Origin of the sequence: Curtobacterium sp. Leaf183 (genome assembly GCF_001424385.1) — a bacterium.
In the GTDB taxonomy this organism is placed as follows: Bacteria; Actinomycetota; Actinomycetes; order Actinomycetales; family Microbacteriaceae; genus Curtobacterium.
The window spans coordinates 695,279-750,623 of the sequence record NZ_LMPO01000009.1 but is presented as its reverse complement, the minus strand read 5'-3'; the positions used below and the strand labels follow the sequence as shown (position 1 = coordinate 750,623).

The following is a 55,345-nucleotide window of genomic DNA, read 5'->3' as shown; positions in this document are numbered from 1 at the left end:
CGCTGCAGCCGGGGTGTGCCCGCGTCAGCTGCGCTGCAGCCGGGGTGTGCCCCGGTCAGCTGCGCTGCAGCCGGGGTATGCCCCCGTCAACTGCGCTGCAGCCGGGGTGTGCCCCCGCCAACTGCGCTGCAGCCGGGGTGTGCCCCCGTCAGCTGCGCTCGACCGGCTCGTCGTCGCGGTGGACGACCTGCGTCGGCTCGGTCACCAGCCCGGTCGGCGCCTTGTCCGTGTGCTTGCGACCGTGGGTGAACCAGGTCACGATCCACAGCAGCACGCCAAGCGCCAACAGGGCACCCGCGATCTGGTACTGCTCCACCGCGCGACCGGACGAGAACGGCAGCACGAGCCACAAGCAGGTGACGACGCCGATCACGGGGATCACGACGCCGGCCCGGAAGTGCTTGTGACCGACCTTGTCGCGCCGCAGCACCAACACCGACAGGTTGACGACGGCAAACACGGACAGCAGCAACAGCGACGTGGTCCCGCCGAGCACGACCACGATGGGGGAGTCCGGGCTGAGCGACACCCAGCCGATCAGGGCCAGGGAGATCACCGTGGTGAAGACGATCGCGGTGGACGGGGTGCGGCGGGTCTGCGACACCTTGGACAGGAACCCGGGCAGGACACCCTGCTTGCTCATGCCGTACAGCAGGCGCGACGCCATCATCATGTTGATCAGCGCGGTGTTGGCGACGGCGAACATCGAGATGAAGGGCAGCAGGTTGCCGATCGGGAAGTCCGGCGCGGCGGTCTGCACGACGGTGACCAGCGGCGTCTCGTTGCCCGCGAGCTCACCGATCGGCACGACGGCGACGGCGCAGATGGACACGAGCACGTAGATGACGGCGGTGATGCCGAGGCCCGTGAGCATCACCTTGGGGAAGATCCGCGACGGGTCCTTGGTCTCCTCGGCCATGTTCACCGAGTCCTCGAAGCCGACCATCGCGAAGAACGCCAGCGAGGTCGCCGTCGAGATCGACAGCAGCAGGCTCTTGTCCTCCGGGGTCTCGAACATGACCACGCGCGAGAAGTCCGCGTTGCCGCCCGCGATCGCCCAGAACCCGATGAGGATCACCATCACCAGACCGCTCAGCTCGACGAGGGTCAGGACGACGTTGGTCTTGACGCTCTCGCTGACGCCTCGGAAGTTCACCGCCATCACGGCGAGCATGAACCCCATCGCGATGAGCATCACCACGCCGTTCGGCAGCTCGAGGCCGAAGCCGACCCCGAGGTTCGCCGCGAACGCCCGCGACGCCGTCGACGCCGAGGTGATCCCCGAGCACATCACGATGAACGTGACGATGAAGGTGACGAAGTGGATGCCGAACGCCTTGTGGACGTAGAGCGCGGCACCGGCGGTCTGCGGGTACTTCGTGACGAGCTCCAGGTACGAGAACGCCGTCAACAGCGCGACCGCGAACGCGATGAGGAACGGGAGCCATGCGGCCCCACCGACCTCCGCCGCGACCTGCCCCGTCAGGGCGTAGACACCCGTGCCGAGGATGTCCCCGATGATGAACAACAGCAGGAGCTTGGGTCCGAGGACACGGCGCAGTTCGGGCTGCTCCGTCGTCGGGCGCTCGGTGTTGGTTGTGGCCATGCACCACACTGTTGCGCCTGCACGCTTCCCTGTCCAGTCTCACAGAGTTCTCGCCGGTCATCGCAACACGTCCGTGTCCTGCCGGAAACCGGACGCCTCCAGCACGGCGCCGCTAGCATCCGCTGCATGGACGACGAGTCGAACACCACCGAGGAACCGATCGAGTTCGCCGACTTCAACGCGAAGCTGCTCGTGCTCGACGTGCTCTGCTACGACCTCGACGTGCTCGAGCCGTACGACGCGGACAGCGCCGACGAGTCGGACGAGGACATCGACGTCGAGGGGCAGGACGACCGAGCGCGCGAGTACTACGACGACCTCGACCTGCTGCCCTCGCACCTGTCCCTGGTGACCGAGCTCACCGTCGACTCCGACCTGCAGGTCCTGCAGGACGTGCACCCCGGCTGGGAGGGCACCGACGACCGCTTCGACCCGCAGAACTGGGACGACGTCATCGAACTCCCGGCGCTGCGGACGGTCTACGTCGCCACACGACTGCCGGCGCACGTCGCCGAGGCCCTCGCGGCGAAGGGCGTCGACGTCCAGTCCGCCTGACCCCGGCGCCGCCGTGCACTCGCGGCGCCGCCGCGCACTCGAGACGCCGCCCCGGAAGGCGGCGTCTCGCTGGAAGCGCGGCGTCTCGCCTGACCCGCGGCGTCTCGAGCGAGCGCGGCGCCGCGGCGTGGGGCGCCCCCCCTCAGCCGGACAGCGCGGCCAGCTGCTCCGTGAACTGCTTCGCCCCGCCCTGCGCCGGGTGCCGCACCGCGATCGCGTCGATTCCGGCGAGGGCGAGCGCTCCCTGCGCCTTCCGTCCGACGGCGATCACCCGACTCGCTCCGAGTGCCTCGAGCAGCGCGAGGGTCACCGGCGCGCCTGACCGGACCTCGGCAGGTCGCGGCGTCCGGTTCGTCAGCCGGTCGGTCCCGACGAACGGGTGGTGCGGGAAGATCGCCCACGCGACGGGGAGCGGACCGCGCCACCCGGCGAGCGCGGCGTGCACGACCCGTGACGATGCTTCCCACGGGGCGGTCGGCTGCGAGGGCGCCAGGAAGTCGGGTCCGAGTTCACGCATGCTGGTGAACGGGATGCCGGTGTTCGTCATGCCGCGCCAGCCGGGGGCCTCGGCGACCAGCAGCGTGTCCGCGTGCGGGCCGACGGCGTCGAGGTACCGCGTCAGGTTCTCGCGCCGCAGCCGGCCCGCGACGGAGCCGTCGTAGAGCGCCTCGGCGTCCGGGTCGACCGGGACCGCGTCGAGCGCCGCCCAGAACGGACCGAGGTCGAGCGCTCCGGCCATCAGTCGTGCCCGAGCACCCGGCGGTACACCTGCTCGAGGCCGGACGCCGACCGCTCCCAACTCAGGCGCTCGGCGTGTTCGCGACCCGCCGCGGACAGCCCGGCCGCGTACGTCGGTTCGGTGAGGACCCGCTCGATCTCCGCTGCCCAGACCTCGGGCGCACGGGACTCCAGGACGACGCCGGTCTCGCCGTCGAGCACCGCTTCGCGCAGGCCCCCGGCGGCAGCGGCGACGACCGGCACCCCGGACGCCGAGCCCTCGAGCGCGACGAGCCCGTACGTCTCCGAGTGCGACGGGACGAGCACGGCCGACGACCCACGGAACAGCAGGGCCAGGTCGGCGCGTGACTGCGGCCCGATGAACGTCACCCGGTCAGCCACGCCGAGTGACGCAGCGAGCCCACGGAGCTCCGTCAGGTAGTCGCCGGCTTCGCTCGAGGAGTCCCCGGCGATCACGAGGGTCGGACGGACCGCCTCGGAGATCCCCGCGATGGCCTTGATCGCCAGGTCGAGGCCCTTGAGCGGCTGGACGCGGGCAGCAGCCACGACGTAGGGCACCTCGGCACGGCGGGCCCCGGCGGCAGCGGGCCGGAACACCGATCCGTCGACCCCCGGCGGGACGATCCACACACGGGCGGGGTCCCCACCGAGCCGGTCGCGCACGGTGTCGGCCTCGGCCTCGCTGACCACCACCACGGCGTCCGAGTCGCGGGCCAGCGTCGCCTCGCCCGCCATGCGCCCGGCGGACTCGGGACGCTCACCCTCGGACAACGGCGTCGCGGAGTCGGCGGCGATGGAGTGGAACGACTGCACGTGCGGGATGCCGCGCTGTCGGGCCACGGGCAGGGCGGCGGCTCCGGAGAACCAGTGGTGCGCGTGCAGTACGTCGAAGGGGCCGAGCGCTGCGAGCCCGTCGCGGAACGGCTCGATGAACGCGTCGTGTTCGCCCTTCGGCACCGGTTCGGCCGGCCCGGCGGAGAGGAACCGCAGACAGACGCCGGGCACGATCGACACGGAGTCGGGCTGGGTCGGCGACGAGCGCCGCGTGACGATCTCGACGTGGTGTCCGAGGTCGGCGAGGGCTTCGGCCTGGTGTCGGACGACGACGTTCATGCCCCCGACCTCACCGGACCCGGGCTCGTCACCGGGGGAGGTGTGCAGCGAGACCAGCCCGATGCGCAGGGGTTCGGGGGTGCTGCTCACGCCATCAGCCTAGCCGCGGGGCCGCCGCTGCGACCCGCGCGCCGGAGTGATGACGACCGGCTTGCGGCCCGCCTCGTCGAGCGGATCGGACGGGAGGTCCGGGTCGCCGCCCAGCACCTGCACGCGCTGGTCGCCGTGCCGGTCCCAGAACGCGGCCGTCCAGGCGCACAGCACACCGTCGAGCAGGTCCTCGCGGTGCTTGTGCGTGGGGCCGTGCAGCACGGACGGGTCGGCGAGCGCAGCCGTGAGCGGGTGCGCGTCCAGGACGAGCGGCGGGTCGAGCGGCGTCTCGCGGAGCCGACGGACCAGGTCGTCGAACGCCACGGCGCGACGGGCTCGGGCATCCGGTGCGGGCAGCGCCGTGTCGAGCCGCTTGTACCGGGGGCGTTCGGCGTCGTAGCCGAGTTCCTCGACCCCGACGAGCGTCGTGTAGGGGTAGCACTCGAACACCGCCGGTCCGCGGCGGTCGTACATCGACGGGGTGTCGCTGACGTACCCGATGCCGAGCGCGGTCAGGCGTTCCAGCAGCCGGGCGCCGGCGCTCGCCGCCGAGGCAAGGTTCGTGGGGTTGGCCGCCACCTTCCACCGACCGTAGCGCTGTCCGACCTGCCGTTCGGCCTCGCGGATGCCGGTCGGGTTCGTCACGACCAACGACGCGTCGACTCCGATGAGCGTCCGCGGTCCGAGGTGCTCGGTGATCCACGTGGTGACGTCGTCGACGCCGCGGGCCCACCCGGCGTCGAGTACCCGGCCGTCCTCGTCGAGCGTGGCGAGCCCGGTCTCGTTCGGCGCACGTCGCTCGGTACCGAGCCCCCACGCCAGGTCCACTCCGAGGTACGCGCTCACCCACCCATCCTGCCGCGCCGGGCCCACGGACGCCGGTGCGGCAGCGCCCACGGGCACGCACGAGTAGGTTCCCCTGCATGGCGAGCGAAGCGACGACGCTGACGGTCCCGGGGCCGCACGGCGACCGCGAGGTCCGGATCAGCAGCCCGTCCCGCGTGCTGTTCCCAGACGTCGGGATCACGAAGCTCCAGCTCGCGGAGTACCTGGTCGCGGTCGGCGGCCCCTTTGTTCGGGCGAACGGCGACCGGCCGGTCTCCCTGCAGCGCTACGGCGCCGGCATCGACGGCGACTCGTTCTTCTCGAAGAACCCGCCCAAGGGCGCCCCCGAGTACGTCCGCGACGTCACGGTCACCTACCCAAGCGGCCGGTCGCACCCCCAGCTCGTGCTCGACGAGCCGGCCGTCGCGGTGTGGGCGGCACAGATGAACACGGTCGTGTTCCACCCATGGGCGTCGCGCGCGGAGGACAGCGACCACCCGGACCAGCTCCGCATCGACCTCGACCCGCAGCCCGGTACCGACTTCCGTGACGCCGTGCCCGCTGCCGAGGAACTCCGGAAGGTCCTCGACGAGGTCGGGCTGACCGCGTGGGTCAAGACCAGCGGCAACCGGGGACTGCACGTCTTCGCCCCGATCCAACCCGAGCACGAGTTCCTCGACGTGCGGCACGCCGTCATCGCTGCCGCGCGTGAACTCGAACGGCGGATGCCCGATCGGGTGACCACCGCGTGGTGGAAGGAGGAGCGCGGCCAGCGCGTGTTGGTCGACTTCAACCAGGCGAACCGCGACCGGACGATGGCGGGTGCCTACAGCCCGCGCGCCCTCGCACACGCATCGGTGTCGGCGCCACTGGCCTGGGACGAACTCCGCGACGCGGACCCGACGACGTTCACGATCCTGTCGATGCCCGAGCGACTGCGGACGACCGGCGACCCGTGGGAGTCGATGGGCGAGCAGCCCGGCTCGATCGCTCCGCTGCTCGCGTGGTGGGAGCGGGACCTGGGGAACGGCCTCGGTGAACTGCCGTTCCCGCCGGACTTCCCGAAGATGCCCGGCGAGCCGCCGCGCGTGCAGCCCTCGCGTGCGAAGAAGCCCGCGGCACCCGACCCGACGGACTAGAGCGTGGGGCGGTCCGGGCGACGGTCGGAGTCGTCGACGCGCTTGGTGTGCATCGGCAGGTCGATCGTGGCGGTGTGCAGGCGCGTGAGCTTGGACCAGGTGCCGCGGTTGCGGTCGGTGATGCCGTCGACGATCATGCGCCGAGTCCGATCGTGACGAGCGCGAGTGCCGTCGCGGTCACGCCGGCGATGGCGGTGACGACGGCACTCAGCTGCAGTGCGCGCTGGTGACGCGCCTCGCGCACCTCGGTGAACGGGTGCCGCTGCGCGTGTCGAACGAGAGTTGCGTTGCTCATGTCGATCCGCTCCGATCCCTCAGCAGCCACCTCGGCTGCCGATGGATCGATCCTTCCACGCACTCACTAGTTTGCCTAACTAGTTTCGAGAAACGGACAACTCGCGCACTCAGGACAGCACTTTCCGGAGGTCGTACGCTCCCGGAACCTCGAGTTGCTCGAAACCACACGACCGCGCATCGCGGTCGGGGCGCCACCGCTCGAACTGGACGGTGTGCCGGAAGCGGTCGCCCTCCATCTGGTCGTAGCGCACCTCGAGCACGACCGACGGTTCCAGCCGCACGAACGACGTGTCGCGACCCGACGAGAACCGTGACTTCTCGCCGTCCCCGGTCACGGGCCTCCCGTCCGCATCGCGGAGCACGACGGGCTCGAGCTCCTCGACCAGCGCGAGCCGTCGCTTGTCGGAGAACGCCGACACCCCGCCGACCTGGCGGAGCTCGCCGTCGTCGTCGTACAGCCCGACCAGCAGCGAGCCGACCCCGCTGCCGCTCTTGTGCACGCGGTACCCGATCGCCACGACGTCGGCGGTGCGGTGGTGCTTCACCTTGAGCATCGTGCGCTTGCCCGGCTCGTACGGACGGATGCGCGGCTTCGCCACGACGCCGTCCAGCCCGGCGCCCTCGAACGTCTCGAGCCAGGCGCGCGCCTGCTCGACGTCGAGCGTGGTCCGTGTCACGTACAGCGGGTCGCTGACGTCGGCGGCCAGGGCCTCGAGGCGGGAGCGCCGCTCGTCGAACGGCAGGTCGGTGAGTTCGTCGCCGTCGGCCGCGAGCAGGTCGAACGCGACGAACTGCGCGGGGGTCTCGACGCTGAGCTTCGCGATCCGCGAGGCGGCGGGGTGGATCCGCTGCGACAGCGCCTCCCAGTGGAGGCGCTCGTGCCCCGGCTCGCCCGTGCGCAGGACGACCTCGCCGTCGAGCACGACCGGGTGCTCGCGGCCGCCGAACTGGGCGCGGAACGCCTCCACCAGCTCGGGGAAGTACCGGGTCAGCGGCTTGGCGCCGCGGCTGCCGATCTCGACGTCGTCGCCGTCGATCGTGACGATCCCGCGGAACCCGTCCCACTTCGGTTCGTAGCGCAGCCCACCCCGGACACTGTCGGGTTCGGGGACGTCGGGGACGGCCTTGGCGAGCATCGGTGCGATCTCCATGGCTCCTGTCTACGCGTGCGCACCGTCACGGCCCGGGAGGCCCGGCTCGGCTCGACCACGTCCGTCGCGTCAGTAAGGTGGCCGGGTGTCGACCGTCCCGTCCCCGCCGCCGGCCGCGTCGCCCCCGACTCCGGTCAGTCCCGTGCAGGCGCAGGCGCTCGCCGACGGGGTGCTCCCGCCGGTCGAGGAAGTCCGTCCGGGCATCTGGACGCTCGCCGTCCCCTTCCGGTCCGGGGTGCCGGACGCCACGCTCGTGTACGTCGTCGAGGGTTCCGACGGGGTGCTGACGGTCATCGACCCCGGTTGGAGCGACGGCGGCGAGCTCGAGGTCCTGTCCGCGGGTCTCGCCGCGATCGGCCGCTCGGTCGCCGACGTCGGCCACGTCGTCGTGACGCACCTGCACGCCGACCACCTGGGCGCCGCGGCTGCCGTCCGTCACGCGTCGGGGGCGTCGGTCGCGATGCACGGGCTCGAGGTCCGGGCGCTCGAGCACGAACGCCCGGACGCCGAGCGGCACGAGGCGGACATCGCGACGTGGGGGATCCCGGACGACCTGCGCGCCGGGGTGAGCGCAGCGTGGGGGACCGGCCGTCGTCTCGGGCTCGGAGCCGCGGTGACGCCGTTCGCCGACGTGCTGCTCGACGACGGCGACGTGCTGCCGGTCGCGGGTCGGACGATCCGTGCGCTGTGGACCCCCGGTCACACGGCGGGGCACCTGTGCTTCGTCGACGAGGGCGACGGGCTGCTGTTCACCGGCGACCACGTGCTGCCGCGCATCAACCCGGGCATCGGGCTCGGCGGACGGACGGACACGAACCCGCTGGGGGACTACCTGGCCTCGCTCGCGCGACTCGACCCGTACGCCGACCTCGAGGTCTGTCCGGGGCACGAGTACCGGTTCCGCGACGTGGTCACCCGAGCGCGCACGCTGACCCGGCACCGCGAGGAGCGCAGCCGGCACGTCGCCGCGGCGCTGGACACGCTCGACGCACCCACCCTGTTCGAGGTCGCCTCGCGCGTGCCGTTCAGCGGCGGGATCGAGTCGATGACCGGCTTCCTGCTCGCGAGCGCGCTGACGCAGACGGCCTTCCACGTCGACCTGATCGGCCGCGCGGACGAGGTCCGCCCCGCCTGACCCCTCCACAGTCGTGGACGAACTCGATGTTCTCAACAGCTGAAGGAGCGCACCTCCGAGCGGTGTCGCAGCTTTCTACCGTGGTCGTGAGGGGGTGCTCTCTAGTGCCCATTGATGGCGACGACAAGAGGGCATTGATACCGTGGTTCGAGCAGTACGGCATCGGGATGTGGCGACGTTCCTGCGTGCGAAAGGCTGGTGGGTGGATCGCATCAAGGGAAGCCACGAGGTGTGGTGTGGGCCCCGCGGCGAGGGGCGACTGGTGTTGCCGCGACACGGTGAGATCAGCCCGGGTGTGGTTCGGCAAGTGGTGAAGCGATTCCCGGACGTACCCGGGAGCTGGCGATGAACGGAGCGATCATGGCGGTCTACCAAGCACGAGCCCACCGCGAAGGTCGGTGGTGGGCGATCGACATCCCGTCGGTCGACGCCGCGACCCAGGCCCGACGAGTGACAGACGTCGAGTGGATGGCGCGAGAGTGCGTCGCGCTGACCCTCGACGTGCCAGAGGACGACGTCGAGATCGACGTGCACTTCGTGCTCCCGGACGACGCCCGCGCGAAGTGGGAGGTGTCGCGTCAGAAGGCCGAAGCGGCGCGCAGCGAGGCGGCCGAGGCCGCGTCGCTTGCACGCGAGGTCGTCCGAGCGATGCGCGCTGACGGGTACACCTACGCTGAGACGGCGTCCCTGCTCGGTGTCTCGCCCCAGCGCGTCCACCAGCTCGCGTCGGCGTCGTGATCATGCTGGGTCGTGCGGACGAGATCCGCCCCGCCTGAGCGGGCTCCGCGGCCGACGAGCCGCTGCCGTCAGAGGACGGTGGTGGCGAGCCGTTCGAGCGTGGTCCTCGCGTCATGGAACTCGGCCGTGGCGTGGTCGGCGAGCGGTGCCAGGTCGGGCAGCCGGTCCGCGAGCGTCGCACTCACCGTGACCGGGTAGTGCCGCATGCCCAGGGCACTGGCCAGGACGATCTCGAGCACGGGGGAGCCGTGGTCCCAGAGCTCGGTCGGGGTGCCGGCGTCGTAGGTGCCGCCGCGGCTGACGACGGTCACGACCGGCCGTCCGGCGAGGGGCTGGACGTCACCCGCGAGCACGCCGGGGATGTGGATGCGGTCGATCCAGGCCTTCAGGCTCGACGGCACCGTGTAGTTGTACAGCGGCGCACCGACCACGACGGCATCGGCGGCGAGCAGCTCGTCGATGACCTCCTGGCGCAGGGCCTCGGCGGCCGGGTCGACGGACTCCTCGGACGTGCGGTCGCCCGCTGCCCAGTGCAGCGCCGACGTCTCCAGGTGCGGCAGCGGCGACGTGTGCAGGTCGCGGCGCGTCACCGTGTACTCCGGACCACGGGCACGCCAGGCGTCGGCGAACGCCGCGGTCAGGGCGCGCGAGCGGGAGTGGGCGAGGTCGGCCGAGGAGTCGATGTGCAGCAGCGTGGGCATGCGGGCAACGCTACCCATCCGGCGGGGCGCGGGAGGCGAACGAAACGGCCCCGTCGGACCCGGTGGGGTCCGACGGGGCCGTGACGGTCCTCCCGGCTAGCGCTGGGTGCGGCGTCGCAGCGCGCGGAGGCCGACCAGACCGGCGCCCGCGGCGAGCATCGCGAGACCCCACGGGAGTGCACCCGTCGTGTCCGAACCGGTGAAGGCGAGCTGGCCCTTCGGGGTGGTCGGGGTGGCTGCCGCGACGGGGGCGACGGCGGCGACGGTCGGGTCGACCGTCACCGGGAAGGAGACCGACAGGTCGTCGGCGGCCACCGTCAGTCGGTGGGTCGACGCCGTCGGGAACGTGACCTTCGTGGCGAACTCGTCCTCGTCGAACGCGATCTGGTCGGTCGCGTGGTCGCTCGTGACGGTCGGCTGCGGGGCGTTGCCCTCGTCGTCGTACTGCGTCGTGTCGTTGCCGTACTGGTCGACGGGCGAGCCGTTCACCCAGAGCGAGCCGCCCTGGTTGACGGTCGGCTGTCCACCGTCGGTGATGGTCGGGTCCTGGCTGAGGTCAGCGGGGAAGACGATCGTCAGGACGGACGCGTCGGGCTCGATGATCCACGCCGTGGTCGGGTTCACGCCGTCGAACGCGTCCTGGGAAGACCGGTCGGTCGCTGAGGCCATGACACCGATCGCCTGCGCCGGGTCGACGACGACCTCGACGTACTGGGTCGCGGTCGAGGTGCCGTTCGAGGCGACGACGGTGAAGTCGTACACACCGGACGACGTGACCTGGCCACGCAGCGTGGCGGTCGACGTGTCGAACACGCTCTCGTACGGCAGGTACGACTCGGGCTGGTCGTCGGGGTCGGTCGGGTCGGAGCTGTCCGGGTCGGTGTAGCCGATCGCGTACGAGACGGGCGCGCTGCCCTTCGCCACCTCGAAGGTCTCGTTGAGCGTGTCGCCCGCGGTGACCTCGATCGTCCGCGGTGCGTCGGCCGTGGTCGCCGTGTCGAACGCGACGTCCTCGGTGACCTCGGCGGTCGTCGCGGTCGCGGTGTCGCCGTTCGCGCCGGTGATGACGACCGTGATGCGCTTGCCCAGGTCGGCTGCCTTCAGCACGTACACGCTCGACGTCGACGCGACGGTGACACCGCCGTCCGTGGACCAGGCGTAGGCGTAGGGGCCGGTGACCTCCGGGGCGTCGGCGCGCAGGGTGACGCCGACCTTCGGGTCGCCGACGATCTGCGCCTCGGACGCGACTGCCTGCGCCGAGACGGCGGCCTTCGGGGCCTTGGCCGGAGTGCTGCCCGTGCCGGTCGTCGCCGGGGCGGTCGGCGCGGCGGCCGGGTCGGTGGCGGGAGCGGTCGGCTGGTCCGTCGCCGGGGCCGTCGATCCGTTCGAGTCGGTCGGCGTCGGCGAGTCGGTCGGCACCGACGGGTCGGTCGGCGTCGACGAGTCCGCCGGTGCGCCGGCATCGGTGGTCGTGATCGTCGTCGTCGGAGCACTGTCGGTGTCGACCGCGTACGCCGTGGACGCCGAGAAGACGCCGAGGCCGGTCGTCAGGCCGATGAGTGCGATGGTGGTGCCGACGGCGCAGGCGCGTCGGGCTGCGGAGGTGCTGCGGTGCACGGGTTCCCCTGTGGGTCAGGTCCGGTCGGGTGCCGGATCGTAAGAATCCGCCGAGAATCTCGAGCGTGATCGGAGCGTACTGGTACTCGCGAGGCCAATCGGGTATGGGGTGCCGAAATGTGACCCGGGTTGGGGGTCCGGTGCGGGCTCCCGCACCGCACGACACAGCGGCCACACCGATCCGGAGTGGCCGCTGTGTCCGCTTCGTCAGCTCGTGATGGTGGTCAGGCGCGGCGTCGCCGGACCCGGGCCACCACGAGTGCGGCACCCGCTGCCATCAGCCCGAGCGCCCAGGCGAGCGGGCTGGACGGGTCCGCTCCGGTGAAGGCCAGCTGTCCGGCGGGCGTGCGCGGCGTCGTCGAGACGGACGTTGCCGCCGCGGGCACCGGGTCGACCTGCACGGTGAAGCGCACGCTGACCGAACCGGAACGGGCCGTGATGACGTGTGGGCTCGCGTGCACGAAGCGGAGCGTCACGGCGTCGACCGCGCCAGTCGGGGTGAAGGTGTCGCCCGGTTCCGAGGACGACCAGGTCAGGTCCTCGAGTGGCGCCACGTTGTCCTGCTGGTCGAACCCCAGCGCGTCGAGCTCGAGGGAGCCGTCCTGACGGACCCGGATCGGGGCGGTCACATCGCCGGTCTGCACCTCGGGGGAGTCGCTGTGGATGACCGTTCCGTCGGAGGTGGCCAACCAGGTCGGCGCGGTGGTCGCATCACCGGCACCACGGATGACGACTGACATGTCGGTCACCGCACCGGGCTGCACGGTCAGGACGTACCGGGAGACCTCGGTGCCGTTCGGGTGCGTACCCGTGGACGTGTGCACCCAGAACTCGATGACACCGGTCGTGGTGGGGGTCCCGGACAGGGTGCCGTCAGCGGCGAACGTCAGCCCCGCGGGCAGCACGCTCGCGTCCGGGCCGCCTTCGGGGCCACCGCTGACGAAGTACTGCAGACCGTCGCCGTCGAAGGCGTTGAGCTGCGCCGAGAACTGCACGCCCGAGGTCGCCTCGCCCGTCCGGACGCCGAGGTACCCCCATCGCATGTCGGGGTTCTCTGCCACCGGACCGGTCAGGGCGCTCGCCACGGCGGTCGGTTCCTGTCCCGGAGCCGTTCCGGTGACGACGACGCGGAGCTGGTCGAGGTCGCCGAGGACCGGGCTGATCGTCGTGGTCGACTGTGTCGCACCCGGCAGGTCGATCGGGTCGCCGCCCGCGAAGGCCGTCTGCCACTGGTACGTGAACGATGTGTCGGCGGGCCAGCCGGACGTGTCCGCCGTCAGGGTGTGCCAGCGCATGACGGTCCCGCTGACGGTGGCCGTGCCCGCCGGGGTCGCCGCAGCGGGCACGACCGAGGTGGCTTCGGCCGACGGCGCTGCGGCGGGCTGCGCGGCGGAGGTCGGGGCATCACCGGGCGTGGCGTCGACGGGCCTGGCTTCGGTCGGCGCGGCGTCGGTCGGTGTCGCACTCGCGCTGGGAGCCGCGTTCGAGCCGGCGAGCGTCCCGTCCGCTGACGGCGCTTCGGTCGCGGGTGTCGCCGCGGACGGAGCGTCGCTGACAGCATCGTCCGCCGTCGGAGTGTCCGACGACGTCGACACCGCGGCGGACGATGCGGTCGGAGCGGTGTCGGCGACGGCTGCCGTCGTCCCGAGGCCGAGTGCGGTCGAACCGACGGCGACGAGCACGGCGGTGGCGACCGTGCAACGGCGGAGCGTGGTGGTGGTCTGGAACAAGGTGGTCCCCCCGAGGAACGTGGATCGAACGAGCACCGCGATCGGTGCACGGCTCAGATCGTACGGTGTGGGAACGCTCAGACGTCGGTTCCGTCGATCACGATTTCGTTGTGGAGGAACCTGTCACGATCAGGGATTTCCCGACAGCGGCGGGGCCGCGCGCTCGAGCGCCGCACGGAACGCGGACACCGCGGGGGAGTCAGCACTCGCCATCCGCTGCGCGGTGAAGATCGTCCTGCGCGCAGGGACGGGCAGCTCGAGCAGCCGGCACGCCGTCGACCGTCCGGCCCACACCAGGTCGGGCATCAGCGCGACGGCGTTCCCCGACTCGATGAGCCGGATCTGGGCCTGCAGGTCGGCGGTCTCGTAGCGGACGTCGGGCTCGAAGCCCGCGCGGCGACAGGTCTGCTCGGCGAAGTGCCGCGAGGCCGCCCCCCGGGGCTCCATCACCCAGGGGAGCCCGGCTGCCGACGCGAGCGAGTCGACGGGCCACAGCGCGGTGTCCCTCGGCGGCAGCGCGAGGCGCACCGGGTCGGTCGTCAGGTCGCGGGCGTCGAGGCCCGGGAAGCGCGGCGCGGCGTGGGCGGGGTAGCGCTCGGCGACGACCATGTCGAAGTCGCGGGCCCACGTCTCGTTCAGGGCGGTCTCCGGCTCGCGCTGCACCATCTCGACCCGCACGTCCGGGTGCTCGGTCGCCATGGTGCGCAGCGCGGAGGGCATGAGCGCGAGCGCCGCCGACTGGAACACCGCGACCCGGATCCGTCCCTGCACGGTGGTCAGCGTCGACTCGACCGACGCCTGCGCTCGCTCCAACGTGTCGAGGACGTCGCCCGCCGCAGCGACCAGCACCTCGGCCTGCGGGGTGAGCTGCAGCCGCCGGCCGGCCTTGCGCAGGAGTTGCACGCCGGCCTCGCGCTCGAGCACCCCGAGCTGCTGTGACACCGCCGACGGCGTCAGGTTGAGCGCCTCGGCGACCGCCGCGACGGTCCCACGGATCGAGAGCTCACGGAGGAGGACCAGGCGGCGCACGTCGAGCATGTCGAAAGCGTAGATGAACTGAACGGAAAGCATCAGGAAGAGTTGCTTCCGCTACCGAAAGCGCAGAGGACACACTGATCCCATGACCGACGTGCAGCCCCGCAACGACGCGCCCACCACGACCGCACCTGACGACCTCGCCGACGCGTCGGTCGCACTCGTCCGCCGGTGGCTCGCCGAGGCCGAGACCTACCCGGTCGACGGCTCGGCCAAGCAGCTCGCCGGTGTGCTGGCCGACCCCAAGGGGCTCGCGTTCGCGGTCGGGTTCGTCGACGGCGTCGTCCGACCCGAGGACCTCGGCGTCGCCGCGCGCAAGCTCCGCGCCATCGCGCCCGACGCGCCGGGGTTCCTGCCCAGCGCACTCCGCGGTCTGGTGCGGCTCGGTGGCGGACTGGCACCGGGCCTCCCGGGTGTCGTCGTCCCCGTCGCCCGTCGCGTGCTGCGGAACATGGTCGGCCACCTGATCGTCGACGCGACCGACGCGAAGCTCGGTCCGGCGATCGCGAAGATCAAGCGGGACGGCGTCCGGCTCAACGTGAACCTGCTGGGCGAGGCGGTCCTGGGGGAGAGCGAGGCGGCACGCCGGCTCGAGGGCACGCACAAGCTGCTCGCGCGCGACGACGTCGACTACGTGTCGATCAAGGTGTCCTCGACCGTGCACCCGCACTCGCCGTGGGCGTTCGACCAGGCCGTGTCCGACATCGTCGACAAGCTCCGGCCGCTGTTCCAGCGTGCCGCCGCGGCGACCCCCGCGAAGTTCATCAACCTCGACATGGAGGAGTTCAAGGACCTCGACCTGACGATCGCCGTCTTCACGCAGCTGCTCGACGAGCCGGCGTTCCTGCAGCTCGAGGCCGGGATCGTGCTGCAGGCGTACCTGCCCGACGCACTGTCCGCCATGCAGCACCTGCAGGAGTGGTCCGCGGCCCGTCGTGCCCGCGGTGGTGCCGACATCAAGGTGCGGCTCGTCAAGGGCGCCAACCTGCCGATGGAACAGGTCGAGGCGTCGACGCACGGCTGGCCCCTCGCCACCTGGCACACCAAGCAGGACTCGGACACCAACTACAAGCGGGTGCTCGACTGGGCGCTCACCCCGTCCCGCATCGAGAACGTGCGGGTCGGCATCGCCGGGCACAACCTGTTCGACGTCGCCCACGCGTGGCTGCTCGCCGGGGAGCGCGGGGTCCGCGACGGCATCGAGTTCGAGATGCTGCTCGGCATGGCGCAGGGCCAGGCCGAAGCCGTCCGTCGCACCGTCGGCTCGCTGCTGCTGTACACGCCGGTCGTGCACCCGGGGGAGTTCGACGTCGCGATCGCGTACCTGATCCGCCGGCTCGAAGAGGGTGCGTCGCAGGACAACTTCATGTCCGCGGTGTTCTCACTCGCGTCGTCGCCGTCGCTGTTCGCCCGCGAGGAGACGCGGTTCCGCGACTCGCTGGCTCCGCTGGCGGCCCCGGGTGGTCTCGCCGCTCCCGCGTCGCACCGTGTCGCCGACCGGTACGCGGCCGTCGGCCGTCCGGCGCCCGGTCACTTCGAGAACACGCCCGACAGCGACCCGTCGGTCGCGTCGGTCCGCTCCTGGGGCGCGGCCATCACGTCCCGGGTCGCGACGTCGACACTGGGTGCGTCGGCCGTCCGGGAGGCCCGGCTCACCTCGCGCGAGCAGCTCGACTCCGTCCTCGGCCGGGTCCGCGCCGCGGGTGCGGTCTGGGGGACCTGGTCCGGCGCCGCGCGCGGCGCCGTGCTGCACGCCGTCGGCGACGCGCTCGAGGCGAACCGCGCCGCCCTCATCGAGGTGATGGCGTCCGAGACCGGCAAGACCATCGACCAGGCTGACCCCGAGGTGTCCGAGGCGATCGACTTCGCCCACTTCTACGGCGACATGGCGGCCGCCCTCGACGAGGTCGACGGTGCGACGTTCTCGCCCGCGGCGCTGACCCTGGTCGCACCGCCGTGGAACTTCCCCGTCGCGATCCCGGCCGGCTCGACCCTGGCGGCGCTCGCCGCCGGGTCCGCGGTCGTGCTGAAGCCCGCGCCGCCGGCCGCCCGCTGCGGTGCCGTGCTCGCGTCGGTCATCGACACGGCGCTCGACGCGATGGGCGCCCCGGCCGACGTGCTGTCGTTCGTCGACGTCGGCGAGAACGAACTCGGGTCGGCGTTGGTCGCATCGCCGCTCGTCGACCGGGTCATCCTCACCGGCGCCTACGAGACCGCGTCGCTGTTCCGCTCCTTCCGGCAGGACCTGCCGCTCCTGGCCGAGACGTCGGGCAAGAACGCGATCATCGTCACGCCGTCGGCCGATCTCGACCTGGCCGTCAAGGACGTCGTCGCCTCGGCGTTCGGACACGCGGGGCAGAAGTGCTCCGCCGCCTCGCTCGTGGTGCTGGTCGGGTCCGTCGCCAAGTCGCGGCGGTTCCACTCGCAGCTCGTCGACGCGGTGTCCTCGCTGACCGTGGGGTACCCGTCCGACCCGACGTCGCAGATGGGCCCGGTCATCGAGCCCGCCCAGGGGAAGCTGCTCGACGGGCTGACGACGCTCGAGCCCGGTCAGTCCTGGGCCGTGCGCCCCCGTCAGCTCGACGACTCCGGTGCGCTCTGGAGCCCGGGCATCCGTGGCGGCGTGCGGCGAGGTTCGGCGTTCCACCGGACCGAGTACTTCGGCCCGGTGCTCGGGGTCATGCGCGCCGCGACCCTGGACGAGGCGATCGACATCGTCAACGAGGTCGACTACGGCCTGACCTCGGGCATCCACTCGCTCGACCCGACCGAGATCGGCACGTGGCTGTCGCGCATCGAGGCCGGCAACCTCTACGTCAACCGTGGCATCACCGGGGCAATCGTCCGCCGGCAGCCCTTCGGCGGGTGGAAGAAGTCCGCGGTCGGTGCGGGCACCAAGGCCGGTGGGGTGAACTACCTGTTGGGACTCGGTTCGTGGGCGTCGGCTTATGCCACCGCGGGTGCGCCCGTGTCGACCGACGTCGCCGCATTCGTCCGCGCCGCCGGTGTGTCGTCGCCGTCGCTGTCCCGGTCGCTCGCCTCGGACGAGCTGGCCTGGTCGTCGCTGTTCGGCACCGCGCGAGACGTGTCTGGTCTGAGCGCCGAGCGGAACATCGCGCGGTACCTGCCGTACCCCGGCGTGCACGTGCGTGTGGCGTCCGCGCTGCCGGACGACGACGCCATGGTCGAGCTGGTGCGGGTCGTCGCGGCGGCGGTGCGCGCGGGGACGACGATCGACGTGTCGTCAGCGGGGTTCGTGCCGCCGGCGGTCGCCGCGCTGGCGAACGTCCGCTCGGTCACCGCGTCGGAGTCCGACGCCGCGTTCGGTGCCCGGATCGCCGCGGGCCCGTCGACGCGCGTGCGGCTCATCGGTGGGTCCGCTGACGCTGCTTCGGAGCTGTACGCCGCGGTCGGCGGTCGTCCCGACGTCGCCGTGTACGCCGAGTCGGTCACCGAGGCCGGGCGCATCGAGCTGCTGCCGTTCCTGCGCGAGCAGGCCGTGTCGATCACCGCGCACCGCTTCGGCACGCCGAACCACCTGACTGACGACCTGATCTAGCTCGGCTGGCGGCGGCGGCGGGGGCGGCCGGGGCACAGCACCACGCAGCGGACACAGCACCGAGGAGATCCTCGGTGCTGTGTCCGTTCCTCGGTGCGGCGCAGTGCGGCGAGCGGGCTGTCGGTGGCGGCGTGTCGGTGTCCGGTCTCCGCGTGCGCACGGGGTGCTCCGAGCACGTGGGCGTTGTGTCGACTGCATGAGTGAACCGATCGCCCGTCCCACCGCCCTCGCCCACGTGCGCGTCACCGTCACCGACATCGCCCGGAGCAAGGCGTTCTACCAGCAGCTGCTCGGGTCTGACCCGGTCATCGACTTCAGCGACCAGGTCGACGAGCCCGGCATCCGCGAGGACCAGGCGCGCTTCTACGGCGGCTGCGTGTTCCAGCTCGGCGACCAGGTGTTCGGCCTGCGCCCGGTGGCCCCGGCCGGTCAGCGGTTCGACTCGACCACGGTCGGCCTCGACCACGTCAGCTTCGTCCTGGGCAGTGTCGACGAGCTGCACGAGGCGGCCACCCGGCTCGACGCGGCGGGCATCGAGCACGGTGAGGTCACCGAGCTCGGCGACGCCGGCATGACGATCCTGAGCGTGCAGGACCCCGACGACATCAACCTGGAGTTCGCCGCCCGCATCGGCTGATCTCCGCTGCCCGGGATCGCGCCCCCGGACGGACATCGCGCCCCGGTCCTCCGGGGCGCGACGTCGTTGCGGGGGTGCGATCCGGACGGGTCAGGCGTCCAAGCGGCCGGCGCGGCCGGTCAGGCGTCGACGGAGACCGTCATCGTCTCGGTCACGAGCGCGCGGAGGGACTCCGGCAGGGGCTTGGGGCGACGGGCGCCCTCGCGGTCGATGATGACGTGCACGAACTCGCCTGTGGCGAGCAGCACGCCGTCGGACTGCCGGAACAGGCCGAACTCCCATGACAGGCTCGTGTTCCCCAGTCGCTTCGACCGCATCCCGACCTCGATGACGTCCGGCCACACGGCGGACTCGACGAAGTGACAGCTGGACGTCACCAGCACGGCGATCCAGTCCGAGGTGAACGGGTCGAGGCCGGCTTGCTCGCGGAACCAGTACGTCGCCGCGTTGTCCATCGCGCTGTAGTAGATCGTGTTGTTGACATGGCCGAACATGTCGTTGTCGTTCCAGCGCGTGGGGTACGTACGGCGGAACGGGTACTCGTCGATGGTCATCGGTCTCCGATCAGTGCACAGACATCCTCTCTCGGAAACGAGACCGTCGAGTCCACGTCCTGGTTCAGTGCCGGCCCGGCAGCACGAGCACGTCGTCCGCCCATGCGACCACGGCTGGGTCGTGCGTCGCGACGATGATCGCGGAGCCCTGGGCCCGGAGCTCGGACAGGCACCGCAGGACCTCGGCCCCGGTCGCGATGTCGAGCGCCGCGGTGGGTTCGTCCGCCAGGACCACGGGCGGTCGACGGATGACGAGTCGTGCCGAGGCCAGGCGATGTCGCTCGCCACCGCTCAGCCGATGGGCCTTCGTCCGCTCGTCCACCTGCAGGCCGACCGACGCCAGCGCCGCCTGCCGGATCGGCGCCCGCGCTGCCCGCTTGGTCGCTGCTCCGATGAAGGCGACGTCGAGGTTCCGTCGCACGGTCCAGTCGTCCTCGAGCGCGCCGTTCTGGAACAGGTGTCCGATGGTCTGCCGGTACAGCGCACCGCGTCGACCGGCGCGGACGCGGGTGACGTCCTCGCCCGCGATCACGATCTGCCCGGCGTCGACTCGTTCGACCAGGCCGAGGCACCGCAGCAGGGTGGACTTGCCGCTGCCACTGGGACCCGTGACGACGAGTGCTGCTCCGGGCGACACCGTGACGTCGATGTCGCGCCACAGTGTTCGACGACCGTGCGACTTCGCGATCGACGCTGCCTGCAGGATCGGCCCGGTCATGGCAACTCCTTCGTCCGGAGATGGAACGCGGTGAGGATGGCCACCACGAGGACGTCGAGCGCGGCACACGCGATGGACGGCGCGTCGGCGGGTGTGATGCCGGTGCTCGCGAGCACGGTTGTGGCACCGACGATCATGGCGGTCGGGCCCGCGACGACGGAGCTCAGTGTCACGAGCCGCCGACGACCGTGCAGCAGCGCGATGCCGGTTCGCCGACGTGCGATCGCGGCGATGGCCTGGCTCGCGAGCACCGCGGAGAGGACGAGCACGAGGACCACGACGCCGAGCGCGAGCAGCGCGTGCCGGAGACCGCGTTCGATGACCACCGACCGGTACGAGACGAAGTCGCCGAGCGGTGCGATCGTCGCGACCACGTCGGACAGCCCGTGCGCGGCGAGGTCCGCTCGGAGTGCGGAGGGGTCGGTGAACACGACTTCGCCGCTGGTCATGGCCGCCGTCACCAGATCTCCCGACGCCGAGGGGAAGGCCGAGGGGAGAACGGCGACGACGCCACCGGTCATGGTGCTGGTGCCGGCGAGGTCATCTGTCGCATAGGTGAACACGGGGGCATCTCGCATGGGCATCACCTGCACTGGCACCTGTGTCGGTATGCGTCTCGGCTCGGCGGAGAGCTCCCGCTGCAGCGCCATGTAGTCGCGCCACACCTGGACGTCGGACTCTGGGAGTACGACACCCTCCGGGACCAGCAGCGTGAGTGCCGTGTCCGACACGTCCTCAGGGAGCACTCGTGCGCCGGACAGTGTCTGGATCGACTGCGCTCGGAGGTACTGCGCATTCACGATGAGGACATTCCCGCCGTCCGGGGTGTGCTGCGAGTCGTCCGGTTGCACCGTGTGGTCGGCGAGGATCGCGGTCCCTGCTGCGTCCATCCGCTCGTACACGCCCGCGAGGCCGTCCTCCGCTTCGTCGAGTTCGGCGATCGACGATTCGAAGCCCATCCGCACGTCACCGAGTGACCCGCGCCACAGGGTGCGCTCCACTGCGTCGGCTCGAGCCAGTGTGACGTCGGTCCACGCCGTCGCAGCGGCACCTGAACCGAGTGCGAGCGCTCCGAGGTTGCCGACGAGCGCGATCGTCAGGACGGTCCGCCACGGCCGAGCACCGTTGATGCTGGCGAGCATCGAGCTCCTGGGAAGAGCAGCCGCGACCATCGTCGTTGCGCCCATGGCCGTGGTCGCAAGCACGAGGCCAGCGATCGCGATCAGGAGGAAGGTGCCGATCCTGGTCCCGCCGTTGACGACCACGAGAACCACCGTGACGGCGATGATCCCGACGGCCCCCCACGCGGTGGTTCGCGCCGCGAGACCGCCCGCGTCGAACCAGGCTGACCGCACGGCGGACCGCCCATGACTCGCGGCGATCGCGACGCGCCTCCTGCGCCCGGACTGCCAGGCAGTGGTTCCGAGCACGACGGCGATCACCAGGCATCCGGAGAGGGGAATCGCGGGGATCTCGGACACGACCCAGAGCGAGACGAAGAGCGGTGAGAGCGCGTTGACCGTCACCGCGACGCCGTGGTCTGCGAGCGACGCTGCGAACGCCCGCGCACTGGAATCGCCCGCATCGGTGAGGTACATCCCGTTGATACGGTTGTCTGGCAGGTCGCTGATGGGGTGGAAGGTGGTCGTGAGACTGGGGTCGAACCCGGTCAAGTCCCGATGCACCGACTCGAACGAGCGTGCAGCGCCCGCGTTGGCGACGTACTCCGCTCGGGCCACGCCCGACCCGGCCTCGTGCCGGAGTTCCTTCATGACCGTCATGTCGTGGGAGCGGGCGGTGCGCTCGACCAGGTGTTGGAAGGAGCCGGACGAGGATGCGTCCGAATCCCAGACGGTGACGATGTCGGTTGCGCCGCGGGGAGCGACATCGTCGATGACGGTGGTGACGAGGATTGCGAGGCCGAGGACCAACGTGACGGTTCCGGCGATGAGTGTGCGCAGCATGAGGGCGGAGTGACCCTCCGGACCAGAGCGATCCGGAGGGTCGGTTCCTGGACCTGCTAGTTGATGAACCGGTGGTAGGCGAGGTTGCCAGCGGTCGTCTTCGTGATCGACGACTTGGCGGTCGCACCACCCAGCGCGGTTCCGCTCCGATCGAGGTTGCCTCGACCGTTCTGCACCGACGAGCCGTGCTTGCGAGACGCGTGGTAGAAGTTCGAGTACGCGGTGTTGTTCGGCCCGTTCGTGCCGTAGGTCCACGAGCCGCCGCCTTCCGGCGTGACGGTGTACCGCGGTGCGTGCGCCCCGGACGGGATGTGCACTCCGATGCCCTCTGATGCAGCGGACTGTGTGGCCGGTTCGACCTGAGCGGCGCTCGCCGCGGTGGGTGCTCCGAGCGCGCCGGTCAGGACGATGACGACCGACAGTGCGATGGTTCGTTTCTGCATGGTGTTCCCCTCTGGATCTGCGTCGACAGTGACGCGGCGGCCCCCGTGGCCAGCACGACGACACTAGTACGTGGAATTCCAGCGGTCAAACATCACCGGAGGACGTACTCGAACGCCGCCCGCGCCCTGGCGGGGTCCGGCGTCTCGCCGGAGATCAGGTCGGCGTACGTGAACGACTCCGAGATCCGCACGAGCAGCCGCGCGAGCTCCTCGGCGGATAGCGGCCCCGGGTCGAACGCCCCCGAGGCCTGCTCCGCGGCGACCAGCTCGGTGACCGCGTGCACGAACCGACTCTGCACATCGCTGTCCGTCGTGGTGAGCAGGCGCAGCGCCCGAGCGGGTTCGCGCTGCAGGAACCCCCGGAAGTAGGGCGCCTCGATCAGGTCGGCGGTGAACTGAGCGAGCACGTCGACCAGTCGCGCCGCACCCGACCCGGCGGCGTCACGACGGGCCGCGTCGAGCGTGGGGACCGCCAGTGACCACAGCACCTCGGACAGCAACCGGTCACGGTTGCCCACCCATCGGAACAGCGACGTCCGGTCCACGCCGAGGTCGGCGGCCAACGCCCCCATGTCGATCCGTGAGCCGGCGATGAAGGCGTGGCGGGCCTCCCGGAAGGCGCGCAGCGCGGTTTCCGACGTGTACACAGATCTCCCTTGCAACGTTTCCGAGAATGATGCATCGTTGTTCCCATGTCAACATCCGTGTCCCTGCCCACCCTGCTCGAGTCGGACTTCTACGGCTTCGCCGAGCAGCTGACGGACCAGGAGCGTGAGTCGATCGGGCGGGTGCGCGAGTACCTCGAGCGCGAGGTCGCACCGATCGCCGACGAGTACTGGGCACGTGCCGAGTTCCCGATGCAGGTCATCAAGCCGCTCGCCGACCTCGGCATGTACGGGCCCGGCGTGCCGCTGGTGCGCCAGTTCCAGAACTCGGCCGTGTACCGCGGGTGGGCGGCACTCGAGCTCGGACGTGTCGACGCCGGCGTGGCGACGTTCATCGGGGTGCAGTCCGGCCTCGCCATGAACTCGATCGCCGTGGCCGGCAGCGACGAGCAGCAGCGGGAGTGGCTGCCGCGCATGGCCGCCGGCGAGCTGGTCGGTGCGTTCGGTCTGACGGAGCCGTACTCCGGCAGTGACTCCGCCAAGGGCCTCCGCACGACGGCGCGGCGCGAGGGAGACACCTGGGTCCTCGACGGCGAGAAGCGGTGGATCGGCAACGCCACGTTCGCCGACGTCGTCGTCATCTGGGCCAAGGACGTCGAGGACGGCCAGGTCAAGGGCTTCCTGGTGACGACCGACACCGACGGCTTCACCGCCACCAAGATCGAGGACAAGATCGCGCTGCGCGGCGTGCAGAACGCCGACATCGTGATGACCGGCGTCCGTGTTCCGGAGTCGCGACGACTGCAGCGCGCGACGTCGTTCCGCACGACGGCCGAGGTCCTGCGCCTGACCCGCACCGAGGTCGCCTGGCAGGCCGTCGGCATCGCGGTCGGTGCGTACGAGGCCGCCCTCGCCTACGCGAAGACGCGCATCCAGTTCGGCAAGCCGATCGCCGCGCACCAGCTCGTGCAGGACCTGCTCGTGAAGTCGCTGGCGAACATCACGGCGTCGATCGCCCTGTGCACGCAGGCGAGTGCGATGCAGGACGCCGGGGTCGGCGGCGACGAGCACTCCGCGCTGGCGAAGGCGTTCGCGACGTCGAAGATGCGTGAGACCGTCGCCTGGTGCCGCGAGGTCCAGGGCGGCAACGGCATCGTGCTCGGCAAGGGCGTCGCGCGGTTCTTCGCGGACGCCGAGGCGATCTACTCGTACGAGGGCACGCGCGAGGTGAACACGCTCATCGTCGGGCGCGCGATCACCGGCGAGGCCGCGTTCGTGTGAGCACCGCCGTGTGAGCACCGCCGTGTGAGCACCGCCCACAGACCGGGCGTGCGGCGTTTCGGGTCGCCGCACGCCCTCCTGCACCAGCGAGCTAGCCGAGCAGTTCCGGTCGCTCCCACTCGGCACCGAGCACGTGCTGGTCGAGGAACGCGAACACCGTCTGGTACCAGATGACCGCGTGCTGCGGCTTGAGCACCCAGTGGTTCTCGTCCGGGAAGTACAGGAACCGGTGCGGCATCGTGCCGTCGGGCCCGGCATGGTGCTCGGCGAGCTCGGACCAGAGCCGCAGGCCCTCGCCGATCGGCACGCGGTAGTCCTTGTCGCCGTGGATGACCAGCATCGGTGACGTGATGTCGCGCACGAACCGGTGCGGGTCGTTGTCGTGCATGCCCTGCGCGTCGAAGATCGACTGCCAGTAGTCCGACGAGTCGGTCGTGCCGTTGAACTGCTCGAGCGCCCACAGGCTGGCGTGGGTGACGACCGCTCGGAACCGGTCGGTGTGCCCGGCGACCCAGTTCGCCATGTAGCCGCCGAACGACCCGCCCATCGCGGCGGTCCGGGTCTCGTCGACGTCGTCACGCGCCACGACGGCGTCGGTGATCGCCATCAGGTCGGTGTAGGGCGCCTGGCCCCACGCGTTCCAGCCGCGGTTCACGAAGTCGAGCCCGTAGCCGGTCGACAGTGCGGGGTCGGGCAGCAGCACCGCGTACCCGCGCGCCGCAGCGAGCATCGGGGTCCACCGCCACGACCACTGGTTCCAGGAGTTGAGCGGTCCGCCGTGGATCCAGAGCAACAGGGGGTGCGGTCCGTCGCCCTCCGGCAGCACCAGCCAGCCGCGCACGCGCACGCCGTCGGCAGCCGTGGTCTCGACCTCTTCCAAGCGCCCGGGCACGGCCGGCAGTGCGGCCGGCGTCGCGAGCGGGGTCACCGAGCCGTCGGCGTCGATCCGCACGGGGTGCAGCGGCGCCGCCCAGGAGGCCCGGAGCGCGACGACCACGCCGCTCGCGGCCGACACACGGAGACCCGAGTACGCCCAGTCGTCGTGCGTCAGCTGCTCGACGGCTGCGCCGTCGAGGGGGAGCCGGAAGACCGGCGCGCGGCCGTCCTGGTCCGCGGTCGCCAGGACCGCGGTGTCGTCGGATGCGAACACCAGCTCGTTCGGCCACCGGTCCCAGTCGGTGGCGATGCGGCGGGCGTCGGAGCCGTCGATGCCCGCGACCCAGACCTCCTGCTGGTTCGCACCGGCGGGCGTCGCACGGACCGTGCGGACCCAGGCGATCGTCGTGCCGTCGTGCGAGAGCGCCGGGAGCTCGTGGTCGACGTCCGGGTCGTCGAACAGCACGGTGCGCTCGGCGGTGGCGACGTCGATCGCGACGAGCACGGTGCGCTGCCCACGGGCCTCGTGCACACCGACGGCGGCGATCAGGATGCTGCCGTCCGGGGTGAGTGCGCCGGTCACGTGGTCGAGCGAGCGACCGGGCCGCGGCGTGATGTCGATCGGGTTCGGCAGGTGTGCCGGGTAGGGCTTCGGGAGCGTGGTGTCGGTGGTGCCCGTCGCGCTCGCGTCCGTCGCGACGCCCGTGAGGGGTTCTGCGTCGGTCGGCTCGGTCAGGTCCGCCAGGTCGAGTGCGAGCACGTGGGTCTGGTCCGGACCGAGGTCGTGGTCCCAGTACCGGACCGGGTACGACTCGTGCAGGATCCCGTGCACCCCCTTGTCGTCGCGACGCTTCCGCAGCGCGGCGTCGCGGGAGACGACACCGACCCGCTCGCCGTCGGCCGCCGTGGGGAGCAGTCCGGCGGTGACGGCGACCACGTCGCTGCCGCTGGCCGTCGCGAGCACGCCACCCGTGCCTCCCGTCAGGCGGGTCACCGGACGTGCCTCGCCGCCCGTGGCGGGCAGCAGCCAGAGCTGCGTGGTGTCGTCGTCGTCGCCGTCCGCTCCCGGTCGGCCCGAGACGAACAGCAGGTCACCGTGCCGCGTGAACGCGGTGCCGGACTCGCCCTTCGCGCTGCGGGTGAGGCGCACCGCCGGACCCACGCCGGATGCGGGCACCGACCACACGGCTCGTCGGTACCCGGTCGCGTCGGGGTCGAGCGTGCTGACGGTCAGTGCCACGCGCTCGCCGTCCGGGCTGAGCGCGATCCCGTCGACACGGGGCAGGGCGATGAACTGGTCGAGGTCCGAGAACGGCGTCGTCATGCCCCCACGCTAGCCACGGGCGGGGACACCCGTCCTCATGCCCAGAACGAAGCGATGCGGTCGGCGATGGGGGTCGCCTGCGCGCGGCCCGCCTCGGCGGACGGACGCTGCGTCGACAGGGCCAGGGAGTTCGTGCCGAAGGCCTGCTGCGACGCGCTGTCGGCGACGACGACCTCGACGCTCGACCCGCCGGCGCGCAGGGCCTCGACGGACTGGTCGAGCCACGGGCCGAGCGGCGAGGGGGCTTCGGGGCCGCAGGCGATGACGAGCACACGCTCGTGACCCGCCGCGACGTCCACGTTCGTCGCCGAGCGCATGCCACCGTCGATGTAGGGGCGTCCCTCGATCGTCACCGGCGACCAGACGACCGGCACCGAGCAGCTCGCCGCGACCGCACGCGCCAGCGGGACGCCGTCCGCACTCGTCAGGACCCGGAACGTGCCGTCGGTCGCATCGATGGCGGTCAGCGCGAGGGGCCGCTCCGGCCATGCGGTCGACGGCAGCATCTCGGAGAAGGTCGCGACACGCTCGTCGTCCGTCTGCCCGGCCGTGACCTGCTGCGCGAGGTGGCCGAGGCGTGCGCGGGCGTCCTGCTCCGAGGTGGCTCCGGCCAACGCCTGCCCGATCTCCTGCTGCACGCGCTCGGCGTCGATCCGGACGGGCTCCTCGTACGTCGTGGGGACCGGGGCGGTCTGCTGCGCGAAGGCCTCGGCGATGCCGCCGTGTCGGACGAAGGTCCCCACGACGCTGCCGGCGCTGGTGCCGACCACCAGGTCAGCGGCGCCCAGGTCGACGCCGGCGTCCTCGAGCGCCGACAGCACCCCGAGCTCCCACGCGATGCCGGCGACACCGCCACCTCCGAGGACGATCGCTCGGGTTCCGGCAGCGGGGGTGTCGAGTTGGCTCATGCACCATGCTTACCAACCCGGGGGCCGCTCGGGGTGCGGCTCGCGGGAGCGTCGTCGCGCGTTCACGCTCAGCCGGTGCCCGGACGAGGTACGGCCAGTGCGCCGAGTGCACGCAGCTTGTCCCCGAGCTCGAAGCGCCGCTGGTCGCGCAGGTGCACCAGGTAGTCGGCGGACACCAGGGCGTGGAGCAGTCGGTAGGCGGTGGGGAGCGGGAAGCCCGTTGCCTCGGCGACCTCCTTGGCGGTCGCACCACCGCGGTCGGCGACGACCTCGAGGATCGCGAGGGTCTTCTCGACGGTCTGCACGGTCCCGGTGCTCGTGGCGGAACCGCTGGCCGCGGCCGTGCTCGCCTCCTTGCTCGCGCCGGCGGTCGGGCTCGTCGGCCGGGTCGCCGGGTCGGCGGTGGCCGTCGGCGGGTGGGGCGGATCGTCGCTGATGCGCATCCGACGATGGTCCTCCCGTGCACCCGCGATGGCAACGGCGGATCCCGGATGTCGCCCGCTGCCGAGGTCGGTGGTCGGCCCTAGCGTCGCCTGCGTGGGTCAGGGGAACGAACGAACGGGCGGCAGGCGGTACGGCGACGTCGTGTTGCCCGTCGTCGCGGCCGCGCTGCCGACAGCCGCGTTCCAGGCGCCGAACCTGGTCGGTGTCCCCGTCGAGCGTGCGGTCGTGGTGGTCGTCGCCCTCGTGGTCTTCGCCGGCGTCGTCGCCTGGCAGGTCGTCCGCGCTCGCCGGACCGCCGCCGGACGACGCCGAGCCGAGGACGCCGGGGCCACCGCGCTCGCCGCGTACGAGGTCGCCGTCCAGTACGGCTTCGGGCAGATAGCGACACGACTCACGCGCTTCGCCGCCCACGACCACGCCACCCGCCGGTCCGAGCTCGGGGCGTTCGCCGACCGGGCGGCCGCCGCGCTCGCGTTCTACCTGCTGCCGCACGTGCCGGACGTCCGCGCCAACGTGTACCTGCTGTCGCCGTCGCTCGACGCCCTCGAGCCGATCGGTCACGGCGGGGCGGACGACACGGCTGGCACGTTCCGCGCTGGCACCCCGTACGGTGACCGGAACCTGGAGTGGGTGCTGACCGGTGGTCCGCCGCGCGTCGTGGGGGACCGCGAATCGGACGTCGACGCGGTGGACGACGCTCCCGACTTCGACCCGCGGTACCGGTCGTACGTCGCGGTCGTCATCCGTGGCGAGGGCTACTCGTTCGGCATGCTCACGGTCGACTGCCCGACGCCGGACGCCTTCGCCGACCTGGACGTCCGCAACGTCGACGTCGTCGCACAGTACGTCGCGGTCGCCTGCACGCTGGCGTTTCCGGTGCGGCGAACCGACCGGCAGCCGTCGCCGTGACCGCTGTCGGTCGGCAGTCGTACCCTGTCGGCATGACGAGCGTGCAGCCGGGTCCGTTCCCGTTCGGGCGTGCCCCGATCGGCCCGGGCGGACGGCGGGCCGAGGCCACCGACGCGGACTACGACGATCCCCGGGTCATCGCGGCCAACCTCGATCGTGCGCTCCGGGCTGCCCGGGCCCGACTGACCGGCCGCGCGCGACGACGCTGACGCCGCTGACGCCGCTGACGCCGTGACCGGCAGCGCGGCCCCGTTCGCCGGCCGATCCGCGCACGCGACCGCCGCGTCGTCCTGACGTCGCACCCCCGCACAGACATCGCGCCCCGAGGGAACGGGGCGCGATGTCGGTGCGGGGGTGCGGGGGTGCGGGGCCCGGTGTACCCGGCCCGGCCTGGCCCGGCCCCGGCCCGGCCCCGCTGCCTACGCCGACGTCACGTCGATGAGCACCTTGCCGACCGTGTCGCCCTCGACGGCGTCGTGCGCCGCAGCGGTGTCGGCCAGGTCGAAGCGCGTCAGCGGCAGCCCGGCCTCCGCGCCCACGGGCAGGACCCCGTCGTGCAGAGCCTCGGTGACGTCCTCCGCGGCGGCCGCCAGCGCTTCGTCGCCGATCGTGTAGAGCAGCAGGAACTGGTACCGCGCGTTGACGCTCATGTTCGGGCGGATCGGGATCGAGGCCTCGTCGCCGCCGTTGTTCGCGTAGATCGACACCACGCCGTGGTTCGCCAGCACCTCGGCGACCAGGTCGGCGTTCTGCGGGATCGACACCTCGACGACGATGTCGACCCCGTCGGGGGCGATGTCCCGGATCTGCGACGCGGCGTCGTCGGACCGGTAGTTCACGGTGTGGTGCGCACCGGCCGCGGTGGCGAGCGCGGCCTTGGCGTCCGAGCTGATCGTCGCGATGACGGTGGCCCCGGCCCACCGCGCGAGCTGGATCGCGGCGTGTCCGACGGCTCCGGCGCCACCGGCGACCAGGACGGTCATGCCGTCGAGCGCACCGGGACCCAGGCGCGCGGGGCCCTCCTCGTGCGTGGTCAGTGCCCGGTGGGCGGTCATGGCGGGGACGCCGAGCGACGCGCCGATGTCGAACGAGGTCTCGGCCGGCAGGGGCACGACCCGCGAGACCGGCACGACGGTGTACTCCTGCGCGGTTCCGGTGGGGCGGGACGCGGCGGCCATGAACAGCCACACGTGGTCGCCGAGGGCGACGCTGTCGACCCCGGGTCCGACGGCGTCCACGACGCCCGCGCCGTCCTGGTTCGGCGTGATCTCGGGGAAGGGCAGGCCGTCGCCGTAGGTACCGCCAGCGCGGGCCTTCCAGTCCGTCGGGTTCACACCGGAGACGACCACGCGCACGCGGACCTCGCCGGCGGCGGGCTCGGGCACGTCGCGGTCGACGAGGGAGAGGACGGAGGAGTCACCGGGCTGGGAGTAGACGATCGATCGCATGCCTCCACGCAACCACCCGCGGCGTCCGGCGATTCCAGGGACCGGTCAGTGAACGGCGTCGTACTGGTCGCGAGCGACCGCGACGTCGGCCATGTGCGTCGTGGCCCAGTCCTCGAGCGGTTGCAGCACGGTGCGGAGCGACCGGCCGGCATCGGTGAGCGCGTACTCCACGTGCGGCGGGATCTCGGGGAACACCGTGCGCGTGACGAGCCCGTCGCGTTCGAGGGCGCGGAGGGTCTGCGTGAGCATCTTCTGCGACACGCCCTGCACCGCGGCCGCGATCGCAGAGTACCGATGAGGACCGGACGCCAGGGTCCCGATCGTCAGCACGCTCCACCGGTCGCCGATCCGGTCGAGCAGCTGCCGCGAGGGGCACTCCGCCGCGTAGGGGCTGTACTCGAGCGCACTCATGGGACCTCCGGTCACGCACCGTGAGGTGCCTACTTACTCAAAGAGAGTAACACCCCTACAGTGAGTCACGACAGACCGCACCACCACGAGAGGAACACGCATGAGCACCATCGTCGTCGTCGGAGGCACCGGGTACGCCGGCTCCGCCATCACCCACGAGGCCCTGTCGCGCGGCCACCAGGTCGTCGCCGTCGCCCGTGACACCAGCAAGCTCGAGCCGGCCGAGGGCCTGACCCTGGCGCAGGGCGACGCGTTCGACCCGGACTTCGTCGCCGAGGTCACGGCGGGTGCCGACGTCGTCGTCGTCTCGCTGCACGCGGTGCAGGCAGACGGCAGCGAGCTCAAGGACCGCTTCCAGCACTTCGTCGACGCGGCCGCTGCCGCCGGTGCGCGCCTCGGCATCGTCGGCGGTGCCGGGTCGCTGCTCGTCGCCGAGGGAGGCCCGGCGCTCTTCGACACGCCGGACTTCCCGGACGCGTTCAAAGCCGAGGCGAAGAGCCACGCCCAGGTCCTCGAGGCCCTCCGCAGCAGCGACACCGACGTGGACTGGTTCTACGTCAGCCCGGCGGCGGCCTTCGGTGGCTACAACCCCGGCGAGCGTCGTGGCACCTACCGCACCTCGGACGACGTGCTCCTGACGGACGCCGAGGGCAACTCGGACATCTCCGGCGCCGACTACGCGATCGCGGTCGTCGACGAGATCGAGCGTCCGGCGCACCACCAGGCGCGCTTCGGCGTCGCGTACTGACCAACAGCGGCAGTTCGCACCCCGGGACCCACGTCGCGCCCCGTCCCGGCGGGGCGCGACGTGCGCAACGGGGTGCGACGCGGAGATGGTGACCACCACCGGACAGGAGGCTCGGTGCCAGCTGGCACCGGGCCTCCCGTCAGCGGTGCCCGCTGAACGCCGTCAGCGGTGACCGACGATGGCCGGCAGCGGCATGTGGTGCCGCATCCGCACGCCCAGGTGGAAGCCGCCCCGACGGGCGAGGACCAGGCCGATCACGGCCGCTGCCGCGGCGGGCACGCCACCGGCGACCATCATCCCGACGTGCGCGCCGAAGTGGTCGACGACCTGGCCCATGAGCGGTCCGCCGATGGCCTGTCCGCCGAGCAGCACCAGGATGTACAGCGACATCACGCGCCCGCGGATCGCGATGTTCGACGACAGCTGCACGAGCGAGTTCGACGCCGTCTGGAACAGCAGCTGCGACATCCCGACCGCGACCAGCATCACGGTGAACGGCGCGATGACGGGGATGCTGCCGCTGACCACGAGCAGGATCCCGGTCCAGAACACCCCGCCCACGATGGTGCGCAGCCGGACCACCGCCCGCCGGGTGGACAGCAGCGCCCCGACGAGCGCGCCGACCGCGACCGCCGAGTTGAACAGGCCGTAGCCACCGGCACCGACGTCGTAGACCTTGGACGCGAAGGCGGACAGCAGCACGGGCATCGTCAGCGCGAAGACGGAGAAGAACGCGACCAGGATGACCGGCACGATGATCGTCGGCTTGCCGACCGCGTAGCGCAGCCCCTCGACGAGCTGGCCCTTGCCCCGCGGCGTGGACGGTGTGCGGTGGAGCTCCGAGGTCTTCAGGAACCCGAGCGTCACGACGACCGCCACGCAGGCCACCGCGTTCACGCCGAACGACCACCCGGCCCCGACGGCGACGAGCAGTGCGCCGGACAGCGCGGGGCCGATCATCCCGCCCAGCTGGAACACCGACGAGTTGACGCTGATCGCGTTCCGCAGGTGTTCGTGCCCGACGATCTCGGTGACGAAGACCTGGCGGGCGGGGTTGTCGATCACGGTGACCATGCCGACGACGAAGGCGATCGCCCAGATGTGCCAGGCCTGCACCACCCCGGTCAGCGTCAGCACCGCGAGCAGCAGTGAGAGCACGGCGAAGGCGCCCTGCGTGATCATCATCAGCGCACGCTTGGAGAACCGGTCGACGATGACCCCGCCGAACAGCCCGAAGAACAGCATCGGGGCGAACTGGCACGCGACCGTGATGCCCACCTGCGCGACGGAGCCCGTCAGCTGCAGCACGAGCCAGTCCTGGGCGATGCGCTGCATCCACCCCGCGGTCATCGCCACCAGGTTCGTCGCGGTGAACAGCCGGAAGTTCGGCACGGACAGCGCGATGAGGGTGTGCCGCCACGGCGGGCGGGTGGTCTGGATCGGGAGTGGTTCGGTGGGCGGGGGGAGGGTCGTCGATGACGCGCTCACGGTGCAGGGACTCCGGACGTCGGATGCGGACTGGTACCTCATCGAAACTACGTGACACCGACCCATTCGATCCCCGTATGGTTGCTATCACTCCATTGCGATGTCGAATGAGAGGCACCCGCGTGCTCGATCCCGTCCTGCTGCAGACCTTCCTGGCCGTCGCCGAGACGCAGAGCTTCACCCAGGCGGCAGCACGACTCGGCATCAGCCAGCCGACCGTGTCCCAGCACGTGCGTCGGCTCGAGACCGCGGTGTCGCGCACCCTGGTCGCGCGGGACACCCGAGGCGTCCGGCTGACGGACAACGGGGACGCGATGGCGGGCTTCGCGCGCACGATCCTGGCGGCGCACGCCACGGCGGACGCGTACTTCTCCGGGTCGGCGACCCGCGGGCGGCTGCGGTTCGGTGCCGCGGACGACCTGGCCATCACGCAGCTGCCCCGGATCCTCCGGGACTTCCGCCGGTTGCACCCGCAGGTGAACCTCGAGCTCACGGTGAACCAGTCGTCACCACTGCTGCGCCGGGTCCACGCCGGGGCGCTCGACCTGGTCTTCATCAAGCAGACGGCGGGGGAGTCCGCCGAGGGGACCCGCGTCGCGACGGACCAGATGGTGTGGATGGCCCAGGACGGCATCGCGGTCGAGCGCGACGAGCCCGTGCCGCTCATCGCCTACCAGGCACCCAGCATCAGCCGGCAGATGGCGATCGACGCGCTCGAGGCAGCCGGCCGCACCTGGCGCATCACGTGCAACACGCGCGACGTCAACGGCGTGCTGGCGGCGGTCCGCGCGGGCATCGGTGTCGCGGTGTTCCCGCACTCGCTCATCCCGGCGGACCTGGTGAAGGTGTCGCAGCGCCTGGGGTTGCCGGACCTGCCCGCGGTCGACTACGTCCTCATCGCGAACCCGACCGTGCAGCGCGAGCCGATCGACGCGCTGACGAACGCGATCCTGTCCCGGGGTGTCGTGCGGGCGGTCTGAGTCGCTGCCGCAGGATGCGCGAGACGCCGCCGGGCGCTCGAGACGCCGCCGAGCTGCCGAGGCGCCGCGCTCCCGGGCGGCGTCTCGAGCCGATCGCGGCGTCTCGACCGGCTGGCGCAGCGCCGTTCCGCGCGTCAGGGTGCGAGCGTGGGGGTGGTGCCCGTGCCGGTGAGGTCCGGCAGCGGAGCACCGAGCGCGGTCGCCACGGCCCAGAGCAGCACGAGCATGCCGACGCCACCGAGCACCGCACCGAGGAGCGCCACCGGCCGCTGCCACGTGGCGGCTCGGGAGCGCACGGCCGCGACCGAGCAGACGACCGCGACCACGCCGAGCAGCAGGCCGAGGGCGTGCACGGTCGCCGGCGCGGCGAACCACGAGACCGCGAGACCGACCGTCGCGACCCCCGCGACGGCGCCGAGGACCGCGGACGGGGTCGCCCCGACCGTGCGGCGTGCGCGGGTGGGGGACGCGGACGGGAGGACCGGCTCGGCCTCGGCGGGCTCGGTCGCGTCGAGCGCGCGCACCGGTTCCTGGGCAGCGGCGGGCGCTGCGGCCAGGAGGGACTCGAATGAGTGCTCCTGCGCCGGGGCGGTGGTGGTCTGCTGGTGTGCGAAGCGCGCCGGCGTGCGGAACCCGACGGGGCCGCTCGGCGCGGGCTCGGCGCCCTCGACGACGACGTGCTCGAGGCCGGGCACGGAGAACCGGGGCTGGCCGGTGCGGGGGACGACCGGCCCCTGGTGCGAACCGCCGGCGAGCGCGGGCTCGCGGGCGGCGTCGATCGGGGAGACCGGCGCGGGCTCCGCGGCGATCGTCGGAGCGGGGCCGGACCCGACGGGAGTGGAGCCGACGGGCGCGGTGTGCAGCGTGGGCGAGGTCGGCGCCGGGGGGAGCAGGTCCTCGGACGGCGGGTAGTCCGGCACGACCGCGTCCGGGTCGAGCACGGGCCTCCCGGGCTGCCGGTCCGACGGTGCGGACCGGACCGGTTCCGCGGGAGCCGCGGCGGGGGCGGTGGGCTCGGGCGTGACGACGAGAGCCGACGCTGCGGGCGTGGGGGGTGCCTCCCGGTCGGCGCCCCGCGGGACGGAGCCGTCGTGGGGAGCCGTCACCCAGGCCGGGACGGGCCGGCGGGGTCGATCGGAATCGGGCATGCGATGCGACGCCACGTGCGCAGCTCCCTCCGTCGGCTGATCCATCGTCAGTTCTAGCGGCAGAGCAGTGCCGTGACCCAGCCCCAGTTCCGGGGGCGCGGTAGCGTCGCACGCATGACCGTGATCGAACGCCGTCCACTCGGCCCCTCGGGGCTCGTCGTCTCCACCGTCGGCATCGGCTGCAACAACTTCGGCCGGCCCGGCACGGCCACCGAGTCGCAGGAGGGGACGGACGCCGTGGTGCACGCGGCGCTCGACGCGGGCGTGACCCTGTTCGACACCGCGGACGTCTACGGCGGGACACCGGGGCAGTCGGAGTCGATGCTCGGGAAGGCACTCGCCGGGCGTCGTGACCAGGTCGTGCTCGCGACGAAGTTCGGCATGGACATGCGGGGCGCCAACGGCCCGGACTGGGGCGTGCGCGGCTCGCGGCGGTACGTGCGGCTGGCCGTGGAGTCGTCGCTGCGGCGTCTCGGGACGGACTGGATCGACCTGTACCAGCTGCACGGCCCCGACGCGGTGACCCCGATCGAGGAGACCCTGTCGGTGCTCGACGACCTGGTCCGCGAGGGCAAGGTCCGGTACGTCGGCCACTCCAACTTCGCCGGGTGGCAGATCGCCGAGGCCGAGCTGACGGCCTCGATCGCGGGCACCACGGCGTTCGTGTCGGCGCAGGACGAGTACAGCCCGCTGGCGCGCGGGGTCGAGACCGAGGTCCTGCCGGCGGTGCGGGCCTACGCGCTGGGGTTCCTGCCGTACTTCCCGCTGTACAACGGGTTGCTCAGCGGCAAGTACACGCGGTCCGGCGGTCCGGCGGACGGTCGGCTGTCACTGCGGAAGCCCGAGGTCCTCGAACACGCCCCGTGGGACGTGCTCGAGGAGTTCCAAGGGTTCTGCGACGAGCGCGGCGTGACGATGCTGCAGGCGACGTTCGCGTGGTTGCTCGCGCAGCCGGGTCTCACCAGCGTCATCGCCGGGGCGACCAAGGCGGAGCAGGTCACGCAGAACGCCGACGCGGGCACGGCGTGGACGCCGACCGAGGACGACCTGGCGGAGATGACGGTCGTCTTCGACGGAGCCCAGTCGCGCTGAACCGGAGCCCAGTCGCGCTGAACCGGCGCCCAGTTGCGCTGAACCGGCGCCCGAGCGCGCTGGGTCGGCGCCCAGCCGCGCTGGGTCACATGTCGCGGTAGCGCTTCGCGTCGGCGACGGCCTGCTCCAGCTCGAGCGCGGCGTACGGCTTGCCGTAGCCGGGGGTGTCGCGCTGGATGCGCCATCCCTCGGCGAGGGCGCCGACGTCGACGGCGTCGAATCCGAACTCGTCGAGCAGGTCGGTCACGACGCGCTTGGCCTCGGCGTCGTCCCCGGCGACGACGAGGGCACGACGGCCCTGGGTGCCGGTGGGGGTGCCGGCCGTGGTCAGGTCGGCCGCGCCGATGTGGTTGAAGGCCTTGACGACCCGGGCGCCGCGCAGGTGGTCCTGCAGCAGCTCGGCGGTCGTCGTCGTCTCGTCGTCGAGCGCGGCGATCTGGCCGTCGCGCTGCGGGTAGTAGTTGTTCGTGTCGATGACGACCTTGCCGACCAGGGGCTCGACGGGGATGGTCCCGATGGCGGCCAGCGGGGTGGTCACGACGACCAGGTCGCCGGCTGCGGCTGCCTCGTCCCGCGTGACGGCCCGGGCGCGGTCGCCCAGCTCCGACACCAGGTCCTGCAGGGTCTCCGGGCCGCGCGAGTTCGCGATCGCCACGTCGTACCCGTGCTGCACCGCCAGTCGTGCGAGTTGTGAACCGATGTTGCCTGCGCCGATGATGCCGATCGTTGTCATGCCCCGTGCAACTCCGACCGTCGGAGGTGCATTCCGCACCGACCGCTGTCGTGGCGGGGCCTGTCGTCCGGCGCGACCGCGGGGCATGATGGCGGCATGGCACACGAGTTCCGCCACGAGACCGACCAGCAGCGGTACGCGATGTACGTCGACGGCGCGCTGGTCAGCGTGCTCGACGAGCGGGAGAACGCCGACGCGGTGGCCTTCCCGCACACGTACACCGTGCCCGCGCACCGGGGACACGGCTACGCCGCCGACCTGGTCGCATACGCGGTCGACGACGTCGAACGACGGACGGACAAGCGCATCGTGCCGATGTGCTGGTTCGTCGGCAAGTGGTTCGACGACCACCCCGACAGGGCAGCACTGCTCAGCCGCACCGCCGCGGACTGAGCCCGACGACAGGACCGACCATGCGACAGATCGTCCCCTTCATCTGGTTCGACGGGCAGGCCGAGGAGGCCGCCACGTTCTACACCTCGGTGATCCCCGGGTCCTCGGTGGACCACGTCGAGAAGATGCCGGACGGATCGACGATCGTCGTCGAGTTCCGTCTGCACGGTCAGCCGTTCCGGGCCATGAACGCCGGACCCGGACACCCGCACACCGACGCGATCTCGTTCCAGCTCGACGTCGACGACCAGGACGAGCTCGACCGGGTCTGGGACGCCTTCCTGGCGGGCGGGGCGACACCGTCGATGTGCGGGTGGCTCACCGACGCGTGGGGAGTGGCCTGGCAGGTGACCCCGGCGAACTGGGGGGAGCTCATGCACGCCGGTGGCGACCCCGAGGCCTCGGCGCGGGCGTACCAGGCGATGATGCAGATGGTGAAGCTCGACATCCCCACGGTGCAGGCGGCGATCCGCGGCGACTGACCGCCCGCTGCGCGAAGCCGCAGGGGCAAGCCGGATCACGCAGACGTCGGCGCTGCGGCGCGACGGACCCCCGAGACCCGCAGGTATGGTGACCGCCAAGGGAACACGAGGGTTGGAGGCACCATGGACCAGCCGAGGCCCGACGTCCGCACCGCCGCGATCGAGCGTGCGTACACCGAGTTGTCGCGCATCACCCGGCGTGCGAGCATCCGGGCACGCGGCAGCGACGCCGTGCTCAGCGTGGTCGACCAGTCGCTCGTCGACTTCGTCGTCCAGCACCCGGGGTGCATGGCCATCGACATCGCCCGCTACCTTCACCTGAACCGCTCCACCATCTCTCGGCAGCTCGCCGGGCTGCTCGCCGCCGGCCTGATCCGGACGACGGACGGTGGCACCGGCAACGCGAAGCCGCTCGAGGCGACGGACGCCGGCTGCGCCGCGCTCGACCGCTCCGTCCAGCTGCATCGAGCCGCGTTGGACGAGCGGATCGCCGACTGGTCCGACGACGACATCGCCCTGCTCGCCGGGCTCCTGGAGCGCCTCGGTGCGGCGGACGAGGCCGGTCTGCCGATGCCGAGCCGCGACGACGACGCGTGACGACCTCGCTGCTCCTGGTCTCGGACACGCACCTGCCGAAGCGCGCGAAGGACCTGCCGGCCGCACTGTGGCAGGACGTCGACGCCGCCGACCTCGTCGTGCACGCGGGTGACTGGGTCGACCTGGCGACCCTCGATGCGCTCCAGGCCCGCAGCCGTTCGTTCGTCGGCGTCCGCGGCAACAACGACGGGCCGGAGTTCGACGACCGGTTGCCCCTCGTCGCCCGGTTCTCCGTCGAGGCCCTGCGGTTCGCACTCGTCCACGAGACCGGGGCCGCCACGGGCCGCGAGCGTCGGGCGACGTCGACGTACCCGGACACCGACGTGCTCGTCTTCGGTCACTCGCACATCCCCTGGGACACCACCGCCGACGGGGGCCTGCGGCTGCTCAACCCCGGTTCGCCCACCGACCGCCGACGGCAGCCCGACTTCACCTGGATGCGCTGCACCGTCGACGGTCCCGAGCTCGACGTCCGGGTGGTCCGGCTCGCTCCCGGCGCCACCGAGCCGCGCGTGGTGTCCTCACCGGCAGCCGACCGCGAGGTGCGTGTGGAAGGGTGGGGACGTGCCCGATGAACTGCCCCCGGGTCCGCCCCCCGGACCGCGCGATCCCGGCGACGCCTGGGCGCAGGGCCCCGACGGCACCAAGGCCTGGGGCCTGTTCGGCGCGGCCGGTCTGCTGGTCGACGACGGCGCGGGCCGCGTCCTGCTGCAGCACCGCGTCGAGTGGAGCCACCACGGCGGCACCTGGGGCATCCCCGGTGGGGCGCGGCACCAGCACGAGGACGCGGTCACCGGCGCCCTCCGCGAGTCCGCAGAAGAAGCGGGCGTCCCCGAGGACGGGATCGACCTGCGCCACACGTCCGTGCTCGACCTGGGGTTCTGGACCTACACGACGGTCGTCGGCCGCGCCGCCCGCCCGTTCGAGCCCGTCATCGCGGACCGCGAGAGCCTGGCCCTGTCGTGGGTGCCGCTGGCCGAGGTCGACGACCTGCCCCTGCACCCGGGGTTCGGCGCATCGTGGCCGGCGCTCCGTGCCGCCATCGACATCGCACCCGTGGTGGTGGTCGACGCCGCGAACGTCGTCGGGAGCGTCCCCGACGGGTGGTGGCAGGACCGCGCCGGGGCTGCTGACCGGTTGCTCGACGGGGTGACGACGCTCGCTGCCGCCGGCCTGCCCGCAGCGGAACTCGGGCTGGAGTTCGACCGGTGGTGGCCGCGGTGGACCGTCGTGCTCGAAGGAGCGGCACGGGACGCCTCCGCGGCGTCGACCGCCCCCGTCGACGTGGTCCGTGCCGCGGGCTCCGGTGACGACGCGATCGTGGAGGTCGTCACGGCAGCCGTCGCTGCGGGTCGGGGACCGGTGGTCGTGGTGACCGCAGACCGCGGGCTGCGCGACCGGGTCACTGCCCTGGGCGACGGCGTCCAGGTCCGCGGGCCGCGCTGGCTGCGCGACCGGCTCTGACGCAGCGCCCCGTCCCGGGAGTGGAGCCGGCTGCGGCCTGTCCGATCGGAGATGGATCGCGACATCGGCGCTGGTCAGCCGCTACGCTGACCCACACGTCGGCAGCACGTCAACGGAGACGACCGCGACAGGAGGCTCTCATGGAGCGCATCACCAGGGCAGCGGACCGGGTCCACCGCCCGGCCGGACCGTGGACGCCCACCGTCCACCGTCTGCTGGGACACCTGCACGAGCAGGGGTTCGTGGCGGCACCGGAACCCATCGAACTCGGCGACACGCTCGAGACCGTGTCGTTCGTGCCCGGGGTCGCTGGGGAGTACCCCTGGACCGAGGACATCGCCAGCGAGGCCGCCCTCGTCACCAGCGCACGGCTGCTCCGGCACTACCACGACGCGGCCGCCTCCTTCCCGCTCGACGGCACCGTCGACGTGTGGTCGCAGTCCGACCGGGCACCGGTCGAGACCGTCGTGCACGGCGACTTCGCCCCCTACAACTGCGTCTACGACGGCATCCAGGCCGTGGGCATCATCGACTTCGACACGGCGCACCCCGGCCCGCGGGTGTGGGACGTGGCGAGCGCGGTGTACCGGTTCGCGCCGTTCACCACCGGGCAGGTCGAGGGCAGCACCGCCCCGACACTCGACGAACGCCTGGCCCGCGCCGCGGAGTTCTGCGGTGCGTACGGCCTCGACCCCGAGTCCCGCGCCCGTCTCGCTCCGACGATGGTGGCGTCGATCGTCGCGCTCGTGACGACCCTCGAGTCCGAGGCCGCGGCCGGCAACCCCAAGTTCGTCAGCGATCTGCAGCACGGCCACGCCGACCTGTACCGCGCCGACGTGGCCTACCTCGAGGAACACCTCGACGCCATCACCGCAGCGGTCGTCTAGGCCGGTCGCCCGCGTGTGACCCCGACCGCCGCCCAGCTCCGCGCGATGCGCCTGGCTGCGCAGCGCGTCGGGACCACGGGCGGGACACCGCTCGACGTCGTCACGCACATGCACGCGCTGCAGGGGCAGGACCTCGGCCAGTCGCTCTGGGCGGTCGGCGCACGCGCGCTCGGAGTGACACGGCGCGACGTCCGCGCGGCCTTCGACCGCGCGGAGTTCGTCCGGTCGTGGCCGATGCGCGGGACCCTGCACGTCCTGCGGGCGGACACCCTGCGCACGGTCCTGTCGCTCACCGCCGAACGGACCCTCCGCGGGCTCGCACGACGGGCGCGGGAGCTCGGGATCGACGACGCCCTGGTCGGCCGGGCGCGGGACGCGACGATCGAGGCACTGCAGGGCGGTCGTTCCCTCGACCGCGAGGGCGTCTTCGCGCGGTGGCGCGACGCCGGCATCGACGCGTCCGGCCAGCGGGGGTACCACCTGCTCCTGCACCTGTCGCAGCAGGGACTCGTGGCGTGGGGCCCGACCGGCCGGGTCGGCCAGGGACTCGTGCTGCTCGACGAGTGGTCGCCGGCGACCGAGACGGTTCCCGACCACGACGAGGCCCTGCGGCGCACCCTGGTCGGGTACCTGCGCGGCCGTGGCCCCGCGACGGATGCCGACGCGGCGCACTGGACGAAGCTCCCGCTCGGCGAGGTCCGTCGAGCGCGAGCGGTGGCAGGAGCGAGCGTCGAGGACCTCGGTGACGGGATCCTGGCGCTCGCCGACCGTCCCGATCCGGCACCGCTGACCGCCACGCACCTGCTGCCCGGCTTCGACGAGTACCTGCTCGGGTACGCCGACCGCAGCGGCCACCTCGCTGCCGCGCACGCGCAGCGGGTCGTCCCCGGCGCCAACGGCATGTTCCTGGCGATGGTCGTCCACCGCGGCCGGGTGGTCGGCACGTGGCGCACCGCCGAGCGCACTCGTGACGTCCGACTCACGGTCACGCCGTTCGAGCCGCTCTCCGCCGCGGCCACCCGCGCCGTCGACGGGGCTGCCGAGCGCGTCGGGCGGTTCCTCGAGCTGCCCGTGGTGCCGCAGGTCCTGGACCCGGCTGCCTGACGGTCCGGACCGGCGGGTCCGCGTCGGTCCGGCCTCCAGGCAGTCCGCAGCGCGCATGCGGCTGGGTCATACGGAGCGTCGGGTACTGTGCCAGGGCCATGACCGACAGCCCGGCCGACGCCACCCCGTACGAAGTCCTCGGCGTCGCCGCGACCGCCGACGACGAGGAACTCCGACGCGCCTACCGGCGCGCAGCCCGCGAGACGCACCCCGACCTCGGCGGCGACGCCATCCGGTTCCGCCGCGTCCAGATCGCCTGGGAACGCGTCGGCACGCCGGCGGCCCGGCGCGCGTACGACACCGGATCGCGGCCCACCTCCGCCCCGACGGCACCGTCCGGCGGGTCGGACTGGAGGACCGGCTCGGCCCGCGACGCCTACGCACCGCCCACGGTGCGGCGCGACTCCCGCCCGCGTGCCCGCTCCCACGGACACCCCGGCGGTCGCTCGCGCGAGGTCTTCCTCGCCGCCGAGCGCGAGTGGGTCGGTCTCGGCGACCCCATCGAGGACCCCTACGACCCGTCGCTGATCCGCAGCGCGCCGCGGTTCATCCGCCGCCTCCTCGGCGAGGCCCTCGCCGAGGAGGCGACGGCCTCGATCGTCGCCGACATGGGCATGGGCGTGACGGTGTGGCACGACCTCGACGCCGGCGCCGAGGGCAAGCTCGACCACGTCGTGCTGATGCCGAGCGGGCTCTGGGCGCTCGAGTCCATCGACTGGGGCGGGCCCGTGCGCGTGGAGCACGGCGAGGTCGTCGGTGAGACGCTCGAGCCCGGGGAACGCCCGGTCAAGGAGCTCGTCCGTGCGGCTCGCGCCGTGCAGAAGCAGACCCGCGTGCGGTTCACCGGCCGGTTGCTCGTCGTGCCGGACTCCGCGGTCGACGTCGACGTGCAGCTCGTCGGGCCGCAGCGGAAGCCCACGGCGTTCGTCGTCCGACGCAGTGCGCTCGGCCAGGTGCTCAACGGCGTCTGGTCGCCCGAGGGGGCCGTCGACGTCTTCGAGGTCCGCGACCGGCTGCAGCAGACCGTCCGCTTCGTCTGAGTCGGGGTCAGTACCCGCGGAGCTTCTCGAGGTCGCGGCGCTCCCGCTTGCTCGGGCGTCCGGCACCGCGGTCGCGCATCGGCACGAAGCCCGCTTCCTCCTTCGGCAGGCGTGCGGGCGTGCGGTCGTCGAGGTGCTTCGCCGCCTCGGTCGCACCGACGCGCTTGAGGATCAGGCTCTTCACGACGACGATCCGGTCGAAGCCGGCCTGGCGCACGCGGACCTCGTCCCCGGGGCCGACCGGCTGCGAGGGCTTGGCGCGCTCACCGTTGACCTTGACGTGCCCGGCCTTGCACGCGGTCGTGGCGGCGGACCGGGTCTTCGTGATCCGGACCGCCCAGATCCATGCGTCCACCCGGGCCTTGTCCATGCCCCCACCCTAGGCGCGCCGTACGCTCGGGTGCATGGGGGCGGACGCACAGGGGGAGATCGCACGAGCACTCGCGCTCCGGGTGCTCGGCGAGGTGGCCATCGGCGACCGCGTCGTCGTCCGGGCGCTGCACGGTGACGGTGCGTCGGACGCCCTCGGGGAGCTCGTCGCGCGGACGCCGGACACCGTCACGATCGACACCCGCCGGGGCCTCGTGGCGATCGACCTGGCGGACGTCGTCGCCGCCAAGCGCGTCCCGCCGCCGCCCACACCGCGCTCCCGCCTGCGCTGAGGCTCGTGGGCGCACCGTGCGGGGTCAGCACGGTGCGAGGTTGTTCGTCGGTGCGAGGTCGAAGGCGTGGTGCGGCGTCAGTTCCTCGCACGGGCCGGCCAACCCCGCACCGGCCGCGAGGCGAGCACGGCGCACAGCGCCCCGTGGTGAACACGCCCGACCCCGGCGAGCCGTGCCCAACCGGTCCGCCGCCGGGTCGTAGCCTCGGGCCATGGCAGTCCCCGTCCCGCTCGGCACCGAGGACCGCACCGCACGCCTGGTCCTCCGGCGTCCCGACTCCTGGCAGCGTGCGGACGTCGCCCAGGCCGACCTGCGCGTCACCGGTGAGGACGTCGTCCTGACCGTGCGCTCCCGACCGAGTGACCGCACGATCGGGGACGAGAACGCCTCGCTGCTCGACCGGCTGCCGGGCTCCGTCGACGGCCTGCTGCTGGTCGGGTGCGACGTCTGGACCGGCGTCGGCGCCCCCGCACGCCTGGTCGAGTACGTCCGTCCGGACGCCGGCGACGAGGACCGCGACGACGCCCACGGCGACATCGTCGGCGCGCACCTGGTGTTCGTGACCGGACGCCACCGCGTCGACGTCACGGTCGAGCGCCCACTGGCCCGGCTCCGCGCCACGGACGACCTGGTGTTCGCCGTCCTCGAGTCCGTCCGCGCCACCGACACGGTCACGGCCCGGGACAGCCGCGACCTCGAGTCGCTCCCCGTCCCGCCCGTCCCCGCTCCGGTCCTCGGTCCGCAGCTGGGCGACGAGGCCCTCGGGACCCTGCAGAGCATGGCCGGCAAGCGCTGGACCCCGACGCTCCTGCGCACCACGGGCGGCCGCGAACTCGTCGAGGCCGGCCTCGTCGGCCGGTTCGGCACGCTCCCCGCCACGACGCAGACGCTCATCGACCCGTGGAGCGGCGACGCAGCGCCGACCACCCTGGAACAGCACCTGCCCGACGGGCGCGTGTCGCGCCTCCAGGCCTGGGCGGGGACCGTCGTCGACGCGCCGGACGACCGTGGCTCGGTCGTCGCGCGGCTGTCGGCCGAGCGGGTGGTGCAGACGGCGGCCGGGAGGCTCGGTGTCGGTCCGGTGTGGACCTTCCCGTTCCGGACGGGGTCGTTGCGAGCCGACCTGCTCGGTCGGCGCCTGGCCGGCGGCGACGACGCTCCCGACCTGCCCGCGGAACTGGCCGAGGCCGACCCGCGACTGGCGCGGTTCTGGGCGGCCCCGTGGACCGTGTCCTTCCTGCGCCGACCCGGTGCGTCGCGTCCCGTCACCGTCGTGCGTGCAGAGGGTCACGGTTTCGCGAGGGTCGGACGCACGGACGCCGGCGAGACCGCGTTCTCCGCGGAGTCGCCGGCGAACGTGTACCGGTCGCTCGTGCGTGCCTTCCTGTCGGCCGACCCTGCCTAGAGTGCCGGGCCCGCCGTCAGCGTCACCGTGACGGTGCTCGCCGCGCCGGCGCTGTTCGTGTAGCCGACGGTGACCTGGTCGCCGACCGACTTCGACTGGATGACCTGCGTCAGCTGGTCGGAGCTCGTCACCGCGGTGCCGTCGATCGAGGTGATCGTGTCACCGGCGGCGAGCCCCGCGGTCGCGGCACCCGAGCCCGCGACGGTGCCGGCCACCGCGACGCCACCGGTGGTGGCGGTGCCGCTGACCTGCACGCCGAGGAACGCGGGCAGGCCGATCGTGATCGTGCCCGACGCGTCACCGGCCAGGATCTTCTCGGCGATGGACTTCGCCGTGGCGATCGGGATCGCGTACCCGGTGACCTCGGCGGAACCCGACGAGGCCGCGGTCGCCATGCCGACGACCTCGCCCTCGGAGTCCAGCACCGGGCCGCCAGAGTCGCCCGAGACGATGTCCGCCGCGACCTCGATGAGCCCGGAGAGCGACTCGGTCCCCGTGCCGGACTCGCTCTGCACCTGGATGGCCTGGTCCGTCGCCGTGACGGTGCCCTCGGCGGCGACCAGGTTGCCCGTGCCCTCGGCGTTCCCGACGTCGGTGACGGCGTCGCCGGTCTTCGCGCCGCCGTCGTCGTCGAGCGAGACCGTCGACAGGCCGGAAGCGTCCTTGAGCTTGAGCACGGCGACGTCGTTCGTGGCGTCGGCCCCGACCACCTCGGCGTCGTACTGCTTGCCGGTGGTCTCGTCGGTGACGCTGATGCTCGTCGCGCCCTGGATGACGTGGTTGTTGGTCAGGATCGTGCCGTCCGAGGTCAGCACCATGCCGGTGCCGGCGGCCTGGGACGCGGCGTCGTACCCGATCACCGTGTTGATCGTGACGACGCCCTTCTTCTGCGCCGCAGTCGCCGCGGTCGCGGGGGACTGGGTGCTCGACCCGTCGCTGCTCCCGCTGCCACTGCCGTTGCCGCTTCCCTCGCCCGGCACGGTGAAGCCGTTCGTGCCGCTGCCGTCCGAACCCGTGCCGCCGCCCGTGCCCGGCAGGGTCGTCGTGCCCTGCGACTGGCTCGACGTCGTCTGCGTGCCGTGCGAGGACAGGCCGAAGGCGGTGCCTCCGGCGGCGCCGAGGATCGCCAGGGCGGCGACACCGGATCCGATCATGAGACCGAGGCGACGCTTCTTCGTGCCGGGGCGGGTGCCGAAGGCGCCGTTCCAGCCCTGCGGGGCCGCGGCGCCGTGGCTGAACGCGGCGTGGTCGCCGTGCTGGGCCGCGTGGGCCCACGTGTGGGTGCCGGCCAGCGCGGGGCTGCCGATGAGGTACGGGCCGCGGCCGTCGGCGGCGTAGGCGTAGGGACCGGAACCGTCGGGAGCGTAGAGGTACGGGCCCGAGCCGTCGAAGGCGTGGGCGGGACGGAGCGTCGACGCGTCGGCGTGCGGGGCCTCCCACGCGGAGCGGCGTGCGGTGTCCTGGGCGTCGATCGGCGTGGTGCCCGGTTCGGCGTCGGGGTTCGGGGTCTCGTTCATCGGTGCTCTCCGGTCGCTCTCGACGTCCCGGTCGGGCGTCGTGGGTACGAGTACAGGCCCGGAACCCATGACGCACCTATGAACGAGCCCTGCGTGCGCTCACGACTCCCTCGGCGGTCACCGAACGGGAGTCCACGTTAGGGTTGCCTCACCCCTCATGCGTTCCCCGTCGTCCGCGCCACCGGCGCCCAGCTCCGTGCCACGACTCGTCGGCGCGACCGTCCTCGCGGTCGTGGTCCTCGCCGTCGCGGTGGCGTTGAGCGTCGCCTTCGGGTCGCGGCCGATCCCGCTCGGCACGGTGTTCGACGCCGTGCTGCACCCGGGCCGGAACGACGAGGTCGGGCTGATCGTGATCGGCAACCGCGTGCCCAGGACCGTCGTGGGCCTGCTCGCCGGGGCCGCGCTCGGCGTCGCCGGCGCGGTCATGCAGGGCGTGACGCGGAACCCGCTCGCCGACCCGAGCATCCTCGGCATCAACTCCGGCGCCGCCCTGGCCGTCGTCACGGGCATCGCGGTCTTCGGGATCAGCGGGACCGCCGCCTACCTGCCCTTCGCGTTCGCCGGTGCGGCCCTGGCGGCCCTGTTGGTCTACGGCATCGCCGCGGTCGCGCGCCGCGGTCTGACGCCGGTCGGACTCGCCCTCTCCGGCGCGGTCGTCGCGGCGGCGCTCGGTTCGGTGACGACCGCGGTGCTCGTGACCAGTCAGAGCCTGCTCGACCAGCTGCGGTTCTGGCAGGTCGGCGCGCTCGCCGGCAAGGACCTCGGCACGGCGGGCGTCGTCACCGTGCCCGTGCTCGTCGGGCTCGTCCTCGCCGTCGCGCTCGGGCGGTCGCTCAACACCCTGGCGCTCGGCGACGAGCTCGCGGCGTCCCTCGGGCAGCGGGTCGTGCTCGTCCGGGCGCTCGGGGGGCTCGTCACGGTCCTGCTCGCCGGGTCCGCCGTCGCGGCAGCCGGTCCCGTCGCGTTCATCGGGCTCGCCGTGCCGCACGCCGTCCGACGACTGAGCGGTCCGGACCACCGCTGGACGATCCTGCTGTCGGCGGTCGTCGCTCCGGCGTTCCTGCTCGTCGCCGACGTCGTCGGTCGCGTCGTGGCGTACCCGGGGGAGCTGCAGGTCGGCATCGTCACCGCGCTGATCGGCGCTCCCGTGTTCATCGCGCTGGTCCGTTCGAAGGCGGTGCGTGGCCTGTGAGCAGGCGCGTGGTCGGTGTCCGGCGAGAGCTCGTCGTCCTGGGATCGGTGCTCGTGGTGCTCGTCGCACTGGTGCTCGTGGGCCTGGGCGTCGGCGAGATCCCCCTCGCACCCGGACAGGTCGTCGCGGCGCTCGTCGGGCACGGCGACACGGTGTCGGACTTCGTGATCGGGCAGCTCCGCGGACCCAGGACCCTGGCGGCGCTCCTGGTCGGGGCGAGCCTCGGCGTCGCGGGGGCCATCGTGCAGAGCATCGTCCGGAACCCGATCGCGAGCCCCGACGTCATCGGCATCACCTCGGGTGCGAGCGCAGCCGGGCTCACCGCCATCGTGCTGTTCGGTGCGTCCGGCGTCAGCCTGTTCGCGACCGTCGTCGTCGGGGCGCTCCTGGTCTCGGTGGTGATCGCGGGGCTGGCCTGGCGTCGGGGGATCACCGGCAACCGGGTGGTCCTGGTCGGCATCGGCGTCGCGGCGATGTGCCTGAGCGTCACCGGGTGGCTGCTGACGAGCGGCTCCGTGCAACAGGCGGGCACGGCGCTGCTCTGGCTCTCCGGCAGTCTCAACGCGGTCGACCGCGGGATCGTCGGCGTGCTCGGGATCGCGTTCGTCGTGCTCGTGGTCGCCGCGCTCGTGCAGTCGCCGCGCCTGACGGTCCTGACCCTCGGGGACGAGGTGGCCTCGTCGCTCGGACTGCGTCCCGACCGCGCGAAGGTCCTGCTGCTCCTGACCGCGGTGTGCCTGACCGCCGGAGCCGTCGCGACCGCCGGCCCGGTGTCGTTCGTCGCGCTGATGGCAGCACCGATCGCCCGACGACTGGTGGGCGGGGGACGCGTCGCGCTGGCACCCGCCGCCGGGGTCGGCGCGACCATCGTCCTGGCGAGCGACCTGGTCGCGCAGTTCGCGATCCCCGGCACCGCGCTGCCGGTCGGTGTCGTGACGGGCGTCGTCGGCGCGCCCTACCTGCTCTGGCTGCTCGCCCGCGGGCGCTGAGCGGCGACGCGCCACTGGTCCCTCCGCGGCCGCGAGCCGTCGCGCCGGACCCGCACCGGGCCTCCTGACCGACCCGTCCGGACGCGCAACCCGCACGCACCCCGCAGCGGTGTTGCGGGATGCCGCACAGCAGGCCCGGAACCCCCCGTCCGGGTGTCCACGTCCCCCGTCGTGTCCCCCTACCGTCGGACACGAACCGGACACCCGACAGCGCGCGAACCCGATCGCGGGCTGGTCCGGACGACAGAAGGACACCCATGCCCGAAGAGTTCGACGCCGCGCCCGTGCGCCGTCGGCAGTGGGGTTCCGAGCGGCGTACCCACCCGCTCGACACACTGCACGCCCGCCCCTCCGACCGGAAGCTCGTCTCCGGCCGGATCGCCATCATCCTGACCATCGCCTTCTGGCTGGCGTACGTCGTCTACACGGTGATCCGCCAGTTCCTCGACTACGGCACCGAGAGCTTCCGGTTCACCACCGAGGCGCTGTCGTACCTGGTCGTGGTGACCTTCCTGACCTTCTCTGCGCTGATGCACCTCATCGCGCGGCAGGGGGCGCTCGAGCGGTTCGCCACGCACGTGCGGGTGCCGCGCGCCGAACTCGACCGGCACTTCGCCGCGGGCCACGAGTCACCGCTGACCGTCCTGGTGCCGAGCTACGCCGAGGAGCCCGACGTCGTCGCGACCACCCTGTGGTCGGCGGCGCTGCAGGAGTACCCGTCGCTGCGCATCGTCCTGCTCGTGGACGACGCACCGTTCCCGACCGACCCCGAGACCCTCGCCAAGCTGCAGCGCACCCGCGCGGTCGCCGCCGGCATCCAGACGCAGCTCGCCCCGGCGGCCGAGCGCTTCCAGGAGGCGCTCCTGTCCGCCGAGGTCGAGGCGTCCCACACCCCGACCGCGACCGTCGACTCGCTCCGCACGCTCGTCGAGCACCACCGCTGGGCCGACGCCTGGCTGCGGCGTCACGCCCGCGAGCACGACGTCGTCGACCACGTCGACCGGTTCTTCAACGACCAGGTGCTGGTCGGGCTGGCGGACGAGTTCCGCCTGACGTCCGACGCGCTCGACGCGGCGATCACCGATGCGCTGGACGCGGCTGACCCGTCGCGCACCGACACGGCCGACACCGAGCAGCGCCCCGTGCTGACCGGCGTCAGTTCGGCGCGCGTCGTCGAGCTGCAGCGTCGCCTGACCTGGACCTTCACGGCCGAGATCACGACGTTCGAGCGCAAGCGCTTCGCCAACCTCTCCGACGAGGCGAACAAGGCGATGAACCTCAACTCGTACATCGGGCTGCTCGGTGGCGCGTACGCGTTCGACGAGACGGCCTCGGGCACGATCCTCCGTACCGTCACCGACCCGGAGACCGCCGACCTCGTGGTCCCCGCGTCGGACTACGTGCTGACCCTCGACGCCGACTCGGTGCTGCTGCGCGACTACTGCCTGCGCCTGGTCTACTTCCTCGAGCAGCCGGAGAACGCCCGCGTCGCCGTCACGCAGACGCCGTACTCGTCGTTCCGCGGCGCTGCGACGCGCATCGAGCGGCTCGCCGGCGCGACCACGGACATCCAGCACATCCTGCACCAGGGCATGTCCCGGCACGACGCGACCTTCTGGGTCGGCGCCAACGCGGTCATCCGGACCCGTGCGCTCCGCGACATCGAGGAGGTCGAGACCGTCGGCGGCTTCGAGGTGAAGCGCTACGTGCAGGACCGTACGGTCATCGAGGACACCGAGTCGAGCATCGACCTCGGCATGCACGGCTGGACCCTCGTCAACTACCCGGAGCGGCTGTCCTACAGCGCGACCCCGCCGGACTTCGGGTCGCTCATCGTGCAGCGTCGACGGTGGGCCAACGGCGGTCTGCTGATCCTGCCGAAGTACCTGCGTCAGGTCCGCGAGCGTCGAGCCCGGGGCGAGCGGGTCGGCATCATCGAGATGGCACTGCGCGTCAACTACATGGCGTCGATCGCGTGGGGGTCGCTCGGGCTCATCTTCCTGCTGGCCTACCCGTACGACTCGCGGCTGCTCAGCCCGATGGTGCTCCTCGCCGCGCTGCCCTACTTCTGGCTCTACGGCAGCGACCTGAAGTACTGCGGGTACCGGCGGACGGACATCCTGCGGATCTACGGCTTCAACCTCATCCTGATGCCGGTCAACGTCGCCGGCGTGCTCAAGAGCATCCAGCAGGCGCTCACGGCGAAGAAGATCCCCTTCGCCCGCACGCCCAAGGTCCGCGACCGCACGGCTTCGCCCGCGCTGTACGTCCTGGCTCCGTTCGCGATGGTGGCCTTCTCGGTGTTCACGTTCATGCGCGACTCCGACGCCGGCAACTGGGGCAACGCGGTGTTCGCCGCGTTCAACGCCCTGCTCGCGCTGTACGCGATCGTCGCCTACATCGGGCTCTGGAACGCCGTCGTCGACGTGTTCCTCTGGGCGACGTCCTGGATGTACTACGACCCGTCCGCCCGGGCCGCCCGACGCGCATCGCGCCGTGCTGCCCGTGCGTCCCGCCGTGCCGCGAAGCGCGGCCGCACTCCCGAGCTGCAGCCCGTCACCGAGGACTGGCGCGCCGTCCTCTACTTCGGTGACCGCGGCCACGCGATGCCGAACCGCCACCACGCGGACGTCGTCGGCGCGGCGCGGAGCATCGCGCACCCCACATCGACCACCACGAACGAGAAGACGGCCGCCTGACCATGTCGAGCACGAAACGCCTCTCACCGATCCGCGTCTCGCTGGCCGCCGTCGTGGCCGTCGCCCTGGTCGGCGCCGGCTGGGTCGGCTTCGACCGCTGGCAGTCCGCCCAGGCCTCGGAGACCCAGTCGCCCTGGTTCGCGGCCTACACCGACGTGACCGCCACGCCGACGTTCGCCTTCGAGGACGTCAAGAGCCACCGCGGCCGCAACGTCATGCTGTCCTTCGTGGTCGCCGACCACGACGCCGCGTGCAGCCCGAGCTGGGGGTCGTACTACTCCATGCAGGGCGCCTCGGACCAGCTCGACCTCGACCGGCGCATCGCCCGGTTGCAGCAGCAGCAGGGCGAGGTCGGCGTGTCCTTCGGCGGTCTGGCGAACGACGAGCTCGCCACGACCTGCACGGACACCGACGACCTGGTCGACGCCTACGCCAGCGTGGTGCGTCGCTACGACGTCAGCACCGTGGACTACGACGTCGAGGGGGACGACCTGACGAACCACGCTGCGGGCCAGCGGCGTGCGGAGGCCGTCGCCACCCTGCAGCGCGAGCGTCGCGACGCCGGTCACCCGCTAGCGGTCTGGCTCACCCTGCCCGTCGCACCGGCCGGCCTGACGAGCGACGGCACCACCGCCGTCGCCCAGTTCCTGAAGGCCGGGGTGGACCTGGCCGGGGTCAACGCCATGACCATGGACTACGGCGACGCCAAGGGCGCCAGCCAGAGCATGTACGGCGCGTCGGTGCAGGCACTCCAGCAGGTCCACCGGCAGCTCGGCGTGCTCTACACCCGCGCCGGCACCCCGCTGTCCGACGGCACGCTGTGGCACAAGGTCGGCGCGACGCCCATGATCGGGCAGAACGACGTGCAGGACGAGGTCTTCTCGATGGCCGACGCCCGCAAGCTGAACGCTTGGACCCGGCAGCAGGGCCTCGGCCGCATGTCGATGTGGTCCCTGAACCGCGACACGACGTGCGGCTCGAACTACGTCAACCTGTCCACCGTGTCGAACTCGTGCTCGGGCGTCGACCAGCACGGCGTGCTCTTCGCGGACGTCCTCGGCAAGGGCTACTCGGGTCGGGTGCTGGCCGCTGCGTCGGGCGTCACGACGGCGGAGCCCTCCGCCACCGTGCAGCCCACCGACGACCCCTCGACCAGCCCGTACCCGGTCTGGAACGCGGACGCCTCGTACCTCGAGGGCACCAAGACCGTCTGGCACCGCAACGTCTACCAGGCGAAGTGGTGGACGTCGGGCGACCTGCCCGACGACCCGGTGCTCAGCGCGTACGAGACCCCGTGGCAGCTCGTCGGCCCGGTCCTGCCGGGCGAGAAGCCGGTGAAGCCGGTCACGCTGCCCGCGGGGACGTACGACGCCTGGTCCGGCACGACCACGTACGACACGGGTGCTCGCGTGCTGTTCCACGGCACGCCGTACCAGGCGAAGTGGTGGAACACCGGCGACAGTCCACAGGCGTCCACCAGCGACCCGGACGGGTCGCCGTGGGTCCGGCTCAAGGACGCCGAGGTGCGGCGGATCCTGCAGGACGTCCAGGCCGGCGGGGCGGCCCCCACGGCCGACGCCGACTGACGTCGCCGGAGACGGTCTGGAGGCTCGGCGCGGTCCCGCACCGAGCCTCCCGTCCGCCACCTGGCGGACACCGCGTGTCCGCTCGCCGCGGACAGTCCGTGTCACCCGTCCACGGGGCTCTCGACGGACCTCTGGTTTCCGATACGCTTGGACGCCAAGAGGAGGAGGTCCACGATGCCAGATCCAGTGGTCCCGCAGCCCGAGGGACAGAAGACCCCGGAGCAGCGGCTGGTCGACACGACGCTGACCTTCAGCATGGAACTCGGAGCGGCACTCACGCCCGAGTCCGGTGTCTCGCCCGAAGAACGCGACGCGATCAACGCGCTGCCGTCCGGTTCCGCGCTGCTCGTCGTGCGCCGTGGCCCCAACGTCGGCGCCCGGTTCCTGCTCGACTCGGACGTCACGACGGCCGGCCGACACCCCGACGCCGACATCTTCCTCGACGACGTCACCGTGTCGCGCAAGCACGCGCAGTTCCTGCGGAGCGGCACCAGCTTCACCGTCAAGGACAACGGCTCGCTCAACGGCACCTACTTCGACGGGGAGCGCATCGACGAAGCGCCGCTCGCCGACGGGGCCGAGGTACAGGTGGGCAAGTTCCGCCTGACGTTCTACGCGTCCCGCGTCGACCTGGCGCGCCTGGCGAACGCGTAGTGGCTGCGCGCTCGGCCGCGGTGCGGTCGGGTTCGCCTGCTGCGGACCTGCTGACGATCGGGCAGGTCCTGGCTCGGCTCAAGCCGGAGTTCCCGGACCTGTCGAGTTCGAAGCTGCGCTTCCTCGAGGAGCGCGAACTCGTGACGCCGATCCGGACCGCCAGCGGGTACCGCAAGTTCTCGCCCGCCGACCTCGAGCGCCTGCGGGTCGTCCTGGGGCTGCAGCGCGACCACTACCTGCCGCTCAAGGTCATCAAGGAGTACCTCGCCGACCTCGACGCCGGGCGCGAGCCCGTGCTACCGGGTGGCGGTGACGGACCGAAGCCGTCGATCCTCGGGGGCGAGAAGCGCTACTCCCGCGACGACCTCGTCCGAGCGGCCGGCGCGTCGCCGATGCTGCTGTCGGACGCCGTCTCCGCGTCGCTGCTGCCGGCGTCCGACACCTTCGGCGAGGACGCGGTCGTCGTCCTCAAGGCCCTCGTCGAGCTGCAGCGCACCGGCATCGAGCCGCGCCACCTCCGGACGTTCCGCAGCACCGCCGAGCGCGAGGTCGGCCTCATCGAGTCGGCGCTGATGCCCGTCTCACGCCGTGGGGACGCCACCGCGAAGGCCAAGGCACTCGAGGCCGCGCGCGAGATCGCCGGGCACCTCGAGGTCATCCGTTCCAACCTCATCCGCGCGGCGATCGGGCGGATGGACGCATGAGCGTGCGAGGTGCGAGGCCTGTCGTTCCGTCGGTGCGTGGGCGTATCCTCGACACGCCGGACGCGCCGAGTCGGATGTCCCGCGCGGGAGCCGTCGGAGTCGCTACCGTTGACCTCGGCACAACTCTCAACCCGTCGTTGAAGCTTCGGGTGAGGGCTCGATCGTCCTGGAAGGCAGTCCAATGAGTGGGAACGAAACCCCCGGTACCCCGTCAGACATGACGCGGTACGACCTCGGTCTGCTCTTCACCGACGGCCTGCCCGAGCACGACGAGCAGAACGGCTACCGCGGCACCGTCGCCGCCAAGGCCGCCGGCATCAGCTACCGCCAGCTCGACTACTGGGCCCGGACCGAGCTCGTCGAGCCCACGATCCGCGGGGCCGCCGGTTCCGGGTCGCAGCGGCTGTACGGCTTCCGCGACATCCTCGTGCTCAAGCTCGTGAAGCGCCTGCTCGACACCGGCATCTCGCTCCAGCAGATCCGCACCGCCGTCAACCAGCTCCGCGAGTCCGGCGTCTCCGACCTGGCACAGACCACGCTGATGTCCGACGGTGCATCGGTGTACCTGTGCACCTCGGACGACGAGGTCATCGACCTGGTCTCGCGCGGGCAGGGCGTGTTCGGCATCGCGGTGGGCAAGGTCCTGCGCGAGGTCGAGACCTCGCTCGTCGAGCTCGACGCGACCCCGGCGGCCGACCCCGCCGACGAGCTCGCCGCGCGCCGCGCCACCCGCGCTTCCTGACGCACGCGTCCCGCGTGACCCCTGCGCCCGCGTGACCCCTCGCCCGCGTGACCCCTCGCCCGCGTGACCCCTCGCCCGCGTGACCCCTCCAGGTTCCACAATTCGCGCATCTCAACGCTCGTGACAGTCGACTCGTGCCACCTCGAGGGACGTGAGCGGCGAGTCGTGGAACTCCGGCAGTGTGCGAGGCGGATCGAGGCTGCACCTCAGGGGCACCTCACGCGTCCGACGTCGCGGGACATGCCGTGCGAAGGCGCCTGACGTCGCACAGCCCGTCGCTCGGGCGCGGCTCGGGCGGCAGTTCGGGCGACCTCGGTGCCCGCGAACGGTGAGCGCGTGATCGGGATGTGGCGGTCGCCCTCCCTGCAGGACTGACGCTCGACATCTCACGACATGCCGCGCGCAGGACGACCACGTCGCACGGTCCGCCGTGCGGAACACGATCAAGCGGCAGTTTGCGCGACCTCGGCAGACGCGGACGGCCCGAG

Annotated in this window: 56 protein-coding genes; 30 read left to right on the top strand and 26 right to left on the bottom strand. The window is 72.1% G+C overall.

The features are described from left to right. Positions 1 to 148 precede the first annotated feature (148 nt). Positions 149 to 1,606: an APC family permease gene (locus ASG04_RS14395; RefSeq protein ID WP_056125587.1), complete on the bottom strand. Its 1,458-nt coding sequence runs from the start codon at positions 1,604 to 1,606 to the stop codon at positions 149 to 151. Positions 1,607 to 1,732: 126 nt separating this feature from the next. Between ASG04_RS14395 and ASG04_RS14390 the strand changes: the two genes are divergently transcribed. Then, positions 1,733 to 2,161 (top strand): DUF6892 domain-containing protein, encoded by a 429-nt coding sequence (locus tag ASG04_RS14390; RefSeq protein WP_056125581.1) that lies wholly within the window; start codon positions 1,733 to 1,735, stop codon positions 2,159 to 2,161. A 142-nt stretch (positions 2,162 to 2,303) separates the two neighbouring features. Here the strand turns inward: ASG04_RS14390 and ASG04_RS14385 are convergent, their stop codons facing one another. Genes ASG04_RS14385 through ASG04_RS14375 form a run of 3 tightly spaced genes read right to left on the bottom strand, consistent with a single transcriptional unit; the run spans position 2,304 to position 4,948 of the window. Next, positions 2,304 to 2,900, bottom strand: coding sequence for a uracil-DNA glycosylase (locus tag ASG04_RS14385; protein WP_056125580.1), 597 nt, complete (start codon positions 2,898 to 2,900; stop codon positions 2,304 to 2,306). Next, positions 2,900 to 4,102, bottom strand: a complete 1,203-nt coding sequence (locus ASG04_RS14380; protein WP_056125578.1) for a glycosyltransferase — start codon at positions 4,100 to 4,102, stop codon at positions 2,900 to 2,902. The genes ASG04_RS14385 and ASG04_RS14380 overlap by 1 nt, the downstream gene beginning before the upstream one ends. 9 nt (positions 4,103 to 4,111) lie before the next feature. Further along, positions 4,112 to 4,948 (bottom strand): DUF429 domain-containing protein, encoded by an 837-nt coding sequence (locus ASG04_RS14375; protein WP_056125577.1) that lies wholly within the window; start codon positions 4,946 to 4,948, stop codon positions 4,112 to 4,114. Positions 4,949 to 5,025: 77 nt separating this feature from the next. Here ASG04_RS14375 and ligD point away from each other — a divergent pair, with 77 nt between their 5' ends. After that, the gene (gene ligD, locus ASG04_RS14370; protein WP_056125575.1) at positions 5,026 to 6,066 is read left to right on the top strand and encodes a non-homologous end-joining DNA ligase; all 1,041 of its coding nucleotides are present in this window, start codon (positions 5,026 to 5,028) and stop codon (positions 6,064 to 6,066) included. Here ligD and ASG04_RS17495 read toward each other — a convergent pair. The 3 genes from ASG04_RS17495 to ASG04_RS14360 form a co-directional block, all read right to left on the bottom strand. Beyond that, positions 6,063 to 6,203, bottom strand: coding sequence for a hypothetical protein (locus tag ASG04_RS17495; RefSeq protein ID WP_156463679.1), 141 nt, complete (start codon positions 6,201 to 6,203; stop codon positions 6,063 to 6,065). The two genes, ligD and ASG04_RS17495, sit on opposite strands and share 4 nt — an antisense overlap. After that, a complete protein-coding gene (locus ASG04_RS14365; RefSeq protein ID WP_156463678.1) occupies positions 6,200 to 6,361 on the bottom strand; it encodes a hypothetical protein in 162 nt (53 codons plus the stop codon). Before ASG04_RS14365 ends, ASG04_RS17495 begins: the two co-directional genes overlap by 4 nt. A 109-nt stretch (positions 6,362 to 6,470) precedes the next feature. Then, positions 6,471 to 7,514 (bottom strand): ATP-dependent DNA ligase, encoded by a 1,044-nt coding sequence (locus tag ASG04_RS14360; RefSeq protein ID WP_056125571.1) that lies wholly within the window; start codon positions 7,512 to 7,514, stop codon positions 6,471 to 6,473. 85 nt (positions 7,515 to 7,599) lie between these two features. Here ASG04_RS14360 and ASG04_RS14355 point away from each other — a divergent pair, with 85 nt between their 5' ends. The 3 genes from ASG04_RS14355 (at position 7,600) to ASG04_RS14350 (ending at position 9,387) form a co-directional block, all read left to right on the top strand. Then, positions 7,600 to 8,649, top strand: coding sequence for an MBL fold metallo-hydrolase (locus ASG04_RS14355; protein WP_056125569.1), 1,050 nt, complete (start codon positions 7,600 to 7,602; stop codon positions 8,647 to 8,649). Between the two features lie 142 nt (positions 8,650 to 8,791). Next, positions 8,792 to 8,998, top strand: coding sequence for a type II toxin-antitoxin system HicA family toxin (locus tag ASG04_RS18105; protein ID WP_414835832.1), 207 nt, complete (start codon positions 8,792 to 8,794; stop codon positions 8,996 to 8,998). Continuing rightward, the gene (locus ASG04_RS14350; protein WP_056125567.1) at positions 8,995 to 9,387 is read left to right on the top strand and encodes a sigma-70 region 4 domain-containing protein; all 393 of its coding nucleotides are present in this window, start codon (positions 8,995 to 8,997) and stop codon (positions 9,385 to 9,387) included. Before ASG04_RS18105 ends, ASG04_RS14350 begins: the two co-directional genes overlap by 4 nt. Before the next feature lie 68 nt (positions 9,388 to 9,455). Here the strand turns inward: ASG04_RS14350 and ASG04_RS14345 are convergent, their stop codons facing one another. The 4 genes from ASG04_RS14345 to ASG04_RS14330 form a co-directional block, all read right to left on the bottom strand. Beyond that, on the bottom strand, positions 9,456 to 10,088 hold the full coding sequence (locus tag ASG04_RS14345) for an FMN-dependent NADH-azoreductase (RefSeq protein ID WP_056125565.1): 633 nt from the start codon (positions 10,086 to 10,088) through the stop codon (positions 9,456 to 9,458). 96 nt (positions 10,089 to 10,184) lie between these two features. Next, positions 10,185 to 11,705 (bottom strand): hypothetical protein, encoded by a 1,521-nt coding sequence (locus ASG04_RS14340; RefSeq protein ID WP_056125563.1) that lies wholly within the window; start codon positions 11,703 to 11,705, stop codon positions 10,185 to 10,187. A 224-nt stretch (positions 11,706 to 11,929) separates the two neighbouring features. Further along, positions 11,930 to 13,435 carry a hypothetical protein gene (locus ASG04_RS14335; RefSeq protein ID WP_156463677.1) on the bottom strand — a complete coding sequence of 502 codons (1,506 nt, stop codon included), beginning with the start codon at positions 13,433 to 13,435 and terminating at the stop codon, positions 11,930 to 11,932. Positions 13,436 to 13,564: 129 nt separating this feature from the next. Then, on the bottom strand, positions 13,565 to 14,473 hold the full coding sequence (locus ASG04_RS14330) for a LysR family transcriptional regulator (protein WP_056125559.1): 909 nt from the start codon (positions 14,471 to 14,473) through the stop codon (positions 13,565 to 13,567). A gap of 82 nt (positions 14,474 to 14,555) precedes the next feature. Between ASG04_RS14330 and ASG04_RS14325 the strand changes: the two genes are divergently transcribed. Then, positions 14,556 to 18,029, top strand: coding sequence for a proline dehydrogenase family protein (locus ASG04_RS14325; RefSeq protein ID WP_056125557.1), 3,474 nt, complete (start codon positions 14,556 to 14,558; stop codon positions 18,027 to 18,029). Between the two features lie 196 nt (positions 18,030 to 18,225). Beyond that, the gene (locus tag ASG04_RS14320; RefSeq protein ID WP_056125555.1) at positions 18,226 to 18,666 is read left to right on the top strand and encodes a VOC family protein; all 441 of its coding nucleotides are present in this window, start codon (positions 18,226 to 18,228) and stop codon (positions 18,664 to 18,666) included. 119 nt (positions 18,667 to 18,785) lie between these two features. On the opposite strand, the gene ASG04_RS14315 is transcribed toward ASG04_RS14320, so the two are convergent. From ASG04_RS14315 to ASG04_RS14295, 5 genes are all read right to left on the bottom strand, one after another. Beyond that, on the bottom strand, positions 18,786 to 19,220 hold the full coding sequence (locus ASG04_RS14315; RefSeq protein ID WP_056125553.1) for an acyl-CoA thioesterase: 435 nt from the start codon (positions 19,218 to 19,220) through the stop codon (positions 18,786 to 18,788). 64 nt (positions 19,221 to 19,284) lie between these two features. Further along, positions 19,285 to 19,938, bottom strand: a complete 654-nt coding sequence (locus ASG04_RS14310) for an ABC transporter ATP-binding protein (RefSeq protein ID WP_056125550.1) — start codon at positions 19,936 to 19,938, stop codon at positions 19,285 to 19,287. Next, positions 19,935 to 21,902: a hypothetical protein gene (locus tag ASG04_RS14305; protein ID WP_056125548.1), complete on the bottom strand. Its 1,968-nt coding sequence runs from the start codon at positions 21,900 to 21,902 to the stop codon at positions 19,935 to 19,937. Before ASG04_RS14305 ends, ASG04_RS14310 begins: the two co-directional genes overlap by 4 nt. A 56-nt stretch (positions 21,903 to 21,958) precedes the next feature. Then, entirely contained in the window at positions 21,959 to 22,345 is a 387-nt protein-coding gene (locus tag ASG04_RS14300) for a lactococcin 972 family bacteriocin (protein WP_056125546.1), read from the bottom strand. Positions 22,346 to 22,437: 92 nt separating this feature from the next. Continuing rightward, complete coding sequence (locus tag ASG04_RS14295; protein WP_056125544.1) at positions 22,438 to 22,992, bottom strand: QsdR family transcriptional regulator; 555 nt, start codon at positions 22,990 to 22,992, stop codon at positions 22,438 to 22,440. Between the two features lie 45 nt (positions 22,993 to 23,037). On the opposite strand from ASG04_RS14295, the gene ASG04_RS14290 reads away from it, so the two are divergent. Then, positions 23,038 to 24,231 carry an acyl-CoA dehydrogenase family protein gene (locus ASG04_RS14290; protein WP_200938522.1) on the top strand — a complete coding sequence of 398 codons (1,194 nt, stop codon included), beginning with the start codon at positions 23,038 to 23,040 and terminating at the stop codon, positions 24,229 to 24,231. 91 nt (positions 24,232 to 24,322) lie between these two features. Here the strand turns inward: ASG04_RS14290 and ASG04_RS14285 are convergent, their stop codons facing one another. The 3 genes from ASG04_RS14285 to ASG04_RS14275 form a co-directional block, all read right to left on the bottom strand. Beyond that, a complete protein-coding gene (locus ASG04_RS14285; protein ID WP_056125540.1) occupies positions 24,323 to 26,431 on the bottom strand; it encodes an alpha/beta fold hydrolase in 2,109 nt (702 codons plus the stop codon). 35 nt (positions 26,432 to 26,466) lie between these two features. Then, positions 26,467 to 27,339, bottom strand: coding sequence for a patatin-like phospholipase family protein (locus ASG04_RS14280; protein ID WP_056125538.1), 873 nt, complete (start codon positions 27,337 to 27,339; stop codon positions 26,467 to 26,469). A 68-nt stretch (positions 27,340 to 27,407) separates the two neighbouring features. Beyond that, positions 27,408 to 27,782 carry a helix-turn-helix domain-containing protein gene (locus ASG04_RS14275; protein WP_056125536.1) on the bottom strand — a complete coding sequence of 125 codons (375 nt, stop codon included), beginning with the start codon at positions 27,780 to 27,782 and terminating at the stop codon, positions 27,408 to 27,410. Positions 27,783 to 27,876: 94 nt separating this feature from the next. On the opposite strand from ASG04_RS14275, the gene ASG04_RS14270 reads away from it, so the two are divergent. Further along, positions 27,877 to 28,692 (top strand): GAF domain-containing protein, encoded by an 816-nt coding sequence (locus tag ASG04_RS14270; protein WP_156463676.1) that lies wholly within the window; start codon positions 27,877 to 27,879, stop codon positions 28,690 to 28,692. A gap of 32 nt (positions 28,693 to 28,724) precedes the next feature. After that, positions 28,725 to 28,901: a hypothetical protein gene (locus ASG04_RS14265; protein ID WP_156463675.1), complete on the top strand. Its 177-nt coding sequence runs from the start codon at positions 28,725 to 28,727 to the stop codon at positions 28,899 to 28,901. Between the two features lie 210 nt (positions 28,902 to 29,111). On the opposite strand, the gene ASG04_RS14260 is transcribed toward ASG04_RS14265, so the two are convergent. Together ASG04_RS14260 and ASG04_RS14255 are read right to left on the bottom strand one after the other, a co-directional pair. Next, positions 29,112 to 30,140 (bottom strand): NADPH:quinone reductase, encoded by a 1,029-nt coding sequence (locus ASG04_RS14260; protein WP_056125530.1) that lies wholly within the window; start codon positions 30,138 to 30,140, stop codon positions 29,112 to 29,114. A gap of 45 nt (positions 30,141 to 30,185) precedes the next feature. Next, a complete protein-coding gene (locus ASG04_RS14255; RefSeq protein ID WP_056125528.1) occupies positions 30,186 to 30,551 on the bottom strand; it encodes a winged helix-turn-helix transcriptional regulator in 366 nt (121 codons plus the stop codon). Between the two features lie 100 nt (positions 30,552 to 30,651). On the opposite strand from ASG04_RS14255, the gene ASG04_RS14250 reads away from it, so the two are divergent. Continuing rightward, positions 30,652 to 31,299 (top strand): NAD(P)-dependent oxidoreductase, encoded by a 648-nt coding sequence (locus tag ASG04_RS14250; protein ID WP_056125526.1) that lies wholly within the window; start codon positions 30,652 to 30,654, stop codon positions 31,297 to 31,299. A 162-nt stretch (positions 31,300 to 31,461) separates the two neighbouring features. Here ASG04_RS14250 and ASG04_RS14245 read toward each other — a convergent pair whose 3' ends face one another. Beyond that, positions 31,462 to 32,787, bottom strand: coding sequence for an MFS transporter (locus ASG04_RS14245; protein ID WP_056125855.1), 1,326 nt, complete (start codon positions 32,785 to 32,787; stop codon positions 31,462 to 31,464). A gap of 122 nt (positions 32,788 to 32,909) precedes the next feature. Between ASG04_RS14245 and ASG04_RS14240 the strand changes: the two genes are divergently transcribed. Continuing rightward, positions 32,910 to 33,767, top strand: a complete 858-nt coding sequence (locus ASG04_RS14240) for a LysR substrate-binding domain-containing protein (RefSeq protein WP_056125524.1) — start codon at positions 32,910 to 32,912, stop codon at positions 33,765 to 33,767. Positions 33,768 to 33,901: 134 nt separating this feature from the next. Here ASG04_RS14240 and ASG04_RS14235 read toward each other — a convergent pair whose 3' ends face one another. Continuing rightward, entirely contained in the window at positions 33,902 to 34,708 is an 807-nt protein-coding gene (locus ASG04_RS14235; protein ID WP_156463674.1) for a hypothetical protein, read from the bottom strand. 321 nt (positions 34,709 to 35,029) lie between these two features. Between ASG04_RS14235 and ASG04_RS14230 the strand changes: the two genes are divergently transcribed. Then, positions 35,030 to 36,007, top strand: coding sequence for an aldo/keto reductase (locus tag ASG04_RS14230; protein ID WP_056125521.1), 978 nt, complete (start codon positions 35,030 to 35,032; stop codon positions 36,005 to 36,007). An 85-nt stretch (positions 36,008 to 36,092) separates the two neighbouring features. On the opposite strand, the gene ASG04_RS14225 is transcribed toward ASG04_RS14230, so the two are convergent. After that, positions 36,093 to 36,740 (bottom strand): NADPH-dependent F420 reductase, encoded by a 648-nt coding sequence (locus ASG04_RS14225; RefSeq protein WP_056125519.1) that lies wholly within the window; start codon positions 36,738 to 36,740, stop codon positions 36,093 to 36,095. A gap of 96 nt (positions 36,741 to 36,836) precedes the next feature. Between ASG04_RS14225 and ASG04_RS14220 the strand changes: the two genes are divergently transcribed. The 8 genes from ASG04_RS14220 to ASG04_RS14185 all read left to right on the top strand — a co-directional run bounded on the left by ASG04_RS14220 (position 36,837) and on the right by ASG04_RS14185 (position 42,707). Next, a complete protein-coding gene (locus ASG04_RS14220; protein ID WP_056125517.1) occupies positions 36,837 to 37,133 on the top strand; it encodes a GNAT family N-acetyltransferase in 297 nt (98 codons plus the stop codon). A gap of 20 nt (positions 37,134 to 37,153) precedes the next feature. Then, complete coding sequence (locus ASG04_RS14215) at positions 37,154 to 37,615, top strand: VOC family protein (RefSeq protein ID WP_056125515.1); 462 nt, start codon at positions 37,154 to 37,156, stop codon at positions 37,613 to 37,615. Positions 37,616 to 37,738: 123 nt separating this feature from the next. Next, positions 37,739 to 38,212 (top strand): MarR family winged helix-turn-helix transcriptional regulator, encoded by a 474-nt coding sequence (locus ASG04_RS14210; protein ID WP_056125513.1) that lies wholly within the window; start codon positions 37,739 to 37,741, stop codon positions 38,210 to 38,212. Beyond that, positions 38,209 to 38,787, top strand: coding sequence for a metallophosphoesterase family protein (locus tag ASG04_RS14205; RefSeq protein ID WP_082518161.1), 579 nt, complete (start codon positions 38,209 to 38,211; stop codon positions 38,785 to 38,787). Before ASG04_RS14210 ends, ASG04_RS14205 begins: the two co-directional genes overlap by 4 nt. Next, the gene (locus ASG04_RS14200) at positions 38,777 to 39,676 is read left to right on the top strand and encodes an NUDIX domain-containing protein (RefSeq protein WP_056125853.1); all 900 of its coding nucleotides are present in this window, start codon (positions 38,777 to 38,779) and stop codon (positions 39,674 to 39,676) included. The genes ASG04_RS14205 and ASG04_RS14200 overlap by 11 nt, the downstream gene beginning before the upstream one ends. A gap of 140 nt (positions 39,677 to 39,816) precedes the next feature. Next, positions 39,817 to 40,563, top strand: a complete 747-nt coding sequence (locus ASG04_RS14195) for a phosphotransferase enzyme family protein (protein ID WP_056125511.1) — start codon at positions 39,817 to 39,819, stop codon at positions 40,561 to 40,563. Positions 40,564 to 40,578: 15 nt separating this feature from the next. Then, the gene (locus ASG04_RS14190; RefSeq protein WP_056125509.1) at positions 40,579 to 41,667 is read left to right on the top strand and encodes a winged helix DNA-binding domain-containing protein; all 1,089 of its coding nucleotides are present in this window, start codon (positions 40,579 to 40,581) and stop codon (positions 41,665 to 41,667) included. 98 nt (positions 41,668 to 41,765) lie between these two features. After that, the gene (locus tag ASG04_RS14185) at positions 41,766 to 42,707 is read left to right on the top strand and encodes a DnaJ domain-containing protein (protein WP_056125507.1); all 942 of its coding nucleotides are present in this window, start codon (positions 41,766 to 41,768) and stop codon (positions 42,705 to 42,707) included. 7 nt (positions 42,708 to 42,714) lie between these two features. Here ASG04_RS14185 and ASG04_RS14180 read toward each other — a convergent pair whose 3' ends face one another. After that, a complete protein-coding gene (locus ASG04_RS14180) occupies positions 42,715 to 43,077 on the bottom strand; it encodes an RNA-binding S4 domain-containing protein (protein ID WP_056125506.1) in 363 nt (120 codons plus the stop codon). Positions 43,078 to 43,111: 34 nt separating this feature from the next. Between ASG04_RS14180 and ASG04_RS14175 the strand changes: the two genes are divergently transcribed. Together ASG04_RS14175 and ASG04_RS14170 are read left to right on the top strand one after the other, a co-directional pair. Further along, positions 43,112 to 43,369 (top strand): hypothetical protein, encoded by a 258-nt coding sequence (locus ASG04_RS14175; RefSeq protein WP_056125504.1) that lies wholly within the window; start codon positions 43,112 to 43,114, stop codon positions 43,367 to 43,369. A gap of 211 nt (positions 43,370 to 43,580) precedes the next feature. Beyond that, complete coding sequence (locus tag ASG04_RS14170) at positions 43,581 to 44,774, top strand: hypothetical protein (RefSeq protein ID WP_056125501.1); 1,194 nt, start codon at positions 43,581 to 43,583, stop codon at positions 44,772 to 44,774. Here ASG04_RS14170 and ASG04_RS14165 read toward each other — a convergent pair. Then, positions 44,771 to 46,291 carry a S1C family serine protease gene (locus ASG04_RS14165; RefSeq protein WP_235515551.1) on the bottom strand — a complete coding sequence of 507 codons (1,521 nt, stop codon included), beginning with the start codon at positions 46,289 to 46,291 and terminating at the stop codon, positions 44,771 to 44,773. The two genes, ASG04_RS14170 and ASG04_RS14165, sit on opposite strands and share 4 nt — an antisense overlap. A 157-nt stretch (positions 46,292 to 46,448) precedes the next feature. On the opposite strand from ASG04_RS14165, the gene ASG04_RS14160 reads away from it, so the two are divergent. From ASG04_RS14160 to ASG04_RS14130, 7 genes are all read left to right on the top strand, one after another. Beyond that, positions 46,449 to 47,483 carry an iron chelate uptake ABC transporter family permease subunit gene (locus ASG04_RS14160; protein ID WP_082518159.1) on the top strand — a complete coding sequence of 345 codons (1,035 nt, stop codon included), beginning with the start codon at positions 46,449 to 46,451 and terminating at the stop codon, positions 47,481 to 47,483. Next, positions 47,480 to 48,472 (top strand): FecCD family ABC transporter permease, encoded by a 993-nt coding sequence (locus tag ASG04_RS14155; RefSeq protein WP_056125499.1) that lies wholly within the window; start codon positions 47,480 to 47,482, stop codon positions 48,470 to 48,472. The genes ASG04_RS14160 and ASG04_RS14155 overlap by 4 nt, the downstream gene beginning before the upstream one ends. A gap of 257 nt (positions 48,473 to 48,729) precedes the next feature. After that, positions 48,730 to 51,171 (top strand): glycosyltransferase family 2 protein, encoded by a 2,442-nt coding sequence (locus tag ASG04_RS14150; RefSeq protein WP_056125498.1) that lies wholly within the window; start codon positions 48,730 to 48,732, stop codon positions 51,169 to 51,171. A 2-nt stretch (positions 51,172 to 51,173) separates the two neighbouring features. After that, on the top strand, positions 51,174 to 52,757 hold the full coding sequence (locus tag ASG04_RS14145) for a chitinase (protein WP_056125496.1): 1,584 nt from the start codon (positions 51,174 to 51,176) through the stop codon (positions 52,755 to 52,757). 174 nt (positions 52,758 to 52,931) lie between these two features. Beyond that, the gene (locus tag ASG04_RS14140) at positions 52,932 to 53,411 is read left to right on the top strand and encodes an FHA domain-containing protein (protein WP_056125493.1); all 480 of its coding nucleotides are present in this window, start codon (positions 52,932 to 52,934) and stop codon (positions 53,409 to 53,411) included. Further along, positions 53,411 to 54,115, top strand: coding sequence for a MerR family transcriptional regulator (locus ASG04_RS14135; RefSeq protein WP_056125492.1), 705 nt, complete (start codon positions 53,411 to 53,413; stop codon positions 54,113 to 54,115). The genes ASG04_RS14140 and ASG04_RS14135 overlap by 1 nt, the downstream gene beginning before the upstream one ends. A gap of 217 nt (positions 54,116 to 54,332) precedes the next feature. Beyond that, the gene (locus tag ASG04_RS14130; protein ID WP_414835831.1) at positions 54,333 to 54,857 is read left to right on the top strand and encodes a MerR family transcriptional regulator; all 525 of its coding nucleotides are present in this window, start codon (positions 54,333 to 54,335) and stop codon (positions 54,855 to 54,857) included. The last annotated feature ends 488 nt before the right edge of the window (positions 54,858 to 55,345 follow it).

Coding starts and splice junctions, on each gene's coding strand:
- ASG04_RS14230 (WP_056125521.1), top strand. CDS start 35,030: ATGACCGTGATCGAACGCCGTCCACTCGGCCCCTCGGGGCTCGTCGTC.
- ASG04_RS14265 (WP_156463675.1), top strand. CDS start 28,725: ATGACGAGCGTGCAGCCGGGTCCGTTCCCGTTCGGGCGTGCCCCGATC.
- ligD (WP_056125575.1), top strand. CDS start 5,026: ATGGCGAGCGAAGCGACGACGCTGACGGTCCCGGGGCCGCACGGCGAC.
- ASG04_RS14150 (WP_056125498.1), top strand. CDS start 48,730: ATGCCCGAAGAGTTCGACGCCGCGCCCGTGCGCCGTCGGCAGTGGGGT.
- ASG04_RS14210 (WP_056125513.1), top strand. CDS start 37,739: ATGGACCAGCCGAGGCCCGACGTCCGCACCGCCGCGATCGAGCGTGCG.
- ASG04_RS14310 (WP_056125550.1), bottom strand. CDS start 19,938: ATGACCGGGCCGATCCTGCAGGCAGCGTCGATCGCGAAGTCGCACGGT.
- ASG04_RS14185 (WP_056125507.1), top strand. CDS start 41,766: ATGACCGACAGCCCGGCCGACGCCACCCCGTACGAAGTCCTCGGCGTC.
- ASG04_RS14395 (WP_056125587.1), bottom strand. CDS start 1,606: ATGGCCACAACCAACACCGAGCGCCCGACGACGGAGCAGCCCGAACTG.
- ASG04_RS14345 (WP_056125565.1), bottom strand. CDS start 10,088: ATGCCCACGCTGCTGCACATCGACTCCTCGGCCGACCTCGCCCACTCC.
- ASG04_RS14255 (WP_056125528.1), bottom strand. CDS start 30,551: ATGAGTGCGCTCGAGTACAGCCCCTACGCGGCGGAGTGCCCCTCGCGG.
- ASG04_RS14325 (WP_056125557.1), top strand. CDS start 14,556: ATGACCGACGTGCAGCCCCGCAACGACGCGCCCACCACGACCGCACCT.
- ASG04_RS14360 (WP_056125571.1), bottom strand. CDS start 7,514: ATGGAGATCGCACCGATGCTCGCCAAGGCCGTCCCCGACGTCCCCGAA.
- ASG04_RS14220 (WP_056125517.1), top strand. CDS start 36,837: ATGGCACACGAGTTCCGCCACGAGACCGACCAGCAGCGGTACGCGATG.
- ASG04_RS14130 (WP_414835831.1), top strand. CDS start 54,333: ATGACGCGGTACGACCTCGGTCTGCTCTTCACCGACGGCCTGCCCGAG.
- ASG04_RS14315 (WP_056125553.1), bottom strand. CDS start 19,220: ATGACCATCGACGAGTACCCGTTCCGCCGTACGTACCCCACGCGCTGG.
- ASG04_RS14330 (WP_056125559.1), bottom strand. CDS start 14,473: ATGCTCGACGTGCGCCGCCTGGTCCTCCTCCGTGAGCTCTCGATCCGT.
- ASG04_RS14250 (WP_056125526.1), top strand. CDS start 30,652: ATGAGCACCATCGTCGTCGTCGGAGGCACCGGGTACGCCGGCTCCGCC.
- ASG04_RS17495 (WP_156463679.1), bottom strand. CDS start 6,203: ATGATCGTCGACGGCATCACCGACCGCAACCGCGGCACCTGGTCCAAG.
- ASG04_RS14170 (WP_056125501.1), top strand. CDS start 43,581: ATGGCAGTCCCCGTCCCGCTCGGCACCGAGGACCGCACCGCACGCCTG.
- ASG04_RS14365 (WP_156463678.1), bottom strand. CDS start 6,361: ATGAGCAACGCAACTCTCGTTCGACACGCGCAGCGGCACCCGTTCACC.
- ASG04_RS14320 (WP_056125555.1), top strand. CDS start 18,226: ATGAGTGAACCGATCGCCCGTCCCACCGCCCTCGCCCACGTGCGCGTC.
- ASG04_RS14195 (WP_056125511.1), top strand. CDS start 39,817: ATGGAGCGCATCACCAGGGCAGCGGACCGGGTCCACCGCCCGGCCGGA.
- ASG04_RS14175 (WP_056125504.1), top strand. CDS start 43,112: ATGGGGGCGGACGCACAGGGGGAGATCGCACGAGCACTCGCGCTCCGG.
- ASG04_RS14285 (WP_056125540.1), bottom strand. CDS start 26,431: ATGACGACGCCGTTCTCGGACCTCGACCAGTTCATCGCCCTGCCCCGT.
- ASG04_RS14385 (WP_056125580.1), bottom strand. CDS start 2,900: ATGGCCGGAGCGCTCGACCTCGGTCCGTTCTGGGCGGCGCTCGACGCG.
- ASG04_RS14390 (WP_056125581.1), top strand. CDS start 1,733: ATGGACGACGAGTCGAACACCACCGAGGAACCGATCGAGTTCGCCGAC.
- ASG04_RS14215 (WP_056125515.1), top strand. CDS start 37,154: ATGCGACAGATCGTCCCCTTCATCTGGTTCGACGGGCAGGCCGAGGAG.
- ASG04_RS14275 (WP_056125536.1), bottom strand. CDS start 27,782: ATGCGCATCAGCGACGATCCGCCCCACCCGCCGACGGCCACCGCCGAC.
- ASG04_RS14350 (WP_056125567.1), top strand. CDS start 8,995: ATGAACGGAGCGATCATGGCGGTCTACCAAGCACGAGCCCACCGCGAA.
- ASG04_RS14280 (WP_056125538.1), bottom strand. CDS start 27,339: ATGAGCCAACTCGACACCCCCGCTGCCGGAACCCGAGCGATCGTCCTC.
- ASG04_RS14145 (WP_056125496.1), top strand. CDS start 51,174: ATGTCGAGCACGAAACGCCTCTCACCGATCCGCGTCTCGCTGGCCGCC.
- ASG04_RS14260 (WP_056125530.1), bottom strand. CDS start 30,140: ATGCGATCGATCGTCTACTCCCAGCCCGGTGACTCCTCCGTCCTCTCC.
- ASG04_RS14180 (WP_056125506.1), bottom strand. CDS start 43,077: ATGGACAAGGCCCGGGTGGACGCATGGATCTGGGCGGTCCGGATCACG.
- ASG04_RS14165 (WP_235515551.1), bottom strand. CDS start 46,291: ATGAACGAGACCCCGAACCCCGACGCCGAACCGGGCACCACGCCGATC.
- ASG04_RS14305 (WP_056125548.1), bottom strand. CDS start 21,902: ATGCTGCGCACACTCATCGCCGGAACCGTCACGTTGGTCCTCGGCCTC.
- ASG04_RS14140 (WP_056125493.1), top strand. CDS start 52,932: ATGCCAGATCCAGTGGTCCCGCAGCCCGAGGGACAGAAGACCCCGGAG.
- ASG04_RS14225 (WP_056125519.1), bottom strand. CDS start 36,740: ATGACAACGATCGGCATCATCGGCGCAGGCAACATCGGTTCACAACTC.
- ASG04_RS14160 (WP_082518159.1), top strand. CDS start 46,449: ATGCGTTCCCCGTCGTCCGCGCCACCGGCGCCCAGCTCCGTGCCACGA.
- ASG04_RS14300 (WP_056125546.1), bottom strand. CDS start 22,345: ATGCAGAAACGAACCATCGCACTGTCGGTCGTCATCGTCCTGACCGGC.
- ASG04_RS14290 (WP_200938522.1), top strand. CDS start 23,038: ATGTCAACATCCGTGTCCCTGCCCACCCTGCTCGAGTCGGACTTCTAC.